The sequence below is a fragment of the Gemmiger sp. genome (assembly GCF_057431175.1).
Map to the genome: position 1 here is coordinate 1 of NZ_DBMDDV010000013.1, position 57671 is coordinate 57671.

At 60.1% G+C, this 57671-nt stretch carries 48 protein-coding genes (1 of these 48 running past the window's edge); 28 read left to right on the plus strand and 20 right to left on the minus strand.

Annotation, left to right across the window (positions count from 1 at the left end):
* Nucleotides 1–201 precede the first annotated feature (201 nt).
* The 8 genes from ACZO0A_RS06355 to ACZO0A_RS06390 form a co-directional block, all read right to left on the minus strand.
* The gene (locus tag ACZO0A_RS06355) at nt 202–1764 is read right to left on the minus strand and encodes an O-antigen ligase family protein (protein WP_486846161.1); all 1563 of its coding nucleotides are present in this window, start codon (nt 1762–1764) and stop codon (nt 202–204) included.
* Nucleotides 1765–1788: 24 nt separating this feature from the next.
* Nucleotides 1789–2946: an amidohydrolase gene (locus tag ACZO0A_RS06360; protein ID WP_486846162.1), complete on the minus strand. Its 1158-nt coding sequence runs from the start codon at nt 2944–2946 to the stop codon at nt 1789–1791.
* A 117-nt stretch (nt 2947–3063) separates the two neighbouring features.
* Nucleotides 3064–3366, minus strand: a complete 303-nt coding sequence (locus ACZO0A_RS06365; protein WP_291208913.1) for a Dabb family protein — start codon at nt 3364–3366, stop codon at nt 3064–3066.
* Nucleotides 3366–4487: an N-acetyl sugar amidotransferase gene (locus tag ACZO0A_RS06370; RefSeq protein WP_215690956.1), complete on the minus strand. Its 1122-nt coding sequence runs from the start codon at nt 4485–4487 to the stop codon at nt 3366–3368. Before ACZO0A_RS06370 ends, ACZO0A_RS06365 begins: the two co-directional genes overlap by 1 nt.
* A gap of 114 nt (nt 4488–4601) precedes the next feature.
* On the minus strand, nt 4602–6230 hold the full coding sequence (locus ACZO0A_RS06375) for a hypothetical protein (protein WP_302375993.1): 1629 nt from the start codon (nt 6228–6230) through the stop codon (nt 4602–4604).
* Between the two features lie 221 nt (nt 6231–6451).
* Nucleotides 6452–7978 carry a 2,3-bisphosphoglycerate-independent phosphoglycerate mutase gene (gpmI, locus tag ACZO0A_RS06380; RefSeq protein WP_294718278.1) on the minus strand — a complete coding sequence of 509 codons (1527 nt, stop codon included), beginning with the start codon at nt 7976–7978 and terminating at the stop codon, nt 6452–6454.
* 78 nt (nt 7979–8056) lie between these two features.
* Nucleotides 8057–8827, minus strand: coding sequence for a triose-phosphate isomerase (gene tpiA / locus ACZO0A_RS06385; protein ID WP_294780471.1), 771 nt, complete (start codon nt 8825–8827; stop codon nt 8057–8059).
* Nucleotides 8828–8927: 100 nt separating this feature from the next.
* Nucleotides 8928–10136 (minus strand): phosphoglycerate kinase, encoded by a 1209-nt coding sequence (locus ACZO0A_RS06390; protein WP_294718277.1) that lies wholly within the window; start codon nt 10134–10136, stop codon nt 8928–8930.
* A 258-nt stretch (nt 10137–10394) separates the two neighbouring features.
* Here ACZO0A_RS06390 and ACZO0A_RS06395 point away from each other — a divergent pair, with 258 nt between their 5' ends.
* Nucleotides 10395–11177 (plus strand): ZIP family metal transporter, encoded by a 783-nt coding sequence (locus tag ACZO0A_RS06395; RefSeq protein ID WP_302375995.1) that lies wholly within the window; start codon nt 10395–10397, stop codon nt 11175–11177.
* A gap of 236 nt (nt 11178–11413) precedes the next feature.
* On the opposite strand, the gene ACZO0A_RS06400 is transcribed toward ACZO0A_RS06395, so the two are convergent.
* The 3 genes from ACZO0A_RS06400 to ACZO0A_RS06410 all read right to left on the minus strand — a co-directional run bounded on the left by ACZO0A_RS06400 (nt 11414) and on the right by ACZO0A_RS06410 (nt 14764).
* Nucleotides 11414–12502 carry a sugar kinase gene (locus ACZO0A_RS06400; protein ID WP_215690942.1) on the minus strand — a complete coding sequence of 363 codons (1089 nt, stop codon included), beginning with the start codon at nt 12500–12502 and terminating at the stop codon, nt 11414–11416.
* A 149-nt stretch (nt 12503–12651) separates the two neighbouring features.
* Nucleotides 12652–13323, minus strand: coding sequence for a potassium channel family protein (locus ACZO0A_RS06405; protein ID WP_215690939.1), 672 nt, complete (start codon nt 13321–13323; stop codon nt 12652–12654).
* Nucleotides 13324–13444: 121 nt separating this feature from the next.
* Nucleotides 13445–14764: a TrkH family potassium uptake protein gene (locus tag ACZO0A_RS06410; protein ID WP_291208888.1), complete on the minus strand. Its 1320-nt coding sequence runs from the start codon at nt 14762–14764 to the stop codon at nt 13445–13447.
* A gap of 133 nt (nt 14765–14897) precedes the next feature.
* Between ACZO0A_RS06410 and ACZO0A_RS06415 the strand changes: the two genes are divergently transcribed.
* The 8 genes from ACZO0A_RS06415 (at nt 14898) to gltX (ending at nt 24424) form a co-directional block, all read left to right on the plus strand.
* The gene (locus tag ACZO0A_RS06415; RefSeq protein ID WP_486846163.1) at nt 14898–16394 is read left to right on the plus strand and encodes an MBOAT family O-acyltransferase; all 1497 of its coding nucleotides are present in this window, start codon (nt 14898–14900) and stop codon (nt 16392–16394) included.
* Between the two features lie 224 nt (nt 16395–16618).
* The gene (locus ACZO0A_RS06420) at nt 16619–17563 is read left to right on the plus strand and encodes a hypothetical protein (protein ID WP_302375996.1); all 945 of its coding nucleotides are present in this window, start codon (nt 16619–16621) and stop codon (nt 17561–17563) included.
* 165 nt (nt 17564–17728) lie between these two features.
* Nucleotides 17729–19042 carry a surface carbohydrate biosynthesis protein gene (locus tag ACZO0A_RS06425; protein WP_215690931.1) on the plus strand — a complete coding sequence of 438 codons (1314 nt, stop codon included), beginning with the start codon at nt 17729–17731 and terminating at the stop codon, nt 19040–19042.
* Between the two features lie 114 nt (nt 19043–19156).
* Entirely contained in the window at nt 19157–20611 is a 1455-nt protein-coding gene (locus ACZO0A_RS06430; RefSeq protein WP_302375997.1) for a lipopolysaccharide biosynthesis protein, read from the plus strand.
* A gap of 9 nt (nt 20612–20620) precedes the next feature.
* Nucleotides 20621–21199, plus strand: coding sequence for a GNAT family N-acetyltransferase (locus ACZO0A_RS06435; protein ID WP_215690925.1), 579 nt, complete (start codon nt 20621–20623; stop codon nt 21197–21199).
* Nucleotides 21196–22485: a GTPase HflX gene (gene hflX / locus ACZO0A_RS06440; RefSeq protein ID WP_302375998.1), complete on the plus strand. Its 1290-nt coding sequence runs from the start codon at nt 21196–21198 to the stop codon at nt 22483–22485. Before ACZO0A_RS06435 ends, hflX begins: the two co-directional genes overlap by 4 nt.
* 71 nt (nt 22486–22556) lie before the next feature.
* Complete coding sequence (locus tag ACZO0A_RS06445; protein WP_302492519.1) at nt 22557–22748, plus strand: DUF6019 family protein; 192 nt, start codon at nt 22557–22559, stop codon at nt 22746–22748.
* A gap of 233 nt (nt 22749–22981) precedes the next feature.
* Nucleotides 22982–24424 carry a glutamate--tRNA ligase gene (gene gltX, locus ACZO0A_RS06450; protein WP_302376000.1) on the plus strand — a complete coding sequence of 481 codons (1443 nt, stop codon included), beginning with the start codon at nt 22982–22984 and terminating at the stop codon, nt 24422–24424.
* Between the two features lie 80 nt (nt 24425–24504).
* Here gltX and ACZO0A_RS06455 read toward each other — a convergent pair whose 3' ends face one another.
* Nucleotides 24505–24936, minus strand: coding sequence for an RrF2 family transcriptional regulator (locus ACZO0A_RS06455; protein WP_291230652.1), 432 nt, complete (start codon nt 24934–24936; stop codon nt 24505–24507).
* Nucleotides 24937–25201: 265 nt separating this feature from the next.
* Between ACZO0A_RS06455 and cysK the strand changes: the two genes are divergently transcribed.
* The 18 genes from cysK to ACZO0A_RS06545 all read left to right on the plus strand — a co-directional run bounded on the left by cysK (nt 25202) and on the right by ACZO0A_RS06545 (nt 49798).
* Nucleotides 25202–26134, plus strand: a complete 933-nt coding sequence (gene cysK / locus ACZO0A_RS06460) for a cysteine synthase A (protein WP_302376001.1) — start codon at nt 25202–25204, stop codon at nt 26132–26134.
* Between the two features lie 192 nt (nt 26135–26326).
* A complete protein-coding gene (gene mnmA, locus ACZO0A_RS06465; RefSeq protein WP_252261391.1) occupies nt 26327–27406 on the plus strand; it encodes a tRNA 2-thiouridine(34) synthase MnmA in 1080 nt (359 codons plus the stop codon).
* A 493-nt stretch (nt 27407–27899) separates the two neighbouring features.
* The gene (locus ACZO0A_RS06470) at nt 27900–29189 is read left to right on the plus strand and encodes an O-acetylhomoserine aminocarboxypropyltransferase/cysteine synthase family protein (protein ID WP_302376002.1); all 1290 of its coding nucleotides are present in this window, start codon (nt 27900–27902) and stop codon (nt 29187–29189) included.
* 248 nt (nt 29190–29437) lie between these two features.
* Nucleotides 29438–30265, plus strand: coding sequence for a TrmH family RNA methyltransferase (locus tag ACZO0A_RS06475; RefSeq protein WP_291209424.1), 828 nt, complete (start codon nt 29438–29440; stop codon nt 30263–30265).
* 185 nt (nt 30266–30450) lie between these two features.
* A complete protein-coding gene (locus ACZO0A_RS06480; RefSeq protein WP_291209402.1) occupies nt 30451–31818 on the plus strand; it encodes an MFS transporter in 1368 nt (455 codons plus the stop codon).
* 130 nt (nt 31819–31948) lie between these two features.
* A complete protein-coding gene (locus tag ACZO0A_RS06485) occupies nt 31949–32881 on the plus strand; it encodes a zinc dependent phospholipase C family protein (RefSeq protein ID WP_302376003.1) in 933 nt (310 codons plus the stop codon).
* Entirely contained in the window at nt 32878–33348 is a 471-nt protein-coding gene (locus ACZO0A_RS06490) for a peptidylprolyl isomerase (RefSeq protein ID WP_215690902.1), read from the plus strand. The genes ACZO0A_RS06485 and ACZO0A_RS06490 overlap by 4 nt, the downstream gene beginning before the upstream one ends.
* Nucleotides 33349–33510: 162 nt before the next feature.
* Nucleotides 33511–34494 (plus strand): NAD-dependent 4,6-dehydratase LegB, encoded by a 984-nt coding sequence (locus tag ACZO0A_RS06495; protein WP_215690901.1) that lies wholly within the window; start codon nt 33511–33513, stop codon nt 34492–34494.
* A 106-nt stretch (nt 34495–34600) separates the two neighbouring features.
* A complete protein-coding gene (locus ACZO0A_RS06500; protein WP_302376004.1) occupies nt 34601–36283 on the plus strand; it encodes a DUF2142 domain-containing protein in 1683 nt (560 codons plus the stop codon).
* Nucleotides 36284–36449: 166 nt separating this feature from the next.
* Complete coding sequence (locus tag ACZO0A_RS06505; RefSeq protein WP_302376005.1) at nt 36450–38444, plus strand: hypothetical protein; 1995 nt, start codon at nt 36450–36452, stop codon at nt 38442–38444.
* Nucleotides 38445–39068 carry a hypothetical protein gene (locus ACZO0A_RS06510; protein ID WP_291230664.1) on the plus strand — a complete coding sequence of 208 codons (624 nt, stop codon included), beginning with the start codon at nt 38445–38447 and terminating at the stop codon, nt 39066–39068.
* 166 nt (nt 39069–39234) lie between these two features.
* The gene (locus tag ACZO0A_RS06515; protein ID WP_302376006.1) at nt 39235–41331 is read left to right on the plus strand and encodes a hypothetical protein; all 2097 of its coding nucleotides are present in this window, start codon (nt 39235–39237) and stop codon (nt 41329–41331) included.
* Nucleotides 41328–41963: a hypothetical protein gene (locus tag ACZO0A_RS06520; RefSeq protein ID WP_302376007.1), complete on the plus strand. Its 636-nt coding sequence runs from the start codon at nt 41328–41330 to the stop codon at nt 41961–41963. Before ACZO0A_RS06515 ends, ACZO0A_RS06520 begins: the two co-directional genes overlap by 4 nt.
* Nucleotides 41964–42270: 307 nt before the next feature.
* A complete protein-coding gene (locus ACZO0A_RS06525) occupies nt 42271–43779 on the plus strand; it encodes an HD domain-containing phosphohydrolase (protein ID WP_486846164.1) in 1509 nt (502 codons plus the stop codon).
* A gap of 80 nt (nt 43780–43859) precedes the next feature.
* On the plus strand, nt 43860–44204 hold the full coding sequence (locus ACZO0A_RS06530; protein ID WP_215690873.1) for an Hpt domain-containing protein: 345 nt from the start codon (nt 43860–43862) through the stop codon (nt 44202–44204).
* 220 nt (nt 44205–44424) lie between these two features.
* Nucleotides 44425–47094 carry an ATP-binding protein gene (locus ACZO0A_RS06535; RefSeq protein ID WP_302376009.1) on the plus strand — a complete coding sequence of 890 codons (2670 nt, stop codon included), beginning with the start codon at nt 44425–44427 and terminating at the stop codon, nt 47092–47094.
* Nucleotides 47095–47246: 152 nt separating this feature from the next.
* On the plus strand, nt 47247–48893 hold the full coding sequence (pyrG, locus tag ACZO0A_RS06540; protein WP_302149728.1) for a CTP synthase: 1647 nt from the start codon (nt 47247–47249) through the stop codon (nt 48891–48893).
* Between the two features lie 242 nt (nt 48894–49135).
* On the plus strand, nt 49136–49798 hold the full coding sequence (locus ACZO0A_RS06545) for a phosphatase PAP2 family protein (protein WP_252261387.1): 663 nt from the start codon (nt 49136–49138) through the stop codon (nt 49796–49798).
* A gap of 157 nt (nt 49799–49955) precedes the next feature.
* On the opposite strand, the gene ACZO0A_RS06550 is transcribed toward ACZO0A_RS06545, so the two are convergent.
* The 8 genes from ACZO0A_RS06550 to ACZO0A_RS06585 all read right to left on the minus strand — a co-directional run bounded on the left by ACZO0A_RS06550 (nt 49956) and on the right by ACZO0A_RS06585 (nt 56991).
* Nucleotides 49956–50303: an EamA family transporter gene (locus ACZO0A_RS06550; protein ID WP_215690864.1), complete on the minus strand. Its 348-nt coding sequence runs from the start codon at nt 50301–50303 to the stop codon at nt 49956–49958.
* Nucleotides 50300–50659: a DMT family transporter gene (locus ACZO0A_RS06555; protein ID WP_302376010.1), complete on the minus strand. Its 360-nt coding sequence runs from the start codon at nt 50657–50659 to the stop codon at nt 50300–50302. Before ACZO0A_RS06555 ends, ACZO0A_RS06550 begins: the two co-directional genes overlap by 4 nt.
* Entirely contained in the window at nt 50656–51597 is a 942-nt protein-coding gene (locus tag ACZO0A_RS06560) for a glycosyltransferase family 2 protein (protein WP_302376011.1), read from the minus strand. Before ACZO0A_RS06560 ends, ACZO0A_RS06555 begins: the two co-directional genes overlap by 4 nt.
* A gap of 16 nt (nt 51598–51613) precedes the next feature.
* Nucleotides 51614–53131 (minus strand): hypothetical protein, encoded by a 1518-nt coding sequence (locus tag ACZO0A_RS06565; protein ID WP_302376012.1) that lies wholly within the window; start codon nt 53129–53131, stop codon nt 51614–51616.
* Complete coding sequence (locus tag ACZO0A_RS06570; RefSeq protein ID WP_215690853.1) at nt 53128–53667, minus strand: GNAT family N-acetyltransferase; 540 nt, start codon at nt 53665–53667, stop codon at nt 53128–53130. Before ACZO0A_RS06570 ends, ACZO0A_RS06565 begins: the two co-directional genes overlap by 4 nt.
* A gap of 115 nt (nt 53668–53782) precedes the next feature.
* Complete coding sequence (locus ACZO0A_RS06575; protein ID WP_486846165.1) at nt 53783–55273, minus strand: hypothetical protein; 1491 nt, start codon at nt 55271–55273, stop codon at nt 53783–53785.
* Nucleotides 55263–56393, minus strand: coding sequence for a dTDP-4-amino-4,6-dideoxygalactose transaminase (gene rffA / locus ACZO0A_RS06580; RefSeq protein ID WP_294780428.1), 1131 nt, complete (start codon nt 56391–56393; stop codon nt 55263–55265). The genes ACZO0A_RS06575 and rffA overlap by 11 nt, the downstream gene beginning before the upstream one ends.
* A 103-nt stretch (nt 56394–56496) precedes the next feature.
* Entirely contained in the window at nt 56497–56991 is a 495-nt protein-coding gene (locus tag ACZO0A_RS06585) for a hypothetical protein (protein WP_291209418.1), read from the minus strand.
* Nucleotides 56992–57205: 214 nt separating this feature from the next.
* On the opposite strand from ACZO0A_RS06585, the gene ACZO0A_RS06590 reads away from it, so the two are divergent.
* Nucleotides 57206–57671 carry the 5' end (the start) of an aminotransferase class I/II-fold pyridoxal phosphate-dependent enzyme gene (locus ACZO0A_RS06590; protein WP_418538122.1) on the plus strand. Its footprint extends 698 nt past the window's final position, so the window shows 466 of its 1164 coding nt (coding positions 1–466); the start codon lies at nt 57206–57208; its stop codon lies off the right edge, out of view.

Here is a 57671-nt window from a genome sequence, read left to right on the forward strand (position 1 = left end):
AGGACTCCTCTCAATAGTGTTTGTTTACTTTGCAGTAAATTTCAAGACTATTGAAAGTATACCCCCCCCCATTAGCTTTTGTCAATTCACATTTTCACCAATAATCCACATTTTCTTTCACACTTTTGTACACTATTTAGGGGTCACAGCGTTTTCAACGCAGAGCCCCGCCCCTACCGTACATTTTTCGATACGATTCTTTTATAGCGCCGCCAGCAGCATTACCGGCGGGGCGGCCAGGGCCAGGCCCAGCAGGCATCGGTACTCTCCCCGGGCAGCTAGGGGCTGCGACTTTACACAGAGGGCCGCCAACACAAACACCAGCGGCAGCACACCGGGCATACTGATACTGAAAAACGCCTGCACCGCATACCCGAAAACTGCCAGTGCCAGCCCGGGCGCAGTCCGCAGCCCACGGCGGATATGCCCGGCCAGAAACGCCAGCCAGGCAGCCAGGCCCACCGCACCGCCGCAAAGCAGGTGCTGCAAATACTCGTTGTGGGCCGAGTCAAAAACGTCGCCGTTGAGCAGCGTCATATATTTGACAGAATAATCATCAATGTTCAGCCGCGCGTTGGCTGCGTCGCCGCCCAGGCCGAACACCATCTGCAGCGGCGTCAAATCGTCCTTGTAGACGGTCCAAAGGCGCTTCCACGCAAAGCCGCGGTTGGAACCCCACTGGTCGTCAAACCGCAGCGAGGCAGCAAGGGATTCGGGCAGAATGCTCGTGAAATTTGCCGCTGCAAACAGCTCAGCCGCCAGTAAAACGGTCAGGACACCCAGCACCCGCGCGGCTCGCCAGCTGCGGGCCGTGGGCCAGCGGCGCAGCAGTGCGCCCAGCGCAAAAAGCACCCCTGCCACCGCCAGCGCGGGGAACAGCTGTGTGACAAGCCCGGACAGGGTGCGCCATTCGGTGCGGATGGGCAGCCAGCGGGCCAGCAGACCCGCCGCAGCGGCGCAGAGCGCCCAGGCCCCTCCCGCGAAGAGCAGCCGGGCCAGCCGCCCCGCCGTGACACGCCGTGCCATGCAGAGCGCCCACACCGCGCAAACGGCCCCGAGCCAGGCGGCGTCGCTGCCCGCCGCAATCAGCCCGGTGCCCAGGCAAACGGACACCGCGCCCCACCGCCGGGCGGTGTCCCGGTCGGGGGCAGTCAGCAGCTCCCACACAGCGATGGGCAGGCAGATATCCAACAGTGCACCGTAAAAATTGATGTTGCCCACCGTGCCCAGAAATAGCCCGCCCCTGCCGGGCAGAAAGCTGTAATAGGCGTCCAGCGGATCGGCCATGAAAAAGTTCAGCCAGCTCAACAGCGTGACGGCGCAGCCCGCGCCCGCCAGCAACCGCCCGAACCACACCGAGGGCACACCGCCACCCACCAGCCGCACCACAAAGTAAAGCACCGTGCAGGCAAGCAGCATCAGCAGGCCGTTGTACCGTCCCGCCAGCCCCCACAGGGCCAGGGCGCGATCCTCGGCAAAGAACCAGGCCACCGTGTAGCTCAAACAGAGCACCGGCAACGGCAATGCGGTTGCCAAATCCAGCCGAACGGCAGGGGCACGGCCGCGCAGGCCCAGCCACAGCCGCCAGACCAGCAGCGCAGCGCCCGCCCCCGCCAGCCAGAGCAGCAGGTGAAATTTTGCATCCACAAGGCCCACATAGCCGCTTGGCATATACAGCGGCAGCAGCAAAAGCGCCGCCAACGTCAGCACGTTCCCGGCAACGGCTGCAGGGGCGCAGCGCAGCGGGCGTTCAGGCAAGTGCATACAAAAGTTCCTTTCAGCGTTATTTTACAGGGTATCGACGCGATTGCCGTCGATGAAAACAGCCCGCGTCTCGGTCATGACCTCAAAGGGGCAGCCGTTCGTGATGACGACGTCGGCGTCCTTGCCCACCTCCAGCGTGCCGACGCGGTCCGCCACGCCGATATGTTCCGCCGGATTGATGGTGATGGCTTTCAGCGCATCAAACTCATCCATGCCCGCCTTGACGGCCATACCGGCGCAGAGCGGCAGATATTGCTGCGGGATGACCGAGTTATCGGTGATGATGGAGACATGGCAGCCCGCTTTCGCCAGCACACCGGGCGTGGCCCAGGATTTGTTCTGCAATTCAAACTTGCTGGCGTGGGTCAGGCTGGGACCGACGGCCATGGGCACGTCTTTTTCTTTTGCCAGTTCCTCCACGATGAGGTGGCCCTCAGTGACGTGTTCCAGCGTGATGCGCAGGCCGAACTCATGGGCAATGCGCAGCGCGGTGAAGATATCGTTTGCCTGGTGGGCGTGGGCTTTCAGGGGGATCTCCCCTGCCAGCACCGGCAGCAGAGCCTCGAGCTTCTGGTTGTAGGCGGGCATCTTGGTCACATCGCCGTTTGCGGCCTGCTTGCGTGCGCCGTAGTCCTTGGCCTGCATCAGCGCACCGCGCAGGAACGCCGCCGTGGACATACGGGTCGAGTCGCACTTGTCGCGGTAGCAGCGCTTGGGATTCTCGCCGAAGGCGCATTTCATGGCAACAGGGTCTTTGACGATCATGTTATTGATGCGGTCGCCGACGGTTTTCATGGCCAAAAACGTGCCGCCCAGCACATTGGCGCTGCCCGGGCCGGTGCAGACGCAGGTGACGCCCGCCTTGCGGGCAATAGCCAGCGAGGGGTCACGGGGGTTGATGCCGTCGATGGCTCGGAGCTGCGGCGTCCAGATATCGTTCATTTCGTTGTAATCGCAGCCCTCGTACCCGATGCCGTAGCCGTCCAGGCCAATGTGAGTATGGGCATCGACGAAGCCGGGGTAGACGTCGAGACCGTCCGCGTCGAAGATTTCCGCGTCCGCCGGGGCGGTCAGATCGGTGCCGATGCCGGCAATTTTGCCGCCCGCCAGCAGGATATCGGCGATATACGCCCCGCGGTGGACCGCGTCATGGATAAGGCCGCCGCGGATGAGGGTGGTCATGGTTATTCCTCCGTTATACCGTAGGGGCGCATTCTATATGCGCCCGCAGAGTCCGCGGCTGCGGAAGCGTCCACGGGCGGATATAGAATCCGCCCCTACATTTTATTTTCTGCTTACTTACACATTAAAATCCAAACACGTCCGTACCGCCGTGTATGGTCTTACTTTACCGTCGGCCACAGCGACGTGGGCCGGGTGGGTGGAGTAGCCTTTCAGTGCGGCGGCATCGGTGAAAGTCGTGTCCAGCATCAGGTCTGCATTGGCACTGCTGGGCAGGGCGTCGGTGTAGACATGGACTTCCAGCAGACCGGGGATCTTACCCACCAAACCTTCCAGCCCGGCTTTGATGTCTGCCTTGACGGCGGCCTTCTCTGCGTCGGGCATATCCTTCAGTTTCCACAAAATGACATGGCGTACCATTACTTGTTCTCCTCCCAGATGGGATGTTTGAGCTGCCACTCGTCGTACTCGTTCTTCTCGAACAGGTCACGGTTGTAGAACTTGTCCATGATGGCCCAGAACTCCGTCTCGGTGTAGCCGCAGAAATCGCAGAAATCACGCACGCAGAGCGGATCCAGCTTGCCGTCGCGGGCCTTGATGATGGGGATAGCTTCCTCGCGGGTCATCATGCCGTAGCGGATGTAGCGGGCAGTATAGTCGGTGGCGGCGGCGTGGCCGAACTTGGGGTATTTCAGCCAGGAATGCACCAGGTACGCGCGGGAGTCGATCTGGTCGAAGTTCTCGGCGTGGTGGGTGCGGTCCCACTCGTGGGTAAGGTCGTGGAAGCCGTGGGCCTTGGCGATCTGGTAGTTCTTGTAGCTGTTCCAGGGCACAAAGTAACTCATGTAGAACGGGTCAAGCTTGGCGCGCTCCTCGGCGCTGGGGGCCAGCGTCAGGGACAGGTCCTTCTCGGTCACGCCGTCGCCCAGGAGCTCGTCCATGGGCATGCCCACAGCGACGCCGTTCTCGATCTGATCCATGGCGGAGTAGGTCTCCTTGTCGGCGTTGCCGCCGTACTCAAAGCTGACGTTCTCGCCGTAGCAGAGCATAGGGGTGTTGAACTTGGCCGCCATGTGCAGCGGGAAGGTGTAGATCAGGCGGTCGACGTACCAGGTCGGCTTGCCGTATTTCTCAAAGAATTTGCGCATCAGGACCTTCTGGACCTTGATGTTAGGCTTGCAGGAGATGATGGTGCAGCCGAACTCCTCGCTGATGTTCTTGAGGTTGTGGATACCCGCCTGCGTCATGGGGAAGTTGTCCTCGACGCTGAACAGGATGGGGTTCATGTGCATGACTTCCTTGAGCATCCAGACCTGGAAGTGGCTGTCCTTGCCGCCGGAGACGGCGACGGCGCAGTCATAGCCGCCGGGGCCGTTCATGCCGCGGTACTTGTCGCAGTAGGCCTCAAACTCCTTGAAGCGGGCGTCCCAGTCGACGTTTTTGCGGTTCTCGTAGTGGCGGCAGGCGCTGCACACGCCCTCGGCATCAAAGGTAATGCCGGGTCGGGTGTCGGGCATCGTACATTTTTTGCAGTAACGCATATGAAATCTCCTTAATTTATATATAGTATCGGGTTCGGTTGCAGGGGGGGCGGCGTCCTCGACGCCCCGCGGGCGGTTGCAAACATCCGCCCCTATATAACATGGTGTCTTGTCTTATTGTTTTGCATCCGCTGCCGCCTGGGCCGCTGCGTGCAAGGCGTCCGCATCGGCGAAATCGTAGATGACATAGCGGCCATCGTTGTACACCTCGGTGCAGTCACCGTACTGGATTAGCTTGGCGTTCTCTGCCGGGCCATCCGTCTCGGTGTCGATGAGCAGGAAGGGGTGCTCCGGGTCGGTGGTCAGGTGGCTCTTGGGCTGCAGCCAGTTGGGCACATCGTCGCGGTCCAGCGATTGCAGCGTCCAGACTTCCAGCTTGCCGCTGGTCAACTCGGTCATGGCGTTGCCGTTCCAGAATGTGGAATAGCCCTGGGTATAGCCGTTGTCCACCAGCCATTCGGCGGCGGTGTTCAGCCCCTTGTGGGCCAGGTAGGGGTGTTCCTGCTCCTGGCGTACCGTGCTGACGGCGCAGAGCGTAAAGCAGGCCGCCAGCCCCACGCCCAGCAGCTGCCGGGCACCCAGGATGTGGAAGTCCTCGGTCTTGATCTCCACCGCCATCACGGCGATGGCCACCGGCATATTCATGAGCCAGAAGTAGAGGTAATACTCGTGGAAGTAGGTGTAGGCCACGCCGCAGACCGCCAGCATGGCGACGAGCAGCAGCACCAGCAGCTTGTCGTTGCGTTCCAGCTTGTCCAGCCGCAGCAGCAGCCGCACGATGCAGAAGAACATCCAGCAGCCCAGCAGCAGGCCCACGGCCGCCGCAATGCCGCCGAAGTGGAACACACCGGAGCCGTTCTCGTAGCCAAACTCATGGAAGAAGTCCATCAGGATGCGGTCGAGGGTGAACCAATCCTCGTCGCGGTTCCAGACGATGAAGTTGTAGGATTTGAAGTCATACATCCGGGACAAAACCGCGTTGCTGACGAAGTACCCCGCCGCAGCGGCCACCGCCGTGACCAGCGACGCCGCAAGCAAGCGAACTTCTTTGCGGCAGACGTCCAGGGCGGCCTTCCAGTCGGTCTTGCCGCAGCTGTGCAGTGCCAGCACCAACAGAATGGCCGCTGCCAGACAGAGCGGCGCGTGGAACACCATGAGCTGCTTGACGCCGTTCATGCCGGCCACCGCCGTGATGACGCAAGCCAGCACCCATTGCAGGGCGCAGTGCTTTTTATCGGCGTTCAGGCTGCGCAGCACCAGCGCCAGTACCAGCATATAAAAGAACGTATAAACGAGATAATAGCCGCCGTAGATCGCGTAGACCAGGTAATGCTGTCCGAAGGGCCACAGCAGCGTGCCGACCATCCACAGGCCCGCGCGCCCCAGCCCCGCGCATTTGACGAAAAAGAGCATGGCCGCCGCGAACAGCGCCAGCGTGATGGCCATGCCAAACGTGCGGGCCAGGTGCCAGTCATTGGGGAAAATCAGCAGTCCCAGGCGGTAGAACCATTGCAGGTTGACGACTTTCAGCTCGGTGGAGTAGAACCAGTTATGGCTGATGATGGTTCCCTCTTTGTTGAGCAGGTCGGAGAGGATCATTTCCGAGGCAAGGTCGGAATCGACGATCCATTTGCCGGGCACCAGCTGATACCACAGGTCAAACAGGTACGCTGCCGCCATCCACAGCCACGGCAGCGCCTGCCAGACCTTGTGCAGCGCCCCGCCCTTTGTTTGTTGTTTCATGCAGTTTCTCCTAAATCGGATATGTTCAGTTAAGATAACTATACCGCATTTTGGGGAAAATAGCAAGGGTGCGCGATGCATTTGTAGAGGCCGCACATCTGTGGCCCGCGTGTGTAGGGCGAATGGTTTCTTATGGGAAAGCTGCGGGCCGGGCATGCCCGGCCCCTACAAACACAAAAGGCGGCGGGCCAAACGGCCCGCCGCGGGGATGCGTTGTTAAATTATTCCACAATAATGCTCTTGCCGGTCATTTCCGCGGGGACGGGCAGGCCGATATAGGGCAGCATGGTGGGGGCGATGTCTGCCAGGCAGCCGCCCTCGCGCAGCTTCACGTCGCCAGCGCCGATGACCGCGAAGGGCACGACATTGGTGGTGTGCGCGGTGAAGGGAGAACCGTCGGGGTTCTTCATCTTCTCGGCGTTGCCGTGGTCGGCGGTCAGGAATACCACACCGCCTGCGTTCAGTACGGCGTCGGTGACTTCGCCGACGCACTTGTCAACAGCCTCAACGGCCTTGACAGCGGCATCAAACACGCCGGTGTGGCCGACCATATCGCAGTTGGCGAAGTTCAGGATGATGACATCATACTTGCCGCTCTCGATGCGGGCCTTGCACTCGTCGGCGACCTCATAGGCGCTCATCTCGGGCTTCAGGTCGTAGGTGGCAACCTTCGGGCTGGGGATGACCTTGCGATCCTCGCCCTCGCAGGGCTGCTCGACGCCGCCGTTGAAGAAGAAGGTCACATGGGCATATTTCTCGGTCTCGGCAATGCGCAGCTGGGTCTTGCCGTTGGCGGCCAGGTACTCGCCCAGGGTGTTCTTCAGCTCGACCGGCGGATAGGCAACTTCGCAGTTGGGCATCGTGGCGTCGTACTCGGCCATGCAGACGTAGTTGACCTGCTTGCGGCCGCCGCGGCGCTCAAAGCCGGTGAAGGCGTCATCGCAGAAGATGCGGGTCATCTGGCGGGCACGGTCGGGGCGGAAGTTCATGAAGATGACGGTGTCGCCGTCCTCGACGCGGCCGCCCTCGCAGGTGACAACGGGGATGACGAACTCGTCGGTCACGTCGGCGGCGTAGCTGGCCTCAATGGCCTCCTGCGCGTTGGCGGCGTGGTTGCCCTCGCCGTAGACAAAGGCGGCGTAGGCTTTTTCCTCACGGTCCCAGTTGTTGTCGCGGTCCATGGCGTAGTAACGGCCGGAGACACTGGCGATCTTGCCGATGCCCAGCTCGTCCAGCTTGGCCTGCAGGTCAGCCAGGAAGCCCTTGCCGCTGTGGGGGTCGGTGTCACGGCCGTCCATGATGCAGTGCAGGTAGACGTCCTTCGCGCCCATGTGCTTAGCCATTTCCAGCACGCCATACCAGTGGTCGGCGTGGCTGTGGACGCCGCCGGTGCCGACCAGGCCCATCAGATGGATGGCCTTGCCTGCGTCGATAGCGGCCTTCATGTTCTTGACCAGCACCGGGTTTTTCAGCATCTCGCCGTCCTTAATGGACTTGGTGATGAGAGTCAGCTGCTGGTAGACAATGCGGCCCGCGCCCATGTTGGTGTGGCCGACTTCCGAGTTGCCCATCTGGCCATCAGGCAGGCCGACAGCCATGCCGGATGCCTCGATGGTGGTCATGGGGTAGTTGGCGAACAGCTTATCCAAGTTGGGCTTGTTGGCGGCGGCCACGGCATTGCCGAAGGTCTTGTCGGGTGTCCAGCCAAAGCCGTCCATAATGCAGAGCATAACAGGTTTTTTGGACATAAAATTGAAACTCCTTAATAATAGGGTTGTAGGGGCGGCATATATGCGTTCCCTACAAACATTCCGGGAAAACGCAATTTAGCCTTTGGTAGCAGCGTCCACGATAACAGCAAACTGGTCAGCCTTCAGGGACGCGCCGCCGATCAGGCCGCCGTCAACGTCGGGCTTGTTCAGCAGTTCCTCAGCGTTCTTCGGGTTCATGCTGCCGCCGTACTGGACGGTCAGGGCCTTGGCGGCGTCCTCGCCGTACAGCTCGCCGACGACCTTGCGGATGGCGGCGCAGACTTCCTCGGCCTGGTCAGCGGTAGCGGTCTTGCCGGTGCCGATGGCCCAGATGGGCTCGTAGGCGATAACGACGTTCTTCAGTTCGTCAGCGGTCACGCCGTTCAGGGCGATCTTGACCTGCATACGGACCAGTTCCTCGGTGACGCCCTGCTCACGCTGATCCAGGCTCTCGCCAACGCAGATGATGGGCTTCAGGCCGCCGGCCAGCGCAGCTTTGGTGCGCTTGTTGACAGTCTCGTTGGTCTCGGCAAAGTACTGGCGGCGCTCGCTGTGGCCGATCACGACGTACTCAACGCCCAGGTCGGTCAGCATATCGGCGGAAATTTCGCCGGTGAAGGCGCCGGACTTCTCAAAGTGGACATTCTCGGCACCGACATGGATGTTGGTGCCCTTGGTCATCTCGACAGCGGTGACCAGGTCGGTGAAGGGAACGCAGATAACGACCTCGCAGCCGGCGTCCTTGACAGCGGGGATCAGCTCGCTGATGAGGGCCTTGGCCTCGGTAGCGGTCTTGTTCATTTTCCAGTTGCCAGCAATGATGGCTTTGCGGTTCTGTTTATCCATGGTAATTACTCCTTCCATAATAAGCCTTCCCCCTTGAGGGGGAAGCCTTTACATAAAAAGCGCGGCGGCTCTGCCGCCGCGCTCCTGCGGGTATTGTTGATCAAGCCTTCTGGATGACGGCGATGCCGGGCAGCTCCTTACCCTCGAGGTACTCGAGAGATGCGCCGCCGCCGGTGGAGATGTGGGTCATCTTGTCGCCCAGGCCCATCTGCTGGACAGCAGCTGCGGAGTCGCCGCCGCCGATGACGGTGGTGGCGTCGCTCTCTGCCATGGCCTTGGCAACAGCCAGGGTGCCGGCAGCCAGGGTCGGGTTCTCGAACACGCCCATGGGGCCGTTCCAGACAACGGTCTTGCTGGCCTTGACGGCATCAGCAAACAGCTTCATGGTCTCGGGGCCGATGTCGCAGCCTTCCTGGTCAGCAGGGATGGCGCTGACCGGAACAATGGTGGTCTCGATGGGAGCATCGATGGGATCGGGGAAGTCCTTGATGCAGGCAGCGTCAACAGGCAGCAGCAGCTTGACGCCCTTCTCCTGGGCCTTGGCCATCATTTCCTTGCAGTAGTCCAGCTTGGAGTCGTCGCACAGGCTCTTGCCGATCTCGTAGCCCTGGGCCTTCAGGAAGGTGTAGGCCATGCCGCCGCCGATGATCAGGGTATCGACCTTTTCGAGCAGGTTGGAGATAACGTTCAGCTTGTCCGCGACCTTGGCGCCGCCCAGAATGGCGGTGAAGGGACGCTCGGGATCGTTCACGGCGTTGCCGAGGTACTTGATCTCCTTCTCCATCAGGTAGCCGACAGCGGTGTCCTTGACATAGTCGGTCACACCGGCGGTGGAGCAGTGGGCACGGTGGCAGGAGCCGAAGGCGTCATCGACATAAGCGTCGGCCAGGCTGGCCAGCTCTTCGCTGAAAGCGGGCTCATTCTTGGTCTCTTCCTTGCGGAAGCGGGTGTTCTGCAGCAGAACGACGTCGCCGTTGCCCATGGTGGCAACAGCAGCCTTGGCATTCTCGCCGACGACAGTGTCATCGTCCGCAAAGACGACCGGCTGGCCCAGCTTCTCGCTCAGGCGGACAGCAACGGGGGCCAGGCTGAACTTGGCCTCGGGGCCGTTCTTCGGCTTGCCCAGATGGCTGCACAGGATGACCTTAGCGCCGTCGTTGATCAATTTCTTGATGGTCGGCAGTGCGGCGTTGATGCGGTTATCATTGGTGATAACGCCGTCCTTCATCGGGACATTGAAGTCGCAGCGAACCAGTACGCGCTTACCGGCGTAGTTCTCATCGTCAATGGTCTTTTTACCCAAACCCATAGTAAAAGCTCCTCTCGGTATGTTTCACATTTTTGGCGGGGCGCACCGCACCCCAAGGGGTTTAGTATTATTATACGCACAAAGTTCGATTTGCGCAAGTGTTTTTGATATATTTTTAACTGCTTTGTGTGAAGGGGGTGTAAAATTTTTGTGTCGGGAGGGGCTTTCCCCCTGTGCCTTGACGCCCCTCCCCCTTTGTGCTATAATCCCTTACGAAAGCATACTATTTTACTATGATTTATACAGGAGGGTTAGTGTATGCTAACAAGCGCATTCATTGGGATCCTCATCCCCTTTGCGGGCACGACTATCGGGTCTGCCTGCGTGTTCTTTATGAAAAAGTCCCTGCATCCCGGCGTGCAGCGGGCGCTGACCGGGTTTGCCGCCGGGGTCATGGTGGCGGCATCCATCTGGAGCCTGCTCTCCCCCGCCATGGAGCAGTCCGCCGCGCTGGGGCGGCTGGCGTTCCTGCCCGCCGTTATCGGGTTCTGGCTCGGCGTCGGGTTCCTGCTTCTGCTGGATGTGCTCGTCCCCCACCTGCACCAGGGCGCGGACACGCCCGAAGGCCCCAAAAGTGGCTTTTCCCGCACGACGATGTTGGTGCTGGCCGTCACGCTGCACAATATCCCGGAGGGCATGGCCGTCGGCGTTGTGTACGCGGGATACTTAACCGGCAGCGCGCAGATCACCGCCATGGGCGCACTGGCGCTGTCCCTGGGCATTGCCATCCAGAATTTCCCCGAAGGTGCGATCATTTCAATGCCTTTGAAAGCCGAGGGCATGAGCAAAGGCAAGGCGTTCCTGATGGGTACACTGTCCGGCGCGGTGGAACCGCTGGGCGCACTGTTCACGATCTTGGCGGCGGGGCTGGTCGTGCCCGCGCTGCCGTATCTTTTGAGCTTTGCCGCGGGCGCGATGCTGTATGTTGTTATCGAGGAGCTGATCCCCGAAATGTCCCAGGGTCAACACTCCAACGTGGGCACGATCTGCTTTGCGCTGGGCTTTACCCTGATGATGGCGCTGGATGTGGCGCTGGGGTGACTTGCGTTTGGCGGCAGCAGTATAATAGGTAAAAACCGCCAGGCAGAGGTGTAGGGGCAGTATATGTGCGGCCCGTCGTCCACCAGTTACAGCGCATTGCGAGCATCGAGCAGATCGTGGCGGTGCCGCTGCTGTTCGGGCTGCTGCTGATTTACACCTACGTGCCGGGCGGGCAGCGGACACCTTCCCAAATAAAAACGCCGTCCCTCACCCGGGACGGCGCTTTATTTTACGTATTACCGCTTGATATCGTAGTTCATATTCATCAGATTGCGGATGCTCTCCACGTCGTCGGTAATGTTGGCATCGCCGTGGATGGTGTGCTTGATGGCGCTGGACGCGACCGCGAAGTTGACCATATCCATCGGCTTATAGTCGTGCATCATGGCGTAGATCAGGCCGCTGGCAAAGGCATCGCCGCCGCCGACACGATCCAGAATATTAAAGGTATAGAGCTTGGACTCGAACGTGTGACCCTCGTACCACATAAAGGCTTTCAGGCTGTTCTCACTGCCGGAGTGGACATAGCGCACATGGCGGGCAATGCACTTGAGGTTGGGGTAACGGTCGATGAAATGCTGGAAAATTTCGTCCTGCTGCTCATAGCTGGGCTGCAGAGGGACGCCGTCCTTCCAGTCACCCTTAGCATGATCCTCTTCGTCCTTCCACAGGTGGTACGGCTCGATGCCGAACAGTACATCAACGTAGGGCAGGCACTGGGTGCAGTAGTCGCGGGCATCCTCCCAGGACCACAGCGTGGAACGGAAGTTGCCGTCAAAGCTGACAGTCAGGCCCTTCTCCTTGGCGGTGCGCAGGCAGCGCAGGATAAAATCGGCGCAGTTTTTGTTCAGCGCCGGGGTGATGCCGGACAGGTGCAGCCAGTCGAAGCCGTCAAACAACTCATCCAAATCGACCTTGGTCAGGTCGTACTCGGTCAGGGCACTGTGCATACGGTCATAGATGACCTTGCTGGGGCGGATGCCGTAGCCGGTCTCAAGGTAATAGGTGCCCAGGCGGTGGCTGGGGGTTTCTTCCTTGGTGGAGAGGATCATCGGCGTGCAGTGGACGTCATTGCAGCGGAGCCAGCGGATGGCGCTTTTGCCCAGGGAGTTGTTGGGCACAACGCTGAAGAAGGTGGAATCCACGCCGAGGTTCGCCAGAGCCAGCGCAATGTTTGCCTCGCTGCCGCCGTAACTGGCCTCGAAAGTGGAAGTCATGCGGATCTTTTCATAGTTCGGCGGGGTCAGGCGCAGCATCACCTCGCCGATAGTGATAAACTTCTGCGGGCTGCTGTTGCCCATCAGGATCGGATTGCTGTGTTCCATGGGGGGAAGTCCTCCTGTTTTTGCCATATTTTGTTAGTTTAAGTGTACCGCATTACAGGCCGAATTGCAAGGTAAAATGCGCAAAATTTGTGCGGTTAGTTTTTTAACAAGAGGGGAACAAAACCTTCCTTGTCAAGGGGGGGCCTTCTTTATATTTCCTTCTCAAACTTATCGATCTTCCCGACCTTGCCGATTACCGCCACACTGTCCCCCTCCTTAAAGGTATAGTCCGCGGCAAATTCCACATTGGTCTGGTTGCCGTGCTCCACGGCGATGATATTGATGCCGTAGACTTTGCGCACATCCAGCTGGCGGACGCTTTTGCCCAGCATCTTGCCGCCCACGGCAATGCGCCGCACTTCGACGCCGTCGCCCAGGGCAATGTAATCCAGCAGATTACCCGAGATCAGCCGCTTGCCGATGCGCACGGCCATGTCAGCCTCGGGGTAGACGACTTCGGCCCCCAGGCGCTTGAGCACTTCGCCGTGGACCTCGCTGGCGGCCTTGGAAATAACGTGAGGCACGCCCAGCTTCGTGACAAGCATCGTAGTCAGAATACTGACATCCACCTGCTCACCAATGCAGATCGTGACGGTGCCGCAGTTCTGCATCCCGGTTTCTTTCAGTGATACTTCGTCCAGCTCATCGATGACAAAGGCGTAATCGGTGTAGCCGCGCACGGCCTTGACCTTGGCTTCGTCCTTGTCCACGGCGATGACCTCTTTGCCCGCGGCAGCCAGCGTTTTGACCAGCGCCGTACCAAACCGACCCAGGCCGATGACGCCGTAACTTTCGGCAGAATTTTTCTTTTTGTCAAACATAGCGGCAATACCTTTCTGAATGTGCTGCGGCAAGCGTCCACGGCGGCATGGGGGCATGCCTCCCTACGGCACACGGTTTTCCGTATTTGTAGGGCGGGGTGCCCTCACCTCGCCGCGCCGTTTACCCAATCGTGATGGTTTCCTCGGTGTAATGGGCGCTGGGTTCGGGGCGCTCAACCCAGAGGGAGAGCAGCGTCACCGCACCCACGCGGCCGATGAACATGGTAAAAATCAGCACTGCTTTGCTGCCGGCCCGCAGCCCCGCCGTGATGCCGGTGGAAAGCCCCGCTGTGCTGTACGCCGACACCTGCTCAAACAGCAGGCGCAGGAAATCCGTCTCCGGCTCCAAAATACAGAGCGCGAAGGTACCGCAGCTCACAACGATCAGGCCCATCAAGGTGATGGTGGCAGCCTTTGCCAGTGAGCCGTCCGGCAGGCGGCGGTGGAATGCGCCCAGCCGGCGCTTGGAGAAGATCGACCGCACCTGCTGCATCAGCACAAAAAAGGTGGTCGTCTTGATGCCGCCGCCTGTGGACCCTGGCGACGCACCCACGAACATCAACACCATAATGACCAACAGGCCCGCACTGCTCAAGCCGCTAAGATCCACAGTGGAGAAACCCGCCGTGCGGGCCGTCATGCTTTGGAAAAACGCCGTCATAAAGTCAAGATGGTCGGTGATTTGCAGCAGCGCCGCGCCGCCGAACAGCAACACTGCCGTCGTCGTCAGCACGACCTTGGTGTGGAAGGTCATTTTGCGAAAATTGCCCCGGCAGCGTCCCACATCCAGAATGACCATGAAGCCGATGCCGCCCACGATGACAAGCGCGTCGGTGACGATATTCAGCAGCACATCGCCGCGGTAGGGTATCAGGTTTGTGCCACCGCCCAGCGCGTCAAAACCCGCATTGTTAAAGGAAGCGATTGAGTGGAAAATACTCAGCCACACCGCCTGCAGCGGCATATGGTTGCCGGCGAACGCCGGGAAACCTAGCACCGCGCCCGCGCCTTCGCAAATCAGGGTCATGAGCAGCACCGCGCGGACAAGGCGGACCATGCCGTCCAGACTTTCCACGTTCAGTGCCTCCCGCACGAGGGAGCGGCCCTTTAAGTTGATGCGCCGCCCGGTCACCAGTGCCAGCCCCATGCCGATGGATGCGACACCCAAGCCGCCGATTTGAATGAGCACCGCAATGACGACCTGGCCGAACATACTGAAGGTGTCGGCGGTATCCACCACCACAAGTCCCGTGACGCAAACTGCGCTGGTAGCCGTGAACAGGGCGTCCAGCGGGGCAATGTGCAGCCCCGGGTGTACCGCAAAGGGCAGCATCAGCAGCGCCGCACCGCACAAAATCAGCAGTGCAAAGCCCAGCGCAATGATACGCGCCGGGGGCTGGGTCTTTAAAAATTTTGAGATTGCGCTGCGGATGTAGGACATAGCGGCCTCCGGCAAAAATTTAGCTTTACCGATAGTATAGCACAAATCACGCTGCACCACAACAACCCACTTGCGTACCCACGGCAAATCATGTATAATAAGTTATTACTGATTATAAAGGGGAGGTGTGGCCATGAGCCTGCAAAGTTTTGGATTTTTCGGTTTTCTGCTGGTCGTGGCCGCGGTGTACCTGCACCTGCCGCAGCGCTGGCAGAGCGCGTTTTTGCTGGCGGCCAGCTGGGTTTTCTACGCGCTGGCCATGCCGTCGATGCTGGGCGTGACGATCGCGATTGCGGTGTTCACCTACCTGTGCGGGCGCGGCATGGCGGCCCGCAGCAGCGCCCACAAGACTGCGTTCCTGCGCGGGGGCGTTATCGGGTTGCTGGCGATTCTGGCCTTTTTCAAATATAACGGCGCGTTCGCCAGCGAGGGCGGCTGGCAGGCCGTGGCCATGCCGCTGGGCATCAGCTTTTACAGCTTTGCGGCCATTGCCTACCTGATCGACACTGCGCGGGGCGACTGCGAGGTCGAGACAAATTTCATCGATTGTGCGCTGTTTTTGAACTTTTTTGCCACCGTCACTCAGGGGCCTATCTGCCGCGCCGGGGCGCTGCTGCCGCAGTTTAAGCAGGAGCACCGCTTTGACACCGACCGCACTGTGCGCGCGCTGCGGCTCATGGCGCTGGGCCTGTTTAAGCTGGTGGCTGTCAGCGACGTGCTGGGGCTGCTGGTGGACGAGGTGTTCCCGAATTACCGCAGCTACGGCGGGCCGATGCTGGTGCTGGCCGCCGTGTTTTACACGTTCCAGCTGTATTTCAACTTCTCCGGCTACTCCGAGGTCGCGCGGGCCGTGGGTCTGCTTTTGGGCCTGGAGCTGCCTGAAAACTTCAAGACGCCGTTTTTTGCCACGAATTTTTCCGGGTTCTGGAGCCGGTGGCACATTAGCTTTTCGTCTTGGCTGCAGGATTATCTGTTCATGCCGCTGGCGTGGGCGGATATGTCCGGCGTGACCGGGGGCAGGCTGACCCGCCTGCCCGCCGAGGTGTGCGTGTTTACGGTGTTTTTTGTGTCGGGTTTCTGGCATGGGAACACGCTGCCCTTTGTGGTTTGGGGTCTGCTGCAGGCCTGCTACCGCCTGGGCGAGGAGCTTTTGCACCGCCGCCTGGGCAAGCCCAAAAAGAAAGCGCCCGCCCGCGTTTTGTGGGCCAAGCGGGCCGGGGTGTTTGTGCTGTGGTGCATCAGCATGGTGTTCTTCCGCGTGGGGTCCGCCCCCGCCGCCGCGCCGCTGACCGTGGGGGATGCGTTTGCCTACCTGAGCCGCTGCTTCCTGGGCTGGTCACCCGCGCGGTTTGGCAGCGAATTGTACGCTGCTGCGTCTAATGGATTCTACGCCAACGCCATTATGGTGGCGGCGTACTATGTCTTTGTGGTGCTGGTGCTGGCGCTGGCGTTCTACCTCGACACCCGCCGGGCGTTTGCCTATAAGAACAAGCCCGCCGAGGTGTGTTTGGCGGGCGAGAAGCACCGCTGGGCCGTGTATTATGCCCTGGTCGTCGCTTTGCTGGTGGGGTACATCATGCAGAGCGGTGGATTTGGGAACAGCGGATTCGGTATGTATGCGGGGTTTTAACCCCACGCCTTCCCCCAAGGGACAGACTCCCCCGATACGGGGGAGGTGGCGCGTAGCGCCAGAGGGGGAGCAGGTGGCGCCGCAGCGCCGGGTGCGGGGCGTATGTACCGCGATTGCCCATGAATGGGTCGCCGCGGCAAACTCGCCCCTCATCAGTCAGCGGACAAGCCGCTGACAGCTTCCCCCGAGGGGGAAGCCATTTTAACGAAAGGAGGCTTCCGCCCATGAAGAATATCCTAAAAAAACTTGCATTATTGATGATTCCAGTTTTGCTTTGGTTCGCATTCTTCGTTGCCTTTGAGCCTAACAACTACTTCGGGCTGAAAGTCTCCGCTTCGTCCAGCCAGCCGGTGGCGCGGGTAAGGGCCTACCAGCAGGAGTCTGGCACGAATCTGATCTTGGGTGACAGCCGCCTGGCGCATTTTGATATGGCGCTGGTGGACGAGCTTTCCGGCCGGAATTGGCAGAATCTCGCCTTCGGCGGCGCGTCGCTGAAAGAAACCCTCGACCTCGCGGACTATGTGCTGGATTCCGGCCGCGAAGTTGACACCCTGCTGGTGGAAGTCTCGTTCTACACGCTGAACGCCGGGTACAACACCGACCGCTTTGCCACGCTGGAAAAGACGCTGAACAATCCGCTGGCCTACTGCTTCAATTTGGAGTACAACGTCAATGCCCTGACCGTGGCCATGGATACGCTGCGCGGCACGCCGGACACCATCGAGTCCGGGGACTGGACCGACGCGGATTACCTGGCCGACGATGGCACGGTTTTGCCGCTGCACCGCAAATTATATGACTACACCGCCACCATCACGCCCCGCTGCAAAAGCTGGGCGCTGAACACTGAGCAATTCGACCGCCTGCACACGCTGGCCCGGCGCTGCCAGGCCGAGGGTGTGCGGCTCATCGTGGTTCTGCCTCCGATGGCTGATAATGTCCGCACCGAGGTCTGTGACGTGTTCGGCATCACCGATGTGATGCAGGATACCGTGCTGCCGCAGCTGACCGGCTGGGCCGCAGAATGCGGCTTTACCCTATTGGATTACGAGTGGGGCGGCAGCGCTATCACCGACGATGACACGCAGTTTTTTGACGGTTTCCATCTGGATGAAAAGTACGGCCTGCCGGTTTGGACACAAGAGTTGTTTAACGATATTGCAGGTTGACATGTAGGGCGGCATGCCCCCATGCCGCCGCGGGGTGAGGGCACCCCGCCCTACATCCACCGGACAAAGGGGCATCCTCATTTGTAGGGGGCGGCGTCCCCGACGCCCCACGAGCGGATGCAAGCACCCGCCCCTACAACTTACTTTGCATGGGAGTTGCTATCAATGGCACTAGATTTCCTGATTTTATACGAGCATACCGTCCGCGAGTATGAGAGCGACCTGCTCTTGAAGCTCGAGCTGGAACGCCGTGGTTACACGGTGGAGATCCGCCAGCTGCTGGACCCGAAGCACCTGCGGCTGTTCGGTAAGGACAAGCCGGAAGTGCTCGTCGCCAGCTGTATGTATGACAACGAGGCCATCAACAGCCATGTCTACAACAACATCGGCAAATGCAACAAGATCGTCAACCTGCATTGGGAGCAGATGCTTTCCGACACGCAGGAGGAGGGCGACTGGTTCAATATGAACGGCAACGCCAAACGCTGCGTGCAGACCTGTTGGGGCAAGCGCACCGCCGCCCGCCTGCAGGCCCACGGCATGGACGCCAAAAACACGCCTGTCACCGGCGCAGTCATGATGGACTTTCTGCGGCCGGAGTTTGACGGCTACTTTAAAGACAAACAGACCTTGTGCAAAGAGTTCGGCCTGGACCCGGCCAAGCAGCTGCACCTGTATATTTCCAGCTTCGGCTACGCCAGCATGAATGACGACGAGGTCGCCGAGCTTTCCAAGATGGCGGGCACCGATTTTACCGGCTTTGCCAAGACGAACCGTGTCTCGATGAAGGAGACACTGCGTTGGTTCGATGAATATTTAGGTCAGCATCCCGAGGTCGAGCTGGTCTACCGCCGCCACCCCAGCGAGTGGAACAGCCCCGCGCTGGAAGAACTGGCGAAGAAGCGGCCGAACTTCCATGTCATTTTTGCCGACTCGGTCAAGCAGTGGATCGTGGCGGCAGACTCTATTTCCATCTGGATGAGCACCGCCATCGCCGAGGTATACATGGCCGGCAAGAGCTGCCACATCCTGCGCCCGGTGCCCATTGAGCACGAGTACGACCCGGTCATCTACAAGGATGCCCATTATGTGACGACCTGCGGCGAGTTTGCCGCCGCCATGGCCGCGCCGGAACCGCCGTTCCCGATTGCAAAGGACGTTATCGAGGGCTATTTTGACCCGAGCGATACGCCCGCCTACAAGAGGATGGCCGACCTATTGGAGGATGTATACAAGAACCCGCCCCGGGACGAGCCGATGGGCGAAGGCTTCACGCCGCACTTTAATAAGGTAAAGTTCTGTGCGCTGGCCGGGGTGCATTTCCTCTACCGCCACGGCTGGGAGCCGAAAAAGGTGTTTGCCTTCTGCCCCCCGCTGGCCAATTTTGCCCAGCGCATTTATGGGTATGTGGACAAAGCCCATGTAACGCCGGAACAGGTGGCAGCAATGACGGAACGCATTAAGCCGTTCGTCCGCTGAGCATGTAGGGGCCGGGTATGCCCGGCCCTCCGCAGTGCGGCAGACGCGCAGTAATGGCAAGGCCGCGGGCCGGGCATACCCGGCCCCTACAACTCTACGACAGGACAAATAATCATGTCAGACCAGAAAAAAACCTCCGGTGAATCCTTTGCCGGGAATGTGATGAAATACTCGGTGGCGACCTATTTAGGCTTCGCCATCACCGGGCTGGCGCTCATCGTCAAGGGGCTGCTGCCCGCCGAGGTCCTGGGTGCGCCGGTCACCTTCATGACCTACACGGCCACCCTCATGAACATCGGCATCCTGGGCCTGGATCAGGCGCTGCTGCGCTTTTACCATGAGCCGCCCGCCGGGGCCGAGCCGCGCCAGCTGTTCGCAGCCTGCACCCGCATTTCGGCGTCGTTCATGGTGCTGCTGGGTGTCGCAGGCAGCGTGTTCTTTGCCCAGCCGCTGGCGGCGGCCTTCGGCCTGGGGTCGGCAGGCCCCGGCATCGTGCCGCTGCTGTTCATCAATGCGGCGCTGTATATGCTGGTGCGGTATCTGAACGTGCTGCTGCGCCTGGAAAACGACCTGCGCGCCTACACGGCTGAAACACTCTGGATGCAGGGCTGCTACAATCTGTTCTACCTGCTGCCGGGCTTTTTCACCTCCAACGTATTTATCCTGGCCGTGGCGGCCATTTTAAGCTTTGGCGTGGTTGCCATTGCATTCGGGTACAAGTACCGCAGCGCTGTGTTTGCGCCGCTGCCCGCCAGCCAGCTGGGCGGCATTGCCCGCCAGACTGTGCCCTACGGCGTGGCACTGGCCCCGGCCCAGATCTTGTTCAGCCTGTCCAGCGGTATCTGCCTTTCCTTTGTGGGCAACGCCTGCGGCGAGAATGCGCAGGGCCTGTTTGCCTTCGGGTACAGCCTGGCGCAGCTGGTCACGGCCATCCAGGCGGGCTTTTCCACCTACTGGGGCCCCTATGTCTACGCCCACTACCGCGAGGAGCAGGAGCGCATCTGCCGCGTACATGACGTTTTGAACCTGCTGATCTTCAGCTTCTTCTGCATGCTGGTCATGTTCGAGGATATCGTGTTCGTGATTTTCCCCGACAAGCGCGGGTGCCTCGCCATTTTCCCGCTGCTGATGCTGGCCGTCGTCTTCAACATTCTGTGCGAGGGCACGGTCTACGGCAACTCGATTGCCCGCAAACCGTGGCATGATACCATCGGCATCGGGCTGGGGGCGCTGTCCAACCTGGGACTGTGCGCGGTGCTGGTACCCGCCTGTGGGCTGACCGGCGCAGCGCTGGCCCTGGCCGCCAGCAACGGCATTGCGTTTTTGTACCGCAGCGTCACAGGCCAGATGTACTACCGCACCGTTGCCAGCTATGCCAAGACGATTTCCGGCTTTTTGCTGGCGTTCGCGGTCACAGCCATCGGCACGCTGCTGTGGCAGCATTTTATTATAAAATTTGCGCTGGTAGGTGTGATTTTGTTCATCTACTGCACCCTCTACCGTGCACAGCTCGCCAAGCTCTGGGGCATCGGCCTTGGCATCCTGCGCAGCATCTTCCACAGAAAGTAAGGCGAAACCATGAAACATTGCGGCACACAGGAATTGACGACGGAACGCTTAGTTTTGCGGCAGCTTTCCATCGATGACAGCGAAATGATGTACAACAACTGGGCCCGCGACAAGCAGGTGACGAAGTACCTGCGCTGGAACGCCCACCGCAGCTGGGGCGAGACTGCCGAAACGCTGAATGAGTGGGAAAAACACTACAACGACCCGAAGTTTTACCAGTGGGGCATCACCGACAAGCATTCGGAGGTGCTGATGGGGACCATCAGCCTGTGCCCTGCCCCGATGTTGAAAACCGGCTGGCACCTGAACACCGAGCGCCTGGGTGCCCCCTGGGAGGTCGGCTACGCGCTGGGCCGCAAGTGGTGGAACAAGGGCTACATGACCGAGGCCCTGTGCGCTGTGCGGGACTACTGGTTTGACACGGTGGGGGCTGACTGGCTGGCCGCCGTACACGCCAACGAGAACATTGCCAGCGCCGCCGTTTTGGAGAAGGCAGGCTTTGTCTACGACCATGACGTGACCGACCGCAAGTTTGACGGCACGCCGGTCCCCTGCCGTGCGTACCATCTTTTGAAAGAGGAATTATGAGCGATAACACGACTGAATTAGACTTTGGCACCACTGCCCAGAAAACCACCGACGCCGAGAAACTGCCGGTAGTGCTGCTGGCGTTGGACCAGGGTAAGTACGATATGACCCGCAGCCTGGACGAGCTGCGGGCGCTGGCCGACGCCAACGGTATGGACGCCGTGGCCGAGGTGGTGCAGAAGCGCTCGACCCCCGAGGCCGCCACGCTGCTGGGCGAGGGCAAGGTCGCCGAGGCGCGGCTTGTCTGCCAGAACGTAAACGCAGCCGCCGCGATTTTTGACGGTGAGCTGACCGGCAGCCAGATCCGCAACCTGTCGGCGGCACTGCAAGTCGAAGTGCTGGACCGCACGATGCTGATCCTCGAAATTTTCCGCGCCCGCGCCACCACGAACGAGGGCAAATTGCAGACCGAGCTTGCCACACTGCGCTACCAGCTGCCGCGCCTGCAGGGCCTGGGCGAGAGTTTGAGCCGCCAGGGCGGCGGCGGCGGGGGCGGCGGCGGTGCCCGCCGCGGTGCCGGTGAGACAAAGCTGGAGCTGGATCGCCGCCACCTGCACCACCGCATTGAGCATCTGGAAGGCCGCCTGAAAGAGCTGGAAAAGCGCCGCGGCGAGACCCGCCGGGCACGGCAGAAAAACAACGTGCCGGTGGTGGCGCTGGTCGGCTACACAAACGTGGGCAAGTCGAGTTTGCTGAACGCCCTGTGCGGCGAGCAGATCTTTGAGGCCGATATGCTGTTTGCCACGCTGGACCCCACAGCCCGCAAGCTGGTGCTGCCCAGCGGGCTGCAAATCATCCTGGTGGACACGGTCGGTTTCGTCAGCCGCCTGCCGCACCATCTGGTGGAGGCGTTCAAATCAACGCTGGAGGAAGCCGCGTTCGCCGATGTCATCATCAAGGTCGCCGACGCGGGCGACGCCCAGGCCGCCGAACAGCTGGCCGTGACCGATGAAGTTTTGGGCAGCCTCGACTGCGATGGCATCCCCCAGCTGGTGGTCTACAACAAGTGCGACGTCGCTAACGCCGTGGCCTTTGACCCGGATATCCTCTTGACCAGCGCCAAGACCAGCTATGGCCTGGACGCGCTGCTGGCGAAGATCGACGAGGTGCTGAACCACCGCGTCCGCACCATTGAGGTCGTGCTGCCCTATGACAAGCTGGCCTTGGCCGATATCTTGCGCAGCCGCGGCAGCGTCGCCGAGGAGGAATACCGCGAGGAGGGCGTTTTTTACCGCGCCACCGTGAAAATTGACGACCTGCACCGGTTTGAGGCGTTTTTGGTATGATGCCGCGGGAGGTTTGGCTGGTGTAAGACGGACAAATCGGAGTTTATGAAATCGGAGGCATTAATATTATTATGTGGATTGAACTAGGAATCAGCGGTGGAACTGCAATCGTTATTTTAATTGCGCTGTATTTTGTTATCAAGTGGGCAGTGAAAAATGGTATTAAAGAAGCATACAGTGCTATCACCGGAGAGAAACCTGATGAAGACATCAAAAACGAAAAAGAACTGAAAGAGCTTGGATTGGATTCAGAAAATCAATAACTTCCAGTTTGCCGAGCCGACACGGAGGCTGCCGCAGCGGCTCGGCTTTCCCGGCGGGGTGGGGGCACCCCGCCCTACGCCTTATTGTAAAAATGTGCCCGCGCGGCGGGTACACCAAATCTAAACTCTTAATTTTAAACTCTACTTTCCAGTTTCGCCTTCCGCATTGACACCTAATGCCGATGCGCTTATAATAAAACTACTTACGCAACTTAGAAAAAGGGGAAATCACTATGGCAAATGTTCGTACCCGCTTTGCGCCGTCCCCCACAGGCTATATGCATGTAGGCAACCTGCGCACCGCACTGTACACCTATCTGCAGGCGCGCCACAACGGCGGCACCTTTATCCTGCGCATTGAGGACACCGATCAGGGCCGTCTGGTCGAGGGCGCCACCGACATTATCTACAACACGCTGAAGGCCACCGGTCTGACCTGGGACGAGGGCCCCGACATCGGCGGCCCTGTCGGCCCCTATGTCCAGAGCGAGCGCATGGGCATGTTCAAGCAATATGCCGAGCAACTGGTCAAGGCCGGCAAAGCGTACTACTGCTTCTGCACCGAGGAGCGCCTAAACGAGATGCACGAGGCCCAGCGCGCCGCCGGCGAGATGACCCACTATGACGGGCATTGCCGCAGCCTGAGCGCCGAGGAGGTCGCCGCCAAGCTGGCCGCCGGGGAGCCGTATGTCATCCGCCAGAAAATTCCCGAGAGCGGCATGGCGGGCTTTGACGATGTTGTCTATGGCCACATCGAGGTCGATGTCAAGGAGCTGGACGACCAGATTCTGATCAAGACCGACGGTATGCCCACCTACAACTTTGCCAATGTCGTGGACGACCACCTCATGGGCATCACCCACGTCATCCGCGGCAGCGAGTATCTGTCCTCGACGCCGAAGTATAACCTTTTGTATGACGCTTTCGGCTGGGAAAAACCGGTTTACATCCACTGCCCGCCCGTTATGAAGGACGCGCAGAACAAGCTGAGCAAGCGCAACGGCGACGCCAGCTATCAGGACCTGGTGGCGAAGGGCTACCTGCCCGCCGCCGTGCTGAATTATCTGCTGCTGCTGGGCTGGGCACCCGAGGGCGAGCAGGAGATCTTCAGCCTGGATGAAATGATCAAGATCTGGGATCCGTCCCGCATCTCGAAGTCTCCCGCCATCTTTGACCCGCTGAAGCTGCGCGCTATCAACGCCGCCTACATCCGCGCCCTGCCTGCCGAGGAGTTCCGCCGTCTGGCCGACCCGTTCATCGACAGTGCCGTTCACTGCGACATCGACCGCGACCTGCTCTGCGCCAATTTGCAGCCCCGCTGCGAGGTGCTGGAGGATATCCCGCCGCAGCTGGACTTCTTTGACGCCGTGCTGCCGATCGATACCGAGATGTACCGCAACAAGAAGCAGAAAACGACGCCCGAGTCCGCCAAAGAGGCCCTGACCGCCCTGCTGCCGGTGCTGGAAGCCCAGACCGACTGGACCCGCGATGCGATCTTTGAGGCCTGCAAGACGCTGGCCGAGCAGATGGAAAAGAAGAACGGCTGGCTGCTGTTCCCGTTGGGCATTGCCCTGTCCGGCAAGGCCCGCACCCCGGGCGGCGGCACCGATTTGGCCGCCATGATGGGCAAGGCAGAAACCCTAAAACGCGTGAAGGACGCACTGGGAAAGCTGTAAAGGAACAGTAGTTTTCCCTTGCCCCGGCGATGCAATAAAAAAGAGGAGTTATACCCATGCGCCGGGTATAACTCCTTTTTTTAAATCACATAATCATTCCCCGGCTGGGCGGTGTTGACCAGGTCGGCTAGGGTGATGCCGTCAAAGTAGTCGTTGATCATCGTGTTCAGCTTGCGCCACATGGGCAGGGTGCGGCATTCCACCATGCGGGGGCACTCCACCGGGTTCTGTCCTAAACACGCCACCGGGGCCAGGCTCCCTTCGGTCAGGCGTAAAATATTCCCCACCGTGTATTCCCCGGGCGTTTTGGTCAGGCGGTAGCCGCCGGACTTGCCCCGCAGGCCGGTCAGATAACGCGCTTTGACCAGACTTTTGACGATGGCCTCCAGGTATTTTTCTGAAATTTCCTGCCGAGCGGCAATTTCTTTTAGGGGGATGTAGCCGTCGTGCTGGTTCTCGGCAATGTCGATCATGACCCGCAACGCATAACGGCCTTTCGTTGAAATCATCATTTGGTTTTTGCTCCTTCGTTTTCTTATTTCCTATTATACAAGTTGGTAAATAGGATAGCAACCCCTTTGCCGCAAAAAAAGTTGCCAAAATTCCCTATTTCCCTATTGACAAATGGGAAAATATGTTGTACAATCCTATCAACCTATAAGAAAGGTATGAATTGATATGCGAAAGGGTTTTGCACCATACGCGCGATGTCGCCGTCACACGCTGTAAAAACCGTAACATTGTAAATAAACAGAAATGACGATGGAGGAAACTACCATGAGCAAGATTTATACTTCCGCTGACCAGCTGATCGGCCGCACCCCCCTGCTGGAACTCACCCACATTGAAGCCGCCGAAGGACTGAACGCCAAGATCCTGGCCAAGCTGGAATATTTCAACCCCGCCGGTTCCGTCAAGGACCGCATTGCCAAGGCGATGATCGATGACGCCGAGGCCACTGGCAAACTGAAGCCCGGTTCCGTCATTATTGAGCCGACCTCCGGCAACACCGGCATCGGCCTGGCATCCGTCGCCGCCGCCCGCGGCTACCGCATCATCATCGTCATGCCTGAGACGATGAGCGTGGAGCGCCGCCAGCTGATGAAGGCCTACGGTGCCGAGCTGGTGCTGACCGACGGCTCCAAGGGCATGAAGGGCGCTATCGCCAAGGCTGACGAGCTGGCGAAGGAGATTCCCAACAGCTTTGTGCCCGGCCAGTTTGTGAACCCGGCCAACCCCGACGCCCACAAGCGCACCACCGGCCCCGAGATCTGGGAGGACACCGACGGCAAGGTCGATATCTTTGTTGCAGGTGTCGGCACCGGCGGCACCGTGACCGGCGTTGGCGAGTACCTGAAGAGCCAGAACCCCGCCGTCAAGGTCGTGGCTGTCGAGCCTGCCACCTCCCCTGTGCTGAGCAAGGGCACCGCCGGTGCGCACAAGATTCAGGGCATCGGTGCCGGCTTTGTACCTGACGTGCTGAACACCAAGGTTTACGACGAAGTCATCCCCGTTGCCAACGAGGACGCCTTTGCCACCGGCAAGCTGGTCGGCCACAAGGAGGGCGTGCTGGTAGGTATTTCCTCCGGCGCTGCGCTGTGGGCTGCCATCCAGCTGGCCAAGCGCCCCGAGAACAAGGGCAAGACCATTGTGGCCCTGCTGCCCGACACCGGCGACCGCTATCTGTCCACCCCGCTGTTCGCGGACTGATTGCAATAACAGGAAACCTTTGCTATAATAAGGGTACTGTTGCATACAAAGTGGAGTCCGGCCCTCAGCTTTCCCGGCAATGCTCTGTCAGGGCAAGGCCGCGGGCGGAGTATGCCCCGCCCCTACAACTCAACAATTTTCAATGTGCAGCACGGTTTTGTGCTGCACATTTTTTATACAAGGAGGTTTTCCATGACTACTACCCCCGGTGCGCTGATTGCGATGAGCGGCGGCGTGGACAGCACGGTTGCCGCTTACCTGATGAAAAAGGCGGGTTACCGCTGCATGGGCGCGACCATGCGGCTGTACCAGAATGAAGATTTGGGCCAGAGCGGCTTCCACACCTGCTGCTCAGCCCAGGATGTGGAGGACGCCGCCGATGTGGCATTCCAGCTGGACATTCCCTTCCAGGTCGTGAACTATACTGAGGAATTTCGCGAGAAGGTCATCGGCAAGTTCATTGCCACCTACGAGGCGGGCGGCACGCCGAACCCTTGCATCGACTGCAACCGCACGATGAAGTTTGACAAGATGCTGGACTTTGCGCGGGAGAACGGCCTGGATTACGTTGTGACCGGCCACTATGCCCGCATAGAGCAAGACCCTGACACCGGCCGCTGGCTGCTGAAAAAGGCCCTGTACGCCGACAAGGACCAGAGCTACGTTCTGTACGTGCTGACGCAGGATCAGCTGGCCCACACCAAGTTCCCGCTGGGCGGCATGGACAAGCCCTCCATCCGCAAAATTGCCGAGGAGCAGGGCTTTTGCAACGCCCGCAAGCATGACAGCCAGGATATCTGCTTTGTACCCGATGGCGATTACGTCGGCTTTATGGAGCGCTACACCGGCAAATATTACCCGGACGGCGATTTTATTGACAGGAACGGCAAGGTCGTGGGCCGCCACCACGGCGCGGTGCGCTACACCAACGGCCAGCGCAAGGGTCTGGGGCTGGCGCTGGGTGCACCGGTCTACGTCTGCGGCAAGGACATGGAGAAGAACACTGTCACCGTCGGCCCCGAGAGCGCACTGTTCACCACAACGCTGATCGCCGACGATTTCAACTGGATCTCGATTCCCGAGCTGACCGCGCCGATGCGGGTAAAGGCCAAGGCCCGCTACCGCCAGGTGGAGCAGCCTGCCACGGTCTACCCGCTGGACAACGGCCTGGTCAAGGTCGTCTTTGACGAACCCCAGCGCGCCATCACCCGCGGCCAGTCAGTGGTACTGTATGATGGGGATGTGGTCGTCGGCGGGGGGACGATTTTGTAAAGAGCGAGGCTTCCCCCAAAGGGGGAAGCTGTCAGCGGCCCCGACCGCTGACTGATGAGGGGCCTCCTCGCCGCCATGACCCGTTTATGGGTTGACGCCGCACATGCGCCCCTCATCCGGCCCTGCGGGGCCACCTTCCCCCAAAGGGGGAAGGCTTAGGAATTTATAAATTTCCCTTTTCCCTATTGACATATCGGTTTATCCGTATTATAATACAGACAAACCTACGGAAATTATAGGTTATTTAGTAAATTCAAAGGAGGTGCAAAGCATATGGCCCATGTATTCGGCAGTCTGCTGCGTCAGAATTTCCGCTGTGGCCGAATGCCTAACTCCCGGGTGGAAAACGTCCGGGCGCGTGGGCTTGCTTTGCATTGCCTGTAAAATTTCGCGCCGCACTGTATTTTCTGCCCGGGAGTTGTAACTGTACGACCCCCGGCTTTTCTTTTGCGTCAACAACTTAAAGAATAAAAACAGAAATGAGGATTTTATCATGAGCGAGCGTAAACTGCATTTTGAGACCCTTCAGCTGCACGTCGGCCAGGAGCAGGCTGACCCTGTCACCGATTCCCGCGCCGTGCCTATCTACCAGACCACTTCCTACGTTTTCCACAACGCCCAGCACGCCGCTGACCGTTTCGGCCTGCGCGATGCCGGCAACATCTACGGCCGCCTGACCAACACCACCGAGGATGTCTTTGAGAAACGCATTGCCGCTCTCGAGGGCGGCGTTGCTGCCCTGGCCGTTGCCTCCGGTGCAGCTGCCATCAACTACACCATCCAGGCGCTGGCCCAGAACGGCGGCCATATCGTCGCCCAAAAGACCATCTACGGCGGCACCTCCAATCTGTTGGAGCACACCCTGCCTGCCTTCGGCGTTGAGACGACCTTCGTCAACGCCCATGACCTGGCCGAGGTCGAAGGCGCTGTCAAGGAGAACACCCGCGCCATCTATCTGGAGACGCTGGGTAACCCCAACTCTGACATTCCCGACATCGACGCCATCGCCGAGATTGCCCACAAGCACAACATCCCGCTGGTCATAGACAACACCTTCGGCACTCCGTACCTGATCCGTCCGATCGAGCACGGCGCGGACATCGTTGTCCACTCTGCCACCAAGTTTATCGGCGGCCACGGCACCACGCTGGGCGGTGTCATCGTCGATTCCGGCAAGTTCGACTGGAAGGCCAGCGGCAAGTTCCCCGCGTTTGCTGACCCCAACCCCAGCTACCACGGCGTCAGCTTCGTGGATGCTGCCGGTCCCGCCGCGTTCGTGACCTATATCCGCGCTATCATCCTGCGTGACACCGGCGCCTGCATCAGCCCGTTCAACGCGTTCCTGCTGCTGCAGGGCACCGAGACGCTCTCCCTGCGCCTGGACCGCCACGTCGAGAACACCAAGAAGGTCGTGGAGTACCTGACCCATCACCCCAAGGTGGAGAAGGTCAACCACCCCAGCCTGCCTGACCACCCCGACCACGCCCTGTATGAGAAGTACTTCCACAACGGCGGTGCGTCCATCTTCACCTTCAACATCAAGGGCGGCCAGAAGGAAGCCTTTGAATTTATCGACCATCTGCAGATCTTCTCTCTGCTGGCCAACGTTGCCGACGTGAAGAGCCTGGTCATCCACCCGGCCACCACCACCCACGCCCAGCTTTCCCCCGAGGAGCTGGCTGACGTCGGCATCCAGGAGAACACGATCCGCCTGTCCATCGGCACCGAGCACGTCGATGATATCATCGCTGATCTTGATCAGGCCTTTGCCGCCGTGGAGTAATCCGGCAAAGCATTTTTAGAGGGTATATAGGGATTTGAATACGACCGCCGCCCATGGGATGCAAGCCCTGCGGGCGGCGGTTTTGTTTGCAATTTGCTTTGAAATATTGTATGCTTGTTATAAAAACCGCGAGGCAGAGTTGTAAGGGCCGCACATATGCGGCCCGTGACCTTGCCTTTACTGCGTACCTGCCTTACACGGCAGGGCCGGGTATACCCGGCCCCTACACCTCAACGAAGGAAAAAGCCATCATGCAGATTATTGAAATTACAGATTTGTCCATCCCCGAGCTTGCCCCTTACACCAAGCTGACCGAATCCCAGCTGCGCAACAGGCTGGAACCCGAAAAGGGTATTTTCATCGCCGAAAGCCCCAAGGTCATCGGTACGGCGTTGGATGCCGGGTGCGAGCCGCTCTCGTTTTTGATGGAGCGCCGCCAGATTGATGGCCCGGCTGCCGGGGTGCTGGCCCGCTGCCCGGATGCGACCGTCTACACCGCCGACCGCAGCGTGTTACAGGTGCTGACCGGCTATGTGCTGACCCGGGGCGTGCTGTGCGCCATGCGCCGCCCTGCGCCCCACACGGCCGAGGAGCTGTGCAGGAACGCCCACCGCGTCGCCGTTTTGGAAGGTATTGTGGACTCTACCAACATCGGCGCGATTTTCCGGGGCGCGGCAGCTCTGGGCATGGACGCTGTGCTGTTGTCGCCGTCCTGCTGCGACCCGCTGTGCCGCCGCGCCGTGCGTGTGAGCATGGGCACGGTGTTCCAGGTGCCGTGGGCCGTTTTAGGCGACAGCCCTGCGGACTGGCCCGAGGGCGGCATGGCCCGGCTGCACGCCATGGGCTTTAAGACCGCCGCTATGGCGCTGGACAACCGCGCTGTCAGCATCGACGACCCGGCGCTGCATGCCGAGGACAAACTCGCCATTGTATTGGGCACCGAGGGCGACGGCCTGGCCCACAACACGATTGCCCACTGCGACTACACCGTCATGATCCCGATGCAGCACGGAGTAGACTCGCTGAATGTGGCGGCCGCCGGAGCCGTGGCGTTTTGGGAGCTTAGGAAAAGATAATTCCCTAAGGCTTCCTCCAAGGGGGGGCCTTCTCATCGTCAAACTGCCTCAAAAATATGACGAAAGTTTTACGCCCTGTTGACCGAAACGTCAAGAGGGCGTGTTGTTTTTATGTTTCCAAAATGTTACAATATTTATACACGCGTGCGCAATGCGTGCAATAACGAAACGGAGGGGTTTCTCCCATGGGCTTCCTGAAAAAATTTACCAAGCAGGAGATCAGCTGGATGATGTACGACTGGGCCAACAGCGCCCACTCGGTCATCGTCGTGACCATCCTGCCCATCTTCTTTGACACAGTCGCGGGCTACACGGCGGACAGTGTTTCCAGTATGTCCACCTGGGGCTTTGCCACGAGCCTTGCCATGGCCATCGTCGCCCTCAGCGCACCGTTTTTGGGCGTGTTCGGCGATATCCGCGGAATGCGCAAAAAGCTGTTCCTTGTGTTCCTGCTGCTTGGCATCGCTTCGGTAGGGGGATTGGCCTTCACCCCATTTATGGACTTCACCGCCTCGCCCGAAGCTGCGGGCCGGGTCGCGGCGATGGTTCTGGTGCTCTACATCACAAGTACCATCGGCTTTGATGCGTCCTGCATCTACTACGATGCGTTTTTGACCGACGTCACGACCGAGGAGCGTATGGACTCCGTTTCCACCCTGGGTTACGGCCTCGGCTACATCGGCGGCTCGACGATTCCGCTGCTGATTTTCCTCATCATGAACGCCGTCGGCGTGCCGATGCTGACCTGCCTTGGCTTCATCTTCGGCCTGACCGCCGTGTGGTGGCTCGTGTTCAGCCTCCCGCTTTTGAAAAACTGCGAGCAGACCACCGGCAAGCCCTACGAGAAGGGCGCGGTCGGCGCAGGCATCAAGAGCGTGTTTACGACCCTGAAGGAGATCGGCGCGGATAAGCCGATGCTTGTCTACATTGTAGCGTACTTTTTCTACATCGACGGCGTTCACACCATCATCAGTATGTCCACAAGCTACGGCACCAACCTGGGGCTGGATTCCGCCGGTATGCTGCTGGCGCTGCTGCTGGTGCAGGTGCTGGGCCTGCCGTTCTGCCTTTTGTACATGAAGCTGGCGGAGAAATTCGGCGCGCGCACGATGGTGGGCGTGGGCATCTGCGTGTATATGTTTATCTGCGTGTTTGCGTTCTTTATGAACAGCCTGTGGCAGTTCTGGATGCTGGCCGTGCTGTGCGCCACCAGCCAGGGCGGCATCCAGGCGCTGTCCCGTTCGATGTTTGGCAAGCTGATTCCCGACAAGGACCGCAGCGGTGAATTTTTCGGCTTCTTTGATATTTTCGGTAAGTTCTCGTCCATCATGGGGCCTGCGCTGGTGGGGTTTGTCAGCGCCTTTGCCGCCAACAAAATGCTGGCTGACCAGGGCCTGACCGCCGCCACAGCCACCGCCGAGCAGATCGACGCCATCAACAAGGCTGCCGGCCCGTATGGTATTTTGTCCATCATCCTGATTATTATTGTCGGTGCTGTGCTGTATTTTGGCGTGCTGCCCAAGACGATGACGAATGATGAGAGGAAAATCTAAAAAAGATAAAAAATAAGAGATAAAAGATAATAAAATTGGTGGGATGCGTCGCTGATGCTCCGCAAATTTGACATTTTCCCCGCCCCGCGTTACAATATTTTCTACGCTCACCAACGAAAGGGGAATCCCGATGCCGGAAGGCTATACCCATGTGCGCACCGCCGCAAAAGCGGCGGTGGCGATCCATTACAAAATCCAGTGCCCGGCGGCGTTCGCGGCCGGTGCCAACGGCCCGGACAGCTTTTTTTGCTATGAGGTCTGGAAAAAACGCGCAAAACGCCACTATGACCTGCCGGGCCTCGGCAACCGTATGCACGAGGAAAAGACCGGCGCGTTCCTGCGCAGCCTGTGTGCCAACGTCAAGACTCGCCCCCAGGTGGAGTATGCGCTGGGCTTTTTGAGCCACTACGCCACCGACACCGTCGTGCATCCCTTCGTCTGCGCCATGTGCGAAAAAGGACAGCCCTACGGCAAAAAGGGCGGCCACGGCTACCTGGAGATTGCACTGGACTCCACCCTGCACGCTGAGGATACCGGCTCAAGCCTTGTGCCCGTCGAGGACGTCAGCCCCCTGCCCACCGGCGAGGAGCTGGCCGACATTACGGCGCTGCTGCACACCTGCCTGCTGGAAACCTACGGTGAAGATATCCCGGTGGAGTACCTGGCCGATGCGTTCTGGCACACCTACAAGCTGCGAGGCATCTTTCCCAGTAAGCACGGCGTGCGCCGGGCGTTCTTCTGGCTCGTGGAGCCGCTGTTCGGCGGGCGTGGATTCATCACCGGCCATGTATCGCCCCGGCAGCTGGACAAACACCTGCCCGACGAGTGGACTGACCCCTTCACCGGCGAGCACCACGACGACGGCCTGTTTGCGCTGCTACCCCGCGCGGTTTTGCGCAGCGAACAGTTTATGGGCGCGGCTTTGCTCTACTGGATGAAGAAGCTGACCCCCGCCGAATTTGCCGAAAAGATCGGCAGCATGAGCTATTTGCAGGGCATCCCCACCCCGGTGAGCGACCCTGACGCACAAAATACCACAACTGAAAAGGAGATTTCCGTATGATCCGTATCACCATGCAGAACGGCAAGACCATTGACATTGAGCTGGACCATAGCGCCGCCCCCATCACCTGCGAGAACTTTGAAAAGCTCGTCAAGGACGGTTTTTACAACGGCCTGACGTTCCACCGCGTTATTTCCGGCTTTATGATCCAGGGCGGCGACCCCCAGGGCACCGGCATGGGCGGCCCGGGCTGGCACATCAAGGGTGAGTTTTTGCAGAACGGCGTTGCCAACCCCATCAAGCACACCCGCGGCGTCATCAGCATGGCCCGCTCCATGGATCCAAACTCCGCCGGCAGCCAGTTCTTCATCATGCACCAGGACGCCCCGCACCTGGACGGCAGCTACGCTGCTTTCGGCCATGTGGTGAAGGGCATTGAGGTCGTCGATGAGATTGCCGCCGTCGCCACCGACTGGAACGACAAGCCCCGCACCCCGGTCGTGATGGAAAAGGTCGAGATCGTCTAATTTGCCACGCGGTAGCACCCGGATGTTCGCGCATCCGGGTGTTTTGTTTGGGCAATCGCGCGCCTTTAGAATAATAGTTGAAATCTTCCCAAAAATCGGTTATACTATTTTGTAATAAAGTTGAAATATGGGGCATTGTCCCCTTTGATAAAGGAGCACAAAATGGCACATACCGTTATGGTCACCGGTGCAGACGGCTTTATTGGCAGCCATCTGACTGAAGAACTCGTCAAGCGCGGCGAAAAGGTCCGCGCATTCTGCCTGTACAATTCCTTCGGCTCGCTGGGCTGGATCGACACGCTGCCGCCGGAGATCCGCAATGAAATTGATGTCTTTATGGGCGACGTGCGCGACCCCAACGGCGTGCGTACCGCCATGCGCGGGCAGGAGCGGGTGTTCCACCTGGCAGCGCTTATCGCTATCCCCTTCTCCTACCACAGCCCGGACAGCTATGTGGACACCAACATCAAGGGCACGCTGAACGTGCTGAACGCCGCCCGTGAGCTGGGCACCCAGCGCGTGCTTGTCACCTCCACCAGCGAGGTCTACGGCACGGCGCAGTATGTGCCCATCGACGAGAAGCACCCCTTCCAGGGCCAAAGCCCCTACTCCGCCACCAAAATTGGTGCGGACCGCCTGGCTGAGAGCTTCTACCGCAGCTTTGACCTGCCTGTCACCATCGTGCGCCCCTTCAACACCTATGGCCCGCGCCAGAGCGGCCGCGCCATCATCCCGACGATTATTACACAGCTGCTGGCAGGCCAGACTGAAATCAAACTCGGCAGCCTGACCCCCACCCGCGACTTCAACTATGTCAAGGACACGGCCAACGGCTTTATGACGATTGCCGACTGCGACGCCGCCATCGGCCAGGAGCTGAACATTGCCACCGGCATTGAGCATTCCATCGGTGATCTGGCCAACGAGCTGATTGCCCAGATCAACCCGAATGCAAAGATCGTCTGCGAGGCCGAGCGCCTGCGCCCCGAAAAGAGCGAAGTCAACCGCCTGCTGGGCGATTCCACCAAGCTGCGCGAGTTGACCGGCTGGGCACCGCAGTACACCTTTGAGCAGGGCCTGGCCGCCACCATCGAGTTCCTGCGCGGCAACCTGGATCAGTACAAGGTCGGCCAGTACATCCTGTAATGCAGGGGCCGGGTATGCCCGGCCTTCGACCTTGCCGCACCGGGCACTTTGCGGCGCGGCAAACAGCCGGGCGAGGTATGCCTCGCCCCTACCAAAATCTAAGTTTATGTCAAAAGTTTCCAAGAAAAAGTTACTTTCACCCACCGTGCAGCACCCCGCCGCCCGGTGGGCTTTCGTGTTGGTGCTGTGCGCCGCGCTGGGCATCGTTGCCAGCTACTACTGGCGCGTATTCTACGGGCTGGACGCCCGGGGCCTTGCGCCGCTGGCCGTCACCGGCTTTTGTGTGGGGCTCAGCATCCTGGCGGGCACAGCGGCGCTGCTTCTGCGCCGGGTCAAGGACTTTGCCAAACGGGGCGCCGCCTGCATTTTGCTGTGCGGCATACTGTTTGCCTTTGCAAATCCGCCGATGCAGACCCCCGATGAGACAGACCATTATCTGCGCACCTATGCGATTTCCATGGGGCACTTTGACTTTGACGCCGAGCGCGGCTACCCCGAGGACGTGAACGAGCTGGTCGCGGCGTTTCCCGGCGCATGGGTCAACGCCCATACCTCGGCCGGCGTCGGCACGGACCCCGATACCCACGCCGAGCAGGCCTACAACACGGCAGGCTATGCGCTGAAGCAATACGGCAAGGACGGCCGGGTCGAGAGCATCTGGGACAGCTTTACGCAGTATCACAACTGGGAAAGCCGCGATTCTGCGGCAGATTCCGTAACTGAGCCCATCAGCTTTTTGATTTTGCCGTTTTTGCCCGGGGCACTGGGCATGGCGCTGGCGCGGCTGCTGGGATTTGGTGCGCTGGGCTGCCTGTACGGCGGGCGACTGGCCAACCTGCTGGCCTACGCGGCGCTGTGCTATGCGGCGCTGCGCACTGCGCACAAGTGCAAGCCTGCTTTTTTGTGTATAATGCTGCTGCCAATGTCGCTCTACATGGGCGCATCGTTAAGTTATGACGCCACGCTGCTGGGCTGCTACTACGTCATGCTGGCGCTGCTGACCCGCGCCGAGTGGGACGACCGCACGGCGCTGTGGTATGCGCTGGCCTGCGTATTTGCCAACGGCACCAAGCCCTACATCAACCTGCTGTGGGTCGTGCTGCCCTTTGTGGTGCGCAGATCCGAGTGGAAGGTGCGGTTCAGCCGCGCCTTGTACGCCGTGCTGACAGCGGCGGGTGCGCTGGCACTGACCTTTGGCGTTGAGCAGTACGGCACACTTTTGCGCCACAATTACGGCGCGATTGCCCGGCAGGGCGGCACCACCGTGAACGGCGGTGCGCAGCTTTTGTTTGTGCTGAAGAATCCCTTGCGTTATATCGCGGTTTTGCTGGGTACACTGTATGAGAACGACGGTTTTATCGGCCAACTGGGCTTGTTCGGCTGGAAGGATATGCCGGTGGCATTTATCAGCCTGACCGCGCCGCTGGTGCTGCTGGCGGCGGCGCTGCTCTGCTCGCCGTCTGCTGATGCCCTGGGCCGCCGCCGCACCGGCTGGCTGTCGGCGTTCGGTCTCGTCTACGCCGTGGGCGCGATGACGGCCATGTATATTACCTACACCCCCGTGGGCATGGTGCGCATCGTCGGCCTGCAGACGCGGTATTTCCTGCCGGTGTGGCTGCTGGCGGTGCTGGCTGCTGCCGCGCTGGCCCGCCGTGCGCTTGCCCCGCGCTTGACCGCAGAAAAGGCCGCCGCCATCAGCGTCCGCCTGTGCGGGTGGTATGCGTTTGCAGGGGCAGTGCTCTTGTTCCAGCACTACTTTGTGGGGCCGGTGTATACGATTTATAAGTAAAGAAAAGGCTTCTCCCCTCGGGGGAGAAGCTGTCACCGAAGGTGACTGATGAGGGGCGGCGGTGCCTCTATAGCCCATGTAAGGGTTATCACGGGGACTTTGCCCCTCATCCGGCCTTCGGCCACCTTCCCCCAAGGGGGAAGGCATTCCACGAAAGGAGGCTCCCATGCTGCATCTTCTCTACGCCCTTGCGCTTTTGCTTTTGCTGTCCGGCGCTTGTGCGATACTGGGCGAAAAATCCAATCTTTCCCCCGCCCTGCTGCCGCTGCCGGTGTTGAGCGGCGCGGTGGTCGTGCTGTACCTCTGCGGTATCGCGGGCGTCCTGCGGGCCGGGGCGGTGCTGGTGTTGTTGGCACTGGCCGCCGTGTGGGTGCTGGGCCTTGTGCAGCTGCGCCCCGCCGGGGTGTTCAAGGCATGGCAGAGCGTCCTGTGCGCACCGGGCTTTGCGCTTTTTTTAGGCGGTGCTGCGTTTATCTGGGTGCTGTTCTGCGTACAGAAGCCCATGTTTACCCAATGGGACGAATTCACAGCCTGGGGCCTGGCCCCCAAGATGGTCGTGGAGCGCGGCGCGTTCTACGTGGCTGACCCGGTCAACCTGAAAGCCAGTTTCACCTACCCGGCCACGAGCCTGATTACGTTCTTGTTCCAGCCTTTCGGCCACTGGGCCGAGTGGGCCTGCCTGGCCGCCATCGACACGCTGGCGCTGGCCTGCCTGGCCGCTGCCGCCGCGCTGCCGCGCCTGAAATGGGCCGAGGGCATTCTGGTGTTTGCCTCCGGTTTTTTGCTGCCGTACTTCTTTTCGGCCACGGCTGCCGGCAGCTACGCCGTGCAGTATGTCAACGCGATGGCCGACCTGCCGCTGGCGATGCTTTTCGGCGGCACGCTCTGCCTCTATTTTGCAGTGGGGCGCCATAAACACGCCTATTGGCTGGTCGCGCTGCCGCTGGCCGTGCTGACCCTGACCAAAGACATCTGCTTTGCCTACGGCCTGATCGCGGCGTTTTTGATTGGCCTTGACCTGCTGTTTGCGGCGGATGCGCCCATCAAAAAAGCCTTCCCGAAAGCCCTGCTTCAGGCCGGTGCGCTGGCCGTTGTTGTGCTGGCGGCGTTTTTAAGCTGGGGCCGCTATACGGCAGCCGTCACCCCGACGGCGGACACCGCCGCCAGCGTCGGCAGTGAGGGGCTGAGCTACGGCGCGGTCCTCGTGGGCGGCGTCAAGCAGCTGCTGGGCATCGGCCGCACCGAAAAGTTTGCCCAGATCATGGCCGCCATGGGCAGCGCGTTCTTCACCCGGCGCATCTGCCTTTTGGGCGGCGGCGTCATTGCCGTGGCGGCTATCACGATGGTGGCCGCAGCCGCCTGGCTGGCCGCCGAGAAAGGCCCCGCCCGCCGCCGCGTGCTTGCGGCGCACCTGGGGTTTGCGTTCTGCTTTGCGGCGCTGTATCTGTTCCACTTGATTCTCTACAACTACAACTTTTCCGATATTGAGGGCCTGGCGCTGAAGGACTACGACCGCTACCTGGCCCCTTACTACCAGGCGTGGATGCTGGCAATGCTCTGCCTGTTGGCCCGCAGCGCAAAGGAGCGGCTGGGCCAGCTGGCGCTGGGCGGTGCGGCGGCGGTCATCATGGCCGTGTTCTGCTGGCGCGGCATCCCTGCGGCCGGGTTCTGGACCGGGGCCAACAGCCTGTATACCCTGCGCGCCGACGTGCAAAACCGCGCTGACACGATGAATGCCGTGCTCAACTGGCCCGACCGCGTGCTGGTCATCAGCCAGGGCGACGACGCCACGCGGTGGTACTACTACCGCTATGAGCTGACCGCCCAGGTCGTGAACGGCTTTGGCGGCTTCTATGGCCGCCTGGGCGAGACGCAGGACCGCTGGGACAGCGATTTTATGAACCTGGTGGAGAGCGAAAACTGGACGCTGTACGACTACAAGGCCGTCTGCGTGCCGGACACGCTGGTTGCCTACATGGCCGAGAAGGACTGCGATTATATCTTAATCGACCGCGCCGACGACTATTTGCAGTTGGAGTTCAGCCCCCTGTTTGAGGGCGGCCTGACCAACGATATGCCCGCGACGCTCTACCATTTTGAGGGCGCGGACGCCGACGTGCCGTTCACGCTGGCGGCTGTGGCAGAAAGCGGGGTGGCGTAAATGAAAAAACCGCTTTTTAAGGCACGGCAGCTGCTGGTGCTGGCTTATCTGCTGGCGGCTGTGTTCTGGGTGGTGCGGTGTCTCGTCGGCTGCGGCGTGATGCTGAACTACAAAATGCAGGGCAAAATGCCCCAGACCCATGTGGACGCCGCTGACCTTGTGACCGAGAGCTTTGCGCCCTACTCCTCCAACGAGTGGTGGACGCCGCCGGATGATGACCCGGCGTGGTATCTTTCCACCGACAGTGACCCGCACATTTACTGGCAGGGGCAGGGATACATCGAGACAGTGGTGCTGGACGCAGCGCACCGGCTGCCCCCGGGCGGCGTGGCGCTGTATTACCTGAAACCCGGCCAGACTGACTACACCGAGGCGCAGAAAGTCTACGCCACCGTGACCGCCCCCGGCGTGTATACGTTTGATCTGGGCGGCAGGTGGGTAACGGGGCTGCGTATCGACCCGGACAGTGTGGGCGGCGTGCCGACGCTGTTTACCGGCATTGAACTGAACCCTGCCCGGGCGTGGTACACCCGGTTTATCCCCACTGCCGGCTGGTGGCTGGTGCTGACGTTTGGGCCATGTATCGCCGCCGCTTTCGTTTCCCTTTTTATAAGGAAAAAATAAAGCACACCGTAGGGGCCGGGTATGCCCGGACCTCAGCCAAAAGGCAAAATCGCTTTTGCGGGAAAGCTGCGGGCCGCACATGTGCAGCCCCTACATCCCTGCACACTTGTAGGGGGGCGGCGTTCTCGACGCCTCTACCATCATCCCATATGAAGGAGTCTGTCCTATGGAACTGCTCTGCGTACTGGCTGCCGTGGCGGCGCTGTTTTGCGGCTGCACGGTACTTACGCTGAAATGCCGCGTCCCGGCGTCGGTGGCACCGCTGACGGCACTGTCCCTCATCGTGGCGGTGCTGACGCTGGCCGCCATGGCGGGGGTGCTCTACCCCATCACCTGGGCGGTGTATGCGCTCTGCCTGGCGGGCGGCGTGTGGGTGCTGGCCACCCGCAAAAACCACGCTGGAGCGGCGCAAAAGCTGTTCACCCCGGGCAGTGTGCTGTTCTGGGGCATGGCGCTGGCGTTCACCGTCTACTTTTTTGTGCGCCAGCCGATGGCCACCGATTTTGACGAGCTGAGCCTTTGGGCCACCGCGGTCAAAATCACGAAGGTCAACAACGACCTGTACGCCACGGCAGAATTGGGCACCCCCTGGGCCGCGACCCAGAACCCCGGCCTGCCGCTGCTGGCGTATTTCTTCCAGTTTTTGGGCGATTATGCAGATTGGAAAATTTACGTCGGTTATGACATTTTGTATTTTTCTGTATTTGCCGCCGTTGTCGGGGCTATCCCCCGCGAGAAATGGCGTGTGGCCGTGCCGATGGCCGCCGCGCTGTGGTGCGTGCCGTTCTTCTTCACGAACTACAACCACACTATCTACCTGACCACCACCTACATGACCAGCTACGGCGATGTACCCGCGGGCCTTGTGTTCGGCGGGGCCGTGGCCGCGTGGCTGGCGCTGCGCCAAACTTCGGCCCCCAAATGGGCCGTGCTGCCGATTCTGGCGCTGTCTGCCAACATCAAGGCCAATACGTTTGTATTGGCGCTGGTGGCAGCGGGTCTGGTGGCTGTGGACGAGTGGCTGTTTGCCGACGACGGCGATTTCAAGGCCGGTCTGCTCCCCCGCACCGGGTTCAGCCTGGCCTGTTTTGCCGCACCGATGGCAATTTACTATCTGTGGAATGTGCGCTATGTCGGCTGGCTCGTCAGCCGCAGCGCCAGTGATTCCGGCGTTGGCGAGACGAGCGCCCCGCTGTCTGCGGTCGTTGTCAACGGCATCAAAATTCTGCTGGGCCAGCCGGTCGAGGGCTTTTACGCCGAGCGCGAGGCCCAGTTCCGCACTGCGATGGCCGACATGGGCCACCAGTTCTGGACCAGCGACGGCAAGTTGAGCATGATCGGGCAGGGCCGCAATGTGGTCGCACTGATTGCCATCGTGTTTGTTGTGGCGATTCTGGCGGCAGCGTCGCGGCGGCTCAAGGCGCGTATCGCCGTCATCAGCGTGCTGTCCGGCGTCTGCTTTTTGGGCTACAACCTGATGCTGGCACTGAGTTACGGCTTTATTTTTGTGCCGTTCCAGGCCGAGCAGCTGGTTGACTACAACCGCTACATTTACAGCTATTACATCGGCTGGTTCATCCTTGCGCTGGGGTGTCTGTCGGTGGCGCTGCTGCCGCAGATCACAGTCAAGGGCGGGGCCGATGGCCCGACAGCGGTTTTTACTGCGACCCGCCGACAGCCGCACGCTGCCTTTGAGCTGTTTGTGCTGGTGCTGGCCTGCGGAATGCTGTTCCGCCAGAGCCAGCTGATTTTGCCGCAGCTGAGTGTGCTGGGCTTTGCGGACAGCGAGTTCACCGACCGCCGCGCCGAGCGCGCCGAGGCCGAGCTGGTGTGCAGCTACCTGGCCTCCGATGACCGCGTCTTTTATGTCGGGCAGGGCGACAACGGCGAGGGCTGGTTCAGCGCCGTGTTCGACTTCTACCCGATTTTGGTGGACTATTCCGGCACCGTGACCACGGACCCCGACACCGGCGAAACCAAGATGATCGGCGGCGGCGGCGAGCTGGGTCTGCCCGAATTGCAGCCCAGCGAGGGCGTAAAAAACACCTACTACCACGGTTTTACGGCAGAGGAGCTGGACGCCATCGTGCGCGGCAACGGCTGCACGGTGCTGTATATCCAGACGCTGGATGATATTTTTGTGCAAAGCTACGCCGACCTGTTCACCGACAAGCTGGCGGCGGCCCAGAGCGACGAGACACTGCTCTACCGCGTGACCGATGCGGGCTTTGCCCCAATGCAGATGGAGGTGAGCGCCCCGTGAAAGCGATGAAAAACTGGTTTGCGCGGCGCGGGGCACTGCCCATCACCGCGTACCTGCTGGCGCTGGCCGCCTGGCTGGTGCTGGGCGCGGCTCACTTTGGCAGCGATGCGCTGGCGAAAGCCCAGGGCCGCCTGGCCGAGGAAACGATGGCCGTGACCGACTGGCAGCTGGTGGGGCTGACCCAAAATGAGGACGGCACGCTGACCACCGTGGACGGCGACCCGCAGATGATTTTGGAAAATGTCGATGGCCGCGTGGTGCGCACCATCAGCTACACCACGCAATTTGACGGCGAAGCGCGGGAAATGTGCCTGTACTACACCACAAAGGTCGGCGAAGATTACTCTGCCGACCGCCGGGTGTTTCCCCAGAGCGTGGGCGAGGGGCGGTACATCTACACGCTGCCCCGCACCAGCCTGGCCGCGCTGCGGCTGGACCCATGCAGCCCCGAGGAAAACAAGACCGTAACGCTGGCGGTGCGTGATATCACCTTAAACGCCGCCGACACGCTGCCCGCCGTGTGGCAGTATTTTGTGCCGACGTGGTACCAGGCGTTTTGCCTGGTGCTCTACCCGGCCTTGGCAGCCGCCGCCGTGAGCATGATTTTTGCGGTACTCAAAAAAGAAAAATAATTACGGAATGAGCAGATGTTTCACTTCGGGTGGGGCATCTGCTTTTTTGGTGGGGTAGAGAATGCAGGGGCCGCACATATGCGGCCCGCAGCTTTCCGGCAAACGACCGTATGCCTCCCACGTGCGGGCCGGGTATGCCCGGTCCCTACAATCTTTTTGGCAAAGCCTTTCATTTTGCACCGTCTTTTTCGATAATTTTGCACGAATCTGTTGCTTTTGGCATTTGTGTTATATTATAATAGTTAATGTATGGGAGAATGTGCTTTTTCGGGCGTTTTCTCCGGTCTTATGTATAGGTAAAGGGACCATGAGCGAAAAAGAAAAGATCCTGATAGCGGACGATTCCGCAATGAACCGCGCTATCCTGACGGAGATGCTGGGCGACGGTTACGAAATCCTTGAAACCGAGAACGGCCGCCAGGCGGTGTCCATCATGCAGACCAACGTCGACATTGACCTGCTGCTGCTGGATATCATGATGCCCGAAATGGACGGCTTTGATGTGTTGGCCATGATGAATAAATATCACTGGATCGACGATATCCCGGTCATTATGATCTCGGCCGAGAACGCATCCAGCTATGTGGAGCGTACCTACGATCTGGGCGCGACTGACTACATCAGCCGCCCGTTTGATATGGCCATCGTGCGCCGCCGCGTCATCAACACCCTGATGCTCTATGCCAAGCAGAAGCGCCTGGTGCGGCTGGTGGCCGAGCAGGTCTACGAAAAAGAAAAAAGCAACTCGACGATGATCAACATTCTCAGCCATATCGTCGAGTTCCGCAACGGCGAGAGCGGCCTGCACGTGCTGCACATCCAGACGGCGACCGACATCCTGCTGCGCACGCTGGTCCGGAAAACCGACAAATACAATCTGAACGCCGCCGATATCTCGCTGATCAGCACGGCGTCGGCGCTGCACGACATCGGCAAGATCAACATCCCAGCGTCGATTCTGAACAAGCCCGGCAAACTGACGAAGGAAGAGTTTGACACGATGAAGACCCACACCACCACCGGTGCGGAAATTCTCGACAAGCTCCCCTTCCAGCAGGAGTCGCCGCTGGTCAAGACAGCCTACGCCATCTGCCGCTGGCATCACGAGCGCTGGGACGGCCGCGGCTACCCTGACGGCCTGAAGGGTGAGGATATTCCCATTGCCGCGCAGGTCGTGGCAATGGCCGACGTCTACGACGCCCTGACGAGCGAGCGCTGCTACAAAAAAGCCTTTGGCCATGACAAGGCCATGGAGATGATTTTGAACGGCGAGTGCGGGCAGTTCAACCCGCTGCTGCTGGAATGCCTGACGGATGCGGGTGCGCGGCTGCACGCCGAGCTGAGCCTGGCCTCCTCCGGCGGAAGCCGCCGCAACTACCTGGCCGAGGCACAGCATATCTCGGAGGTGCTGCTGCACGAGAAATCGCTGCCCGGGCAGGATCACATCCTGCGCACGCTGTCCGTGCTGCGCACCAAAGCGAATTTCTTTGCCGAAAACGCCCGCTGTGTGCAGTTTGATTACAGCGAGGTCACCGGCCTGGTGCGGTTCTCGCCCTGGGCGGTGGAGCATATGCAGGTGCCGGAAGAGCTGCATCTGCCGGACGAAGCCGATCAATCCGGCTTTGCCATCGCGGATATTGATCGTATCCGTACCGCGCTGCGGGCCACGACAGTGGACCGCCCCCACGCCGAGCTTTCGATGCTGCTGCCCATTGACGGCGAGCTGCGCTGGCATCATGTGTCGCTCTGCGCCCTGTGGAGCGATGAGATACCGCCCCTGTACATCGGCGCGGTTGGCCAGGCCAACCCCGTGTAACAAAGGGCAGCGCAACGCCTGTGTCACTGCGGAATTTACCGCTGAAGAATAAAAGTGAAAATGAGAAAGGCAGAAATGATATGACGTTACAGGAATTTTATGCCCGCGTCGGCGGCGATTACAATGCCACCCTGAGCCGTCTGCCCAGCGAGGCCCTTGTGAAGAAGTTTATCCTGAAATACCCCGGCGACCCCAGCTTTGCCCAGCTGAAGGACGCGCTGGCCGCCCAGGATTGGGAGCTGGCTTTCCGCGCCAGCCACACACTGAAGGGCGTGGCCCAGAACTTAGGGATGGACCGCCTGTACAAGGCTGCCGCGGCCCTGTGCGACGCCGTGCGCGGCCCCAAGCCGCTGGAAGATGAGAGCCTTTGGCCGCCCGTCCTTGCTGCCCACGAGGAAGTGCTGGCGGCAATCCGCGAACTGTAAAGCCCCCCTTGCAGGTCGGCCCTGCAGAATACTATGTGCGGCGTCTCTGCCGCTGCACAGGAAACCGGAGTGCCCCTGCCATGTATAATAAAAAGGAGAACCTCCCCACTCTGCGGCGCACGGTCTGCTGCCTGCTGCTTACCAGTATGCTGTTGGCAGCGATGACACGCCCCGGCGCACCCTGCGCGTAGGCTTTTACACCTACACGGGCTACCATGTCATGGACGAGGACGGCCACCGCAGCGGCTATTCCTACGAGGTACTGCAGCGCATTGCCCAGCATGAGAATGTACAGTTTGAGTATCTGGCTTACGACTGTGATGCCAACGAGGCCGCCGATATGCTGGAGCGCGGCGAGACTGACCTGCTGCCCACGCTGCGCAAGACCGACGAGCGCGCCGAGCGCTTCGACTTCTCCAACGAGCCGATCTCCAATGTAGCCACAATGCTGACCGTCAAGGCTGGCAACCGCAGCATCGTGGCGGGCAACTATGATACGTTTGACGGCATGGTCGTCGGTATGAGCCGCAGCGGCAACGGCCGCAACGAGAGTTTCAAGGCCTACGCTGAGAAAAACGGCTTTACCTACACGCCGGTCTATTTTGACACCGATGAGGAACTTTCCGCCGCACTGCGCAGCGGCACCATTACGGCGGCAGTCTCCAACCGGATGCGCCAGACCTCCAACGAATGGGTCATCGACACCTTTGACAATGAGGACGTCTACATTGCCGTGCGCAAAGGCGATGCTTCGACCCTGCGGCTTGTCAACGACGCGTTGATCCGTATGGACCGTGACGACCCCACCTGGCGCACGACCCTGTTTGACAAGTACAACAAGAACATCCACACCAGCAACAAGCTCTACCTGACCGCTGCTGAGGAAAACTACATCACGGCCCACAATGCAGCGGACAAGGAGTTCACCGTGCTGGCCAACCCGGACCGCTACCCCTACTCCTATCTGGACAAGGACGGCAAGCTGACCGGCATCATGGTAGACCTCTTTAAGCTCGTGGCGGGCCGCGCCCGGCTGCACTACAAGTTCTTGACACCGGCTGACCGCACCGAGTACAAGCAGATTCTCAGTGACCGCGCGGCGGATTTTGTCATTGATTTGACCAGCGATTTTTCCACCGCCGAGGATTGCGGCTACAAACTGACGGACAGCTACCTCTCGGCGGAGTTTTCCTGGGTGTTGCTGCGCAGCCACGACGGCGACCTGCGCAGGGTGGCCGTGGCCTACAACTTCAACACCGGCGCGCTGGAGCTGCCCGGCCTGGACGACTGCGCCACCGTCGAGTACATGGACTCCTTCGATGACTGCCTGGCGGCGCTGCACAGCGGCGAAATTGACGCCTACTACACGTACACCTACCAGGCCGAGCGGACCGTCTTTGACGACAAAAAGAACGAGCTGCGGTCGATGCTCAGCGACGAGCGGCGCAGTTTTTGCATCGGTGTCAACCGCGATTACGACGTGCTGCTGCGCAGTGTGCTGAACAAGAGCGTAAACAGCCTGACCCGCGCCGAGGTCGTCTCCATCACCAACAAATATATCAACCTGGGCACGCAGAAATTCTCGCTGGTGCGCTTGGCGTACCAGTATCCGCCGGTCATTGTGCTGACCTACCTGTGCGTTGTCGCCGCGATCGTCTGCATCAGGCTGGTGCTGCGCAGCCGCCGTTTCCGCGCCGAGGCCGAGAAGGCCCTGCACAAGGCCGAGGAAGCCAGTGCTGCCAAGACGGAATTTTTGTCGAATATGTCCCACGATATCCGCACACCCATCAACGGCATTATGGGTATGCTGGACATTGCCGAGGAAAATTTTGACGATAAAGCACGTGTCAAGGACTGCATAGCCAAGATGCGCGGCGCGGCGTCCCACCTGCTCTCGCTGGTGAACGACGTGCTGGATATGTCCAAAATCGAATCCGGCAGTATGCAGATGCTCAACACCCCGTTTGATTTGCGGGTACTGCTGGATTCCTGCTGCGGCATTCTGGAAGGGCAGATCACCGAGCGAAACATGACGTTCACGAAGCAGATCGGCCCGTTCTGGCATCCCTACCTGGTGGGCAGTGAGCTGCACATCCGCCAGGTGCTCATCAACATTCTGTCCAACGCCGTCAAGTACACGCCCGACGGCGGCGAGATCAACTTCCGCGCCAGGGAGACGCTGTTTGAGGAAGGCCTTGTCCACCTGCGCATGGAGATCAAGGACAACGGCATCGGCATGAGCGAGGAGTTCATGCAGCACATCTTTGAGCCGTTCACCCAGGAACAGCGCACGAGCCGCACGACCTACAAGGGCACCGGCCTGGGCATGGCTATCACGAAAAAACTCGTTGACCAGATGCATGGCTCGCTGGATGTGGAGAGTGAACCTTGGAAGGGCTCGACCTTTATTTTACGGCTGTCGCTGCCGGTGGGCGAGCGCCCCGCCAACGCCCCTGACCCGATGGAGGAAAAGCGTGCGCCTGATTTGAAGGGCCTGCACCTGCTGCTGGCCGAGGACAATGAGCTGAACGCTGAGATCGCCGTGACGCTGTTGGAGGAACAGGGCGCGAAGATCACCGCTGTGACCAACGGCAAGGAGGCGCTGGAGGCCATCCAGAACGCCGCGCCCCGCACCTACGACGCGATTCTGATGGACGTGATGATGCCTGAGATGAACGGTTTGGAAGCTACCCGCTGCATCCGCGCGTTTGAGGGCAAAGGCCCCGACGAGGGCACGCCTATCATTGCCATGACGGCCAACGTCTTTGCCGACGATGTAAAGGCCTGCTTGGATGCGGGCATGAACAGCCACGTAGGTAAGCCGCTGGACATGAAGATCCTGATGGCCGAAATTTTGAAGTACACGAACCGCACCCGCTCGATTTGCTGAAGAATCTAAAGTAAAACCCGCTTTTTTCAAATTAGATTAAGAAAATGTGCCCGCCATATTGCAAAAACTATTTTTTCGGATGTATAATAGGAAGGATAGTTTTTGTGGTATGGCGGGTGCTTTTGTGTGCCCCCGAACATGGAGGGTGAATTATGGCAACGAAGTATATTTTTGTGACCGGCGGCGTTGTGTCGGGCTTAGGCAAGGGCATCACAGCGGCCAGCCTGGGCCGTCTGCTCAAGACCCGCGGGCTGAAGGTGGCCAGCCAGAAGCTGGATCCCTACATCAATGTGGACCCCGGCACGATGAGCCCCTTGCAGCACGGCGAGGTGTTCGTGACGGACGACGGCACCGAGACCGACCTGGACTTGGGCCATTATGAGCGTTTTATCGATGAAAACCTGAACAAATACTCCAACCTGACCACCGGCAAAGTCTACTGGAACGTCCTGAACAAGGAGCGGCAGGGCGCCTACCTGGGCCAGACCGTGCAGATCATCCCCCACATCACCAACGAGATCAAGAGCTACATTTATAACCTGGCCAAGAGCACCGAGGCCGATGTCGTTATCACCGAGATCGGCGGTACCACCGGCGATATCGAGAGCCAGCCCTTCCTGGAGGCCATCCGCCAGGTCGGCCTGGAGCAGGGCCCCGAGAACTGCTGCTACATCCATGTCGTGCTGGTACCCTACATTTCCGGCTCCGACGAGTACAAATCCAAACCGGCACAGCATTCCTGCAAGGAGCTGCAGGGCATGGGCATCGCGCCGAACATCATCGTCCTGCGCGCCGACGGCCCTGTGGGCAACGACATCAAGCGCAAGATCAGTATGTTCTGCAACGTGCGCCCCGACTGCGTCATTGAGAACCTGACGATGCCGAGCCTGTACGAGTGCCCCCTGATGCTGGAAACCGCCGGCCTGACCAACGTAGTGGCACGTCAGCTGCACCTGCAGACCCCGCCCACCGACCTGACCGAGTGGAAAGAGCTTATCAGCCGCATTGCGACCCGCAGCAAAACCTGCACCATCGCGCTGGTGGGCAAGTATGTCAAGCTGCACGACGCCTACCTGAGCGTCATGGAGAGCCTGTACCATGCGGGCTTTGAGAATGAGAGCAAGGTCAACATCAAGTGGGTGGACAGTGAGCACCTGGTAGATCAGAACTGCTGCGCCGAGGAACTGAGCGACGCCGACGGTATCATCGTACCGGGCGGCTTCGGCGACCGCGGCATTGAGGGCATGATCCAGGCTGCCCAGTACGCGCGGGAGAACCATGTTCCCTACTTTGGCATCTGCCTGGGTATGCAGATCATGGTCATGGAGTACGCCCGCAATGTGCTGGGCTACGCCGACGCCAATTCCAGCGAGTTTACGCCCGAGGGCCATCATAACGTCATTGACCTGATGCCGGATCAGCAGGGTGTCGAGACGAAGGGCGGCACGATGCGCCTGGGCAAGTACCCCTGCACCATCACCCCGGGCACCAGGATGGCCGAGTGCTACGGCACGCTGAACATCGACGAGCGCCATCGCCACCGCTATGAGTTCAACAACGAGTTCCGCGCCGAGTTTGAGGAAAAGGGCCTGGTCATTGCAGGCACCAGCCCGGACGGCCGCCTGGTCGAGGCTGTCGAGATTCCGGGCCGTGACTTCCACCTGGGTGCCCAGTTCCACCCCGAGTTCAAGAGCCGCCCGAACCGCGCCCACCCGCTGTTCAAGGGCTTCATCGCCGCCGCGCTGAAGTACCAGAGCGAGCACACCCCAACCGACCATCCCATGTCGCTGGGGGAATAAAATTGTAATAATAGAGCCTTCCCCCGAGGGGGAAGGCTTTTTGCTGCCCATCAATTTACAACTCTTTCACATTTTCCCCGCAATATCCCCTGCCTTCGATTCGTACTGTTATATAGAGCAGGCTCACACGAAAAAACCGCCAATATCCTGTCAAAAAACCGCATATTTCTTGTGCGGATTTTCGCTTGTTTTATGCGCCCCTGGCGGCGTATAATGGTACATCATCGAAAGGGTGTAAATCTATGCGTAACTGGTGTTCGCGCCATCCGGTCTGGTTCATGGCGCTCTATGCTTTGTTTTACTTAACGTTTTTCTCGCTGCTGGAACACACCGTCCTGACGCCGGACCTGTGGGTCCACTGCCGGTTGGACGATGTGATTCCTTTCTGCAAATATGCCATTGTACCGTATCTTTTGTGGTTCCCGTGGATTCCGTTCACGCTGTTCTACCTGCTGTACAAGGCCCCGCGGGAGGATTTCTGGCGGCTGTGCGTGCCGCTCTTCACCGGCATGACGATGGCGCTTTTGTTCTACGTCATCGTGCCCAACGGCCTGGCGCTGCGCCCGCATTTTGTGCCGGGCAACGACATTTTCGCGCAGCTGGTGCGGATGATCTACCGCAGCGACACGCCGATGAACGTCTGTCCGTCCATCCATGTCTTCAACTCGGTCACGCTGATGCTGGCCTACTACCGCAGTGCGGTTTTTGACGCCCCGCGCCGCCGCTGGATGCGCCCCGCCGCCATGGTGCTGTGTATGTCCATCACGCTTTCCACGATGCTGCTCAAACAGCACAGCGTTATTGACGTGGTGTTCGGCCTGCTGCTGGCCTTGGCGCTGGACTATGGTGCCACGGTCTTGCAGAGCGAGGACGTCGGGCACAGGCGTCTGCCGGAGAGGTTATAAAAAACAAAAGCCTCCCTTGTTAAAGGGAGGTGCCGAGCGTAAGCGAGGTGGAGGGATTCCTGCGGCGGCACGGCAAGCGTGCACACTCCCGCAAGGTCGCAGCAATCCCCCAGTCCGCTCACGCGGACAGCCCCCTTTAACAAGGGGGCCTTTTTATTTACAGCGCATACACCAATATTCCCACAAGGATCATCGCCAGCGCAATGATTTTCTTGGGGTTCATCTTCTCATGGAAGATCGTCACACCGAAGATCGTGACGTAGATATACCCGGTCGCTTCCAGCACCGGGCCGACGTTCAGCGGCACACCCTTGTAGGCCAGCATCGTCAGCAGCGTGCAGCCCACAAACAGGCCGTAACCCAGAATCACACGCCAGTCGGTGTACTCAGCCAGGACGGACTTGTGCTCCCGCAGGGCGGCCTTTTTCAAAAGCACCTGTGAGACCGAGGATAAAAACGTGCTGCACAGATACAGCAGCACGTAGGGCAGCTGTGCCTGGTTCATTGGCCGCCCTCCCCTTCGTTATCGGCACGCACAAACAGCACGATGCCGCAGATAATAATGACCGCGCCGATGACCTGCCGCGGCGTGACGGCCTCGCCAAAGACGGCCAGGCCCAGCAGGATCCCCCACACGACGGTGACGGCCTTGTTGGCGTAGGCGGTCGTCAGCGGCAGATGCTTGATGACCTGCTGCCAGCCCACCGCATAGGCGACCAGCGCCAGCAGCATCAGGCCGTACAGCACGATGAACGCCGCGCTCAAAAACGGCTGCTGCACGGCCAGCTTGCTGCACACGCTGCTGCCCGCATAGATACCCAAAATAATATGCAGCAGCAAGAACCACTTTGCCTGCTTCATGCGTTGTCCCCCTCATGCCGGATGACCTCGCGCTCGACGTACTGGGGGGCGGCGTTGGCACACATATAGATGCGGCCGACGTACTCACCCATGATGCCCAGCACGACCAGAATCATGCCGCCCAGCAGCAGCAGCAGCGCCGTGGTGGACGCCCAGCCGATGGGTGCGCCTGTGCTGGTGAAGTGGCTGACGATAATATAGATCAGATACAAAAAGCCTGCCGCCGCAAACAGTGTGCCAAAGTAGGTGGCAATGCGCAGCGGCTTGACGGAAAACGACGTAAAGCCGTTCATCCAGAGATTCAGCAGTTTGCTTAAGGTATAACCGCTGCGGCCTTCCTCGCGGGCGCGGTGGTGTACCGGCACGTTGCAGATATGCTTGGTGGAGCGCAGCACCAGCCCGATGACATAGGGGTAGCAGTGCTCATAGCGCAGCATCTCGTCCACCACAAAACGGCGGGCGGCAAAGTAGCTGTTGACCACCAGCTCCGGCGGCTTGCCCAGCATGATCTCGGTCATTTTGCTGTTGACCCAGCTGCCAAAGTTGCGCCAGCCCGCCTGGCGTTTGCTGTCATAGCTGGCGTAGACGACGTCGTAGCCCGCGTCAATTTTTTCCAGCAGCTTGCCCACCTCGTCGGCAGGGGTCTGGCCGTCGTCGTCCAGGCAGACGACGATATCACCGCTGCACTTGTGGAAGCCCGCCATCAACGCGGCATGCTGGCCGAAGTTTTTCGCCAGATCCACGCCCAGCACATGGGGGTCCGCCGCCACCAGGCTGCGGATGGTGCCAATGGTATTATCAGGCGAGCAGTCATTGACGAGGATGACCTCGTAGTCATACTGGGGCATCGTCTGCATTGTGGTGGCAATTTCCGCCACCACGCCGCCCACCGTATGCTGGGAGCGGTAGCAGGGAATCACATAAGAAATTTTCTGCATAGCTGTGTACATCCTCTCAACTGCGCTTATAAACGACCAGATCCTCGGTGGAGACAAGCTCCTGCCAGTTTTCGGCCAGCAGGCGTTCCTCCACGCGGGTGCCGTGGCCGCACATGACATAGCGGGAATAGATCGGGTTTTCGGCATCCCACAGGTAGCTGTTTTTGTCAAATTCAATGCCCATGCCGTCCGGCACGGCGTAGAGGTAGCCGTGGAACACGCCGTCGTCGTAGGTGTAGGCCAGCGTGTTGTCCCAGGGATCGGCACCGGCGGCCTGCACATCGGCAGCCAGGGCGTCCTCGACCACAGTCATCTGGGCGGCCATGACCTCATTCATTTCCGGCTGGCTGCCACGCTCAAAGTTCATGGGCAGCAGCAGGACGACCAGAATCGGCAGCCAGACCACCGCAGGGGCGGCGTCCTCCACAACAATAGCCCCCAGCAGCAGAATAGCAAGCAGCATCATGTGGCGCGGGTCGATGTTATACATCGTCAGCAGCACCAGCGCAATGGCGGCGCTGCAAAACAAGGCACAGGCTTTCAGCACCACCGGGCGGCCCTTGCGCTTATCCCAAAGCAGGCAGCCCACCGCCGCCAGCACGACCACCAGGAAGGTGACGCAGCCGCCGCCGATGTAAGTTTTGCCGCCCTTGATGGTGGGCCAGATATCGTAGAGCCAGGCGTTGCCCAACAGGGCCGTTGCGCGGATCCACTCATAGCGAATCGCCGCGATGGGGTGGCCCTGCAGCAGCAACTGCACGCCGTCAAAATCCATGCCGCCGTCACTGAAATAGGGCGCGGCCAGCTTAGCCATCGCAAAGAGCGAGACGCCGAACCCCGCCGCTGCCGTGACAAAGCAGGCGCTGCGGCGCCGTTTGTTCTGCCACACCGCCGTCAGCGGGAACACCCAGAACAGCAGCGCGTAGGGGCGGAAGATTGTTTCCACCGCGCAGGCCGCTGCGCAGACGGCGAGCCAGCCGGTCTTATCGGTGCGGTGCAGCGCCGCAGCACTGCCCACGATGAGAAACGCCAGCATATAGTGCATGGCCTCCGACGCGCCGCTGATGCAGGAGCGGATGGGCATGGCAATGGCAAACAAACCGGCGCAGAGCACAATGCACTGCCACCAGTTCAGCTTAGCACTGCGGGCAAACGCCGCAATGCCCAGCGTGATAAACAGCAGGTTGCACCACAGCACCACGTTGACGCTGCTGCCGAACAGAAAGCCCGGCAGCGCGTAGGCCCAGATGAGCAGCGGCCCCCAGGTGCCATAGCGGCCAATGTCCGCCGTGCCCTCCTGGTAGCCAAAGTACCCCTGCGGGCCGCCGTGGGTGATGACGCTGACGACCTGGCGATTATAAAGCACTTCGTCGTTGTTCATCGTGGTGGGCAGCCAGATTTTGTTCAGCGGGGTGCGGCTGGTCAGGAAGTAAAATCCCGCAAGGAACACGACTGCCCCCAACACGCAGAGCAGCGCATTGGGGGTCTTTTCGAGAAACGTTTTGACTTTTTGCATCGGTTTTGCTTTCATCATTCCTTCTCCGCCAGGCGGGCCATAAACACAACGTCCCGGTATTGGCCGTCCAGCAGCTCCATATCGCGGAAGATGCCTTCCTGCACAAAACCGGCCTTTTCATAGCTGCGGCGGGCGGCGGTGTTTTCGGCCAGCACGCGCAGACTGATACGGTGCAGATGCAGCCCCGCAAAGCCGAAATCGGTGAACAGGCGGGCCGTCTCGGTGCCCAGACCCTTGCCGCGGGCACTCTCCTCGCCGATGAAGATGCCGTACTCGGCGCTGCGGTTGTGGGGGTCGATATCGCGGTAATAGACCGAGCCGACCGGCTTGCCGTCGGCCTTATCCACAATGATATACTGCACGACCTGGCCGGTGGCAACCTTCGTTGCCAGCCAACTGCGGTGCATTTCCGGCGTGAAGGTCTGGCGGAAGATGAAGTTCTGCACCACAGACGGCGTGTTGCGCCACTTGACGATCAAATCGGTATCGGCATCCGTGATGGGCCGCAGCGTCACCGCCGCGCCGTCCAGGATGGGAAGTTGGGGTGTGTTCATAAAGTCTCACCTATTTTTACATTCTGCTGCCATGTAGGGGCCGCACATCTGCGGCCCGCAGCGCGGTGGAAAACGGCCGTCTGCCTTACACGTGAGGGCCGGGCATGCCCGGCCCCTACATGGTGCGCATATAAATCATGCACTTCTCACTCTGATAAATCGCCTGCCACCCTTCGGCGTCCAATCGGGCGGCGGTGGGGGTGTCGGCGGCAGTCATCACATAGCGGGAATAAATTTCGTGGTTCGGGTCGGTCAGGTAGGCGGCCTCGTCAAACTGGATGCCCATGCCGTCGGGCACGCCGTAGAGCAGGCCGCAGTGTACCGGGTCGCCGAAGGCGTAGGCCACCGTGTTGTCCCAGGGGGCGTCGCTGTCGGCGCGGTAATGGGTCAGCACGGTTTCCACCTGCTGGACCTCGGCGTCCCACTCGGCGCTGTAATGGGGCATCGTGTAGCCGTCGGCCAGGTTCACCACACCCAGCAGCGCCAGCGCGGCCGCAGCCAGCGCCGTGCCGCCCGTCGGGCGGGCATCTTCCACCAGCAGGCTTGCCAGCAGCAGCACGTCCAGCACCAGCGTGTGGCGCGAGCCCTCGCCGGGGCGATACATCAGCATCAGCGCCAGAAAAACGATGACCGCCGTGGCAGCGGCGCAGCCCTTCCAGAAGATGGGCCGCCCGCGCCGGGCATCCACAGCCAGGCAGACAACTACGACGGCCAGCAGCGCGAACAGCAACAGGTAATACCCACCGGTGCGGTTTGCAAAATCCGACGCCATTGCGGCAAAAACCGTCTGCATTGCACCGATGAGCTTGCGGGCCATATCCTTGGCCGCTTCTAACAGGTGGCCGTGGGCGGCCTCCTGCAAAGCGCCCATATCGACGTTTGTGAAGAAATAGGGCGCATAAAATTTGGACATCAACACCAGCGTGCCGCCCAGCGACACAGCCCCGCCCACAACGCAAACCGCGACGCGGCGGCGGTCGCGCCAGGCCAGCGCCAACGGGTAGAGCCAGAGCACGGCCTCATAAGGGCGCACAAGGGTCGCCACAGCACACAGGGCGCAGAGTACGCCCCAGGCGGCGCGGTTCCGGTCCCGCCGGGCCAGGATGCCGCACCCCAACACGGCCAGCACCAGCGCATAGTGCAGCGGTTCCTGCATGGCGGAGAACACATACCGGATCGGTGTGTTCATGGCCGCCAACGCCAGCGCAAACACGACCTGGCGTTTCCAGCTCAGCCGCGCGGCCAAGGCGAAAAACGTCCAACCTGCCGCGACGAACAGCAGGTTGCACCAGAGGAACGCATTTTGCCCGCGCAGCAGCAGCCCGGGCAGCGCGTAGACGAAGAACACCGCCGGGCCCCAGGCCGCGTAGGTGCCCACTTCGGCGTGGGACTCGTTGAAGCCGAAGTATCCCTGCGGTGCGCCGTACCGCACAGCGGCGGCCAGCTGCTTGCTGTAAATGACCTCGTCGCTCCAAGAGCTGGTGGGCAGGAAAATCTGCGTGACCGGCACTTTGTAGACGGCCCACTCGTACACCAGCAGAAATACCAGCGCCGCAGCCGCCGTGCAGGCCGCCTGCGCCCAGCCGGGCAGGCGTTTACTGTGCATAGAACTCCAAAACTTTCGCAATGACCTTCTCGCGGTCGGCGTCGGTCAGGCCGTAGTACATCGGCAGGCGGACCAGGCGCTCACTCTCGGCGGTGGTGTAGACGTCCTCGCCGTCGAAACGGCCGAACTTCTCGCCCGCCGGGGCGGAGTGCAGCGGGATATAATGGAACACTGCCAGGATGTCATTGGCCTTCAAATGGCGGATGAACGCGGTGCGCTCCTCAAGATTCTTGCACTTGAGGTAGAACATATGCGCGTTGTGGACGCAGCCCTCGGGGATGGTGGGCAGCTCGACCTTGCCCGCGTCGGCCAGCGGCTTGAAGGCCGCATAGTAGGCGTTCCAGGTCGCCATACGGTTGTCGTTGATCTCATCTGCATGGAGCAGCTGCGGCCACAGGTAGGCCGCATTCAACTCGCTGGGCAGGTAGCTGTCGCCAAAATCGACCCAGGTGTACTTGTCCACCTGGCCGCGGAAGAACTTGGCGCGGTTGGTGCCTTTTTCGCGCAGGATCTCCGCGCGCTCGTTGTAGTCAGGATTGTTGATGACCAGCGCACCGCCCTCGCCCATCGAGTAGTTTTTCGTCTCGTGGAAGGAGTAGCAGCCGAAATCACCGATGGTGCCCAGCGCCTTGCCCTTGTAGCTGCTCATAACGCCCTGGGCCGCATCCTCGACGACCTTGAGGTTATGGCGGCGGGCAATGTCCATGATGGTGTCCATCTCGCAGGCAACACCGGCGTAGTGGACGGCCACGATAACCTTGGTCTTGTCGGTGATGGCCTGCTCGATTTTCTTCTCGTCAATGTTCATCGTGTCGGGGCGCACGTCCACAAAGACGAGCTTGGCCCCGGCCAGCACGGCGGAAGTAGCGGTGCTGGAGAAGGTGAAGCTGGGCAGAATGACCTCGTCGCCGGGCTGGATGTCGCACAGCAGCATGGCCATGTCCAGCGCAGTGGTGCCACTGGTGGTCAGCAGCACCTTCTGGGCGTGGAAACGCTCTTCCAGCCAGGCATTGCACTGTTTGGTGAAAGCGCCGTCGCCGCAGATCTTGTGCGAGTCGATCGCCTGTTTGACATATTCGAGTTCATCGCCCACGCAGGGGGGCACGTTAAAAGGGATCATGAGTAAAGCCTTCTTTCCGTCTGAATTTTTATAATCGTGTTTAGTATAACACAGTTTGCGGTATTTGTCACTTTATCGCGGAACGGATTTGCGGAAAATCGCCTTATTTTTTTACGCGGGCGTCGTTGTAGGCGCGGATCATGCTGGCGGCGAACCAAAGCATGACGACACTGAACGCCACAAAGGCCACGGCAGCGACGGTGGCAGCGGGCGGCAGAAAATGCGCCACGGTGTAGACGGCCAGCGGCACAGCGGCGACAAGCGGCATTTTGCTGGCCGCCTTGCCGCACAGCCGCAGCAGCACCAGCGCCGCGCCCCAGAACAGCCACAGGTCCACCGCACGCAGCGCCGGTTCCAGCCAGACCCACGCGCCGCCGCTCTGTGCGCCGCTTAAAATCAATTCCAGCACCAGCCCCGCCGCACCGAACACGATGGGCAGTTTGGCCTCGCCCGCCAGCAGCAGGTAGCCGACCAGCGCCAGCACAGTGAGGGAGACTTCCTGAATGGCGGCGGCCTCCGGCACGGCGAGCAAGGCCCGCCCCGCCGCCGCCACCCCGATAAGCAGGTAAGCCAATGCGGTTTTGTTGCGTTTATCCATGGTGGAACTCCTGACGGTTTATTATACGCTTTTATCTGCGCCGCTTTGCAGGGGCCGCATAGGTACGGTCCCTGCACGGATGCAATAACAAATTTATTATACCGCTTTTATAAATCCCTTGCAAGGTTTGTCGGCGGGGCGTATAATGAGAATGTTTATACACGGAAACGTGCGAATCGTGTATAAATCTACATAGAGAAGTGAGGTTTTTGGAATGGAGTTTTCCCATCGTCTGGAACTGTTCGGCCCGGAGATTTTTGCTGCGCTCAACGATAAAAAGGTCGCGCTGGAAGCCGAAGGGCGTCACCTGTACAATTTAAGCGTCGGCACGCCGGATTTTGCCCCCGCCGACCACCTGAAGCAGGCGCTCATCGACGCCGCGCAGGACAACGAAAACTGGAAGTACAGCCTGCGGGATATTCCCGAGATGCTGAACGCCGTCTGCGGTTACTACCAGCGCCGTTTCAACGTGGACACCATCACGCCGGACAAGGTCATGAGCTTTTCCGGCAGCCAGGACGGCATCGGCCATCTGGGCCTGGCGCTGTGCAATGACGGCGATTTGGTTTTGCTGCCCGACCCCTGCTACCCTGTCTTTATGACCGGCTCCCGCCTGGGCGGTGCCGAGCCGTGGTACTATAAACTGACGAAGGAAAACCACTTTTTGCCCGACGTCTCCG

What these genes read in the sequence shown, in the direction of transcription:
- ACZO0A_RS06355 (WP_486846161.1), bottom strand. Translation starts at nt 1,764, where the DNA reads ATGCACTTGCCTGAACGCCCGCTGCGCTGCGCCCCTGCAGCCGTTGCC.
- ACZO0A_RS06360 (WP_486846162.1), bottom strand. Translation starts at nt 2,946, where the DNA reads ATGACCACCCTCATCCGCGGCGGCCTTATCCATGACGCGGTCCACCGC.
- ACZO0A_RS06365 (WP_291208913.1), bottom strand. Translation starts at nt 3,366, where the DNA reads ATGGTACGCCATGTCATTTTGTGGAAACTGAAGGATATGCCCGACGCA.
- ACZO0A_RS06370 (WP_215690956.1), bottom strand. Translation starts at nt 4,487, where the DNA reads ATGCGTTACTGCAAAAAATGTACGATGCCCGACACCCGACCCGGCATT.
- ACZO0A_RS06375 (WP_302375993.1), bottom strand. Translation starts at nt 6,230, where the DNA reads ATGAAACAACAAACAAAGGGCGGGGCGCTGCACAAGGTCTGGCAGGCG.
- gpmI (WP_294718278.1), bottom strand. Translation starts at nt 7,978, where the DNA reads ATGTCCAAAAAACCTGTTATGCTCTGCATTATGGACGGCTTTGGCTGG.
- tpiA (WP_294780471.1), bottom strand. Translation starts at nt 8,827, where the DNA reads ATGGATAAACAGAACCGCAAAGCCATCATTGCTGGCAACTGGAAAATG.
- ACZO0A_RS06390 (WP_294718277.1), bottom strand. Translation starts at nt 10,136, where the DNA reads ATGGGTTTGGGTAAAAAGACCATTGACGATGAGAACTACGCCGGTAAG.
- ACZO0A_RS06395 (WP_302375995.1), top strand. Translation starts at nt 10,395, where the DNA reads ATGCTAACAAGCGCATTCATTGGGATCCTCATCCCCTTTGCGGGCACG.
- ACZO0A_RS06400 (WP_215690942.1), bottom strand. Translation starts at nt 12,502, where the DNA reads ATGGAACACAGCAATCCGATCCTGATGGGCAACAGCAGCCCGCAGAAG.
- ACZO0A_RS06405 (WP_215690939.1), bottom strand. Translation starts at nt 13,323, where the DNA reads ATGTTTGACAAAAAGAAAAATTCTGCCGAAAGTTACGGCGTCATCGGC.
- ACZO0A_RS06410 (WP_291208888.1), bottom strand. Translation starts at nt 14,764, where the DNA reads ATGTCCTACATCCGCAGCGCAATCTCAAAATTTTTAAAGACCCAGCCC.
- ACZO0A_RS06415 (WP_486846163.1), top strand. Translation starts at nt 14,898, where the DNA reads ATGAGCCTGCAAAGTTTTGGATTTTTCGGTTTTCTGCTGGTCGTGGCC.
- ACZO0A_RS06420 (WP_302375996.1), top strand. Translation starts at nt 16,619, where the DNA reads ATGAAGAATATCCTAAAAAAACTTGCATTATTGATGATTCCAGTTTTG.
- ACZO0A_RS06425 (WP_215690931.1), top strand. Translation starts at nt 17,729, where the DNA reads ATGGCACTAGATTTCCTGATTTTATACGAGCATACCGTCCGCGAGTAT.
- ACZO0A_RS06430 (WP_302375997.1), top strand. Translation starts at nt 19,157, where the DNA reads ATGTCAGACCAGAAAAAAACCTCCGGTGAATCCTTTGCCGGGAATGTG.
- ACZO0A_RS06435 (WP_215690925.1), top strand. Translation starts at nt 20,621, where the DNA reads ATGAAACATTGCGGCACACAGGAATTGACGACGGAACGCTTAGTTTTG.
- hflX (WP_302375998.1), top strand. Translation starts at nt 21,196, where the DNA reads ATGAGCGATAACACGACTGAATTAGACTTTGGCACCACTGCCCAGAAA.
- ACZO0A_RS06445 (WP_302492519.1), top strand. Translation starts at nt 22,557, where the DNA reads ATGTGGATTGAACTAGGAATCAGCGGTGGAACTGCAATCGTTATTTTA.
- gltX (WP_302376000.1), top strand. Translation starts at nt 22,982, where the DNA reads ATGGCAAATGTTCGTACCCGCTTTGCGCCGTCCCCCACAGGCTATATG.
- ACZO0A_RS06455 (WP_291230652.1), bottom strand. Translation starts at nt 24,936, where the DNA reads ATGATGATTTCAACGAAAGGCCGTTATGCGTTGCGGGTCATGATCGAC.
- cysK (WP_302376001.1), top strand. Translation starts at nt 25,202, where the DNA reads ATGAGCAAGATTTATACTTCCGCTGACCAGCTGATCGGCCGCACCCCC.
- mnmA (WP_252261391.1), top strand. Translation starts at nt 26,327, where the DNA reads ATGACTACTACCCCCGGTGCGCTGATTGCGATGAGCGGCGGCGTGGAC.
- ACZO0A_RS06470 (WP_302376002.1), top strand. Translation starts at nt 27,900, where the DNA reads ATGAGCGAGCGTAAACTGCATTTTGAGACCCTTCAGCTGCACGTCGGC.
- ACZO0A_RS06480 (WP_291209402.1), top strand. Translation starts at nt 30,451, where the DNA reads ATGGGCTTCCTGAAAAAATTTACCAAGCAGGAGATCAGCTGGATGATG.
- ACZO0A_RS06485 (WP_302376003.1), top strand. Translation starts at nt 31,949, where the DNA reads ATGCCGGAAGGCTATACCCATGTGCGCACCGCCGCAAAAGCGGCGGTG.
- ACZO0A_RS06490 (WP_215690902.1), top strand. Translation starts at nt 32,878, where the DNA reads ATGATCCGTATCACCATGCAGAACGGCAAGACCATTGACATTGAGCTG.
- ACZO0A_RS06495 (WP_215690901.1), top strand. Translation starts at nt 33,511, where the DNA reads ATGGCACATACCGTTATGGTCACCGGTGCAGACGGCTTTATTGGCAGC.
- ACZO0A_RS06500 (WP_302376004.1), top strand. Translation starts at nt 34,601, where the DNA reads ATGTCAAAAGTTTCCAAGAAAAAGTTACTTTCACCCACCGTGCAGCAC.
- ACZO0A_RS06505 (WP_302376005.1), top strand. Translation starts at nt 36,450, where the DNA reads ATGCTGCATCTTCTCTACGCCCTTGCGCTTTTGCTTTTGCTGTCCGGC.
- ACZO0A_RS06510 (WP_291230664.1), top strand. Translation starts at nt 38,445, where the DNA reads ATGAAAAAACCGCTTTTTAAGGCACGGCAGCTGCTGGTGCTGGCTTAT.
- ACZO0A_RS06515 (WP_302376006.1), top strand. Translation starts at nt 39,235, where the DNA reads ATGGAACTGCTCTGCGTACTGGCTGCCGTGGCGGCGCTGTTTTGCGGC.
- ACZO0A_RS06525 (WP_486846164.1), top strand. Translation starts at nt 42,271, where the DNA reads ATGAGCGAAAAAGAAAAGATCCTGATAGCGGACGATTCCGCAATGAAC.
- ACZO0A_RS06530 (WP_215690873.1), top strand. Translation starts at nt 43,860, where the DNA reads ATGACGTTACAGGAATTTTATGCCCGCGTCGGCGGCGATTACAATGCC.
- ACZO0A_RS06535 (WP_302376009.1), top strand. Translation starts at nt 44,425, where the DNA reads ATGGACGAGGACGGCCACCGCAGCGGCTATTCCTACGAGGTACTGCAG.
- pyrG (WP_302149728.1), top strand. Translation starts at nt 47,247, where the DNA reads ATGGCAACGAAGTATATTTTTGTGACCGGCGGCGTTGTGTCGGGCTTA.
- ACZO0A_RS06545 (WP_252261387.1), top strand. Translation starts at nt 49,136, where the DNA reads ATGCGTAACTGGTGTTCGCGCCATCCGGTCTGGTTCATGGCGCTCTAT.
- ACZO0A_RS06550 (WP_215690864.1), bottom strand. Translation starts at nt 50,303, where the DNA reads ATGAACCAGGCACAGCTGCCCTACGTGCTGCTGTATCTGTGCAGCACG.
- ACZO0A_RS06555 (WP_302376010.1), bottom strand. Translation starts at nt 50,659, where the DNA reads ATGAAGCAGGCAAAGTGGTTCTTGCTGCTGCATATTATTTTGGGTATC.
- ACZO0A_RS06560 (WP_302376011.1), bottom strand. Translation starts at nt 51,597, where the DNA reads ATGCAGAAAATTTCTTATGTGATTCCCTGCTACCGCTCCCAGCATACG.
- ACZO0A_RS06565 (WP_302376012.1), bottom strand. Translation starts at nt 53,131, where the DNA reads ATGATGAAAGCAAAACCGATGCAAAAAGTCAAAACGTTTCTCGAAAAG.
- ACZO0A_RS06570 (WP_215690853.1), bottom strand. Translation starts at nt 53,667, where the DNA reads ATGAACACACCCCAACTTCCCATCCTGGACGGCGCGGCGGTGACGCTG.
- ACZO0A_RS06575 (WP_486846165.1), bottom strand. Translation starts at nt 55,273, where the DNA reads ATGCACAGTAAACGCCTGCCCGGCTGGGCGCAGGCGGCCTGCACGGCG.
- rffA (WP_294780428.1), bottom strand. Translation starts at nt 56,393, where the DNA reads ATGATCCCTTTTAACGTGCCCCCCTGCGTGGGCGATGAACTCGAATAT.
- ACZO0A_RS06585 (WP_291209418.1), bottom strand. Translation starts at nt 56,991, where the DNA reads ATGGATAAACGCAACAAAACCGCATTGGCTTACCTGCTTATCGGGGTG.